At 72.3% G+C, this 54737-nt stretch carries 58 protein-coding genes and 2 tRNA genes (1 of these 60 running past the window's edge); 38 read left to right on the forward strand and 22 right to left on the reverse strand.

What is annotated here, in order from left to right; all coding sequences use genetic code 11:
• From B9O00_RS27975 to B9O00_RS28030, 12 genes are all read left to right on the forward strand, one after another.
• Nucleotides 1-787: phage tail tape measure protein (locus B9O00_RS27975; RefSeq protein ID WP_235017217.1), on the forward strand; the 787-nt coding region annotated here is incomplete at its 5' end.
• On the forward strand, nt 784-2031 hold the full coding sequence (locus tag B9O00_RS27980; protein WP_085126024.1) for a DNA circularization protein: 1248 nt from the start codon (nt 784-786) through the stop codon (nt 2029-2031). The genes B9O00_RS27975 and B9O00_RS27980, both read left to right, overlap by 4 nt.
• Complete coding sequence (locus B9O00_RS27985; protein WP_143596372.1) at nt 2024-3172, forward strand: phage baseplate assembly protein; 1149 nt, start codon at nt 2024-2026, stop codon at nt 3170-3172. Before B9O00_RS27980 ends, B9O00_RS27985 begins: the two co-directional genes overlap by 8 nt.
• A complete protein-coding gene (locus tag B9O00_RS27990; RefSeq protein WP_085126026.1) occupies nt 3169-3723 on the forward strand; it encodes a phage baseplate assembly protein V in 555 nt (184 codons plus the stop codon). The genes B9O00_RS27985 and B9O00_RS27990 overlap by 4 nt, the downstream gene beginning before the upstream one ends.
• A complete protein-coding gene (locus B9O00_RS27995; RefSeq protein ID WP_085126027.1) occupies nt 3720-4169 on the forward strand; it encodes a phage GP46 family protein in 450 nt (149 codons plus the stop codon). Before B9O00_RS27990 ends, B9O00_RS27995 begins: the two co-directional genes overlap by 4 nt.
• Nucleotides 4169-5230, forward strand: coding sequence for a baseplate J/gp47 family protein (locus B9O00_RS28000; RefSeq protein ID WP_085126028.1), 1062 nt, complete (start codon nt 4169-4171; stop codon nt 5228-5230). The genes B9O00_RS27995 and B9O00_RS28000 overlap by 1 nt, the downstream gene beginning before the upstream one ends.
• Nucleotides 5231-5233: 3 nt before the next feature.
• Nucleotides 5234-5893: a YmfQ family protein gene (locus B9O00_RS28005; RefSeq protein WP_085126029.1), complete on the forward strand. Its 660-nt coding sequence runs from the start codon at nt 5234-5236 to the stop codon at nt 5891-5893.
• Between the two features lies 1 nt (nt 5894).
• Nucleotides 5895-6776: a hypothetical protein gene (locus tag B9O00_RS28010; RefSeq protein WP_085126030.1), complete on the forward strand. Its 882-nt coding sequence runs from the start codon at nt 5895-5897 to the stop codon at nt 6774-6776.
• Between the two features lie 2 nt (nt 6777-6778).
• Nucleotides 6779-7297 carry a DUF4376 domain-containing protein gene (locus B9O00_RS28015; RefSeq protein WP_085126031.1) on the forward strand — a complete coding sequence of 173 codons (519 nt, stop codon included), beginning with the start codon at nt 6779-6781 and terminating at the stop codon, nt 7295-7297.
• Between the two features lie 11 nt (nt 7298-7308).
• Entirely contained in the window at nt 7309-8289 is a 981-nt protein-coding gene (locus B9O00_RS28020) for a hypothetical protein (RefSeq protein ID WP_143596373.1), read from the forward strand.
• A gap of 3 nt (nt 8290-8292) precedes the next feature.
• Nucleotides 8293-8823 carry a DUF4376 domain-containing protein gene (locus B9O00_RS28025; protein WP_085126033.1) on the forward strand — a complete coding sequence of 177 codons (531 nt, stop codon included), beginning with the start codon at nt 8293-8295 and terminating at the stop codon, nt 8821-8823.
• 4 nt (nt 8824-8827) lie between these two features.
• Nucleotides 8828-9274: a thermonuclease family protein gene (locus B9O00_RS28030; RefSeq protein WP_085126034.1), complete on the forward strand. Its 447-nt coding sequence runs from the start codon at nt 8828-8830 to the stop codon at nt 9272-9274.
• Between the two features lie 97 nt (nt 9275-9371).
• Here B9O00_RS28030 and B9O00_RS28035 read toward each other — a convergent pair whose 3' ends face one another.
• The 5 genes from B9O00_RS28035 to B9O00_RS28055 all read right to left on the reverse strand — a co-directional run bounded on the left by B9O00_RS28035 (nt 9372) and on the right by B9O00_RS28055 (nt 11893).
• Nucleotides 9372-10100 carry a hypothetical protein gene (locus tag B9O00_RS28035; protein ID WP_085126035.1) on the reverse strand — a complete coding sequence of 243 codons (729 nt, stop codon included), beginning with the start codon at nt 10098-10100 and terminating at the stop codon, nt 9372-9374.
• A gap of 243 nt (nt 10101-10343) precedes the next feature.
• Nucleotides 10344-10420 (reverse strand) — tRNA-Arg (locus B9O00_RS28040).
• Between the two features lie 47 nt (nt 10421-10467).
• Entirely contained in the window at nt 10468-10740 is a 273-nt protein-coding gene (locus B9O00_RS28045; protein ID WP_085126036.1) for a hypothetical protein, read from the reverse strand.
• The gene (locus tag B9O00_RS28050) at nt 10740-10970 is read right to left on the reverse strand and encodes a hypothetical protein (RefSeq protein WP_085126037.1); all 231 of its coding nucleotides are present in this window, start codon (nt 10968-10970) and stop codon (nt 10740-10742) included. The genes B9O00_RS28045 and B9O00_RS28050 overlap by 1 nt, the downstream gene beginning before the upstream one ends.
• A gap of 542 nt (nt 10971-11512) precedes the next feature.
• Complete coding sequence (locus B9O00_RS28055) at nt 11513-11893, reverse strand: TfoX/Sxy family protein (RefSeq protein WP_159460351.1); 381 nt, start codon at nt 11891-11893, stop codon at nt 11513-11515.
• 225 nt (nt 11894-12118) lie between these two features.
• On the opposite strand from B9O00_RS28055, the gene B9O00_RS28060 reads away from it, so the two are divergent.
• Both B9O00_RS28060 and B9O00_RS28065 read left to right on the forward strand, forming a co-directional pair.
• Complete coding sequence (locus tag B9O00_RS28060; RefSeq protein WP_085126092.1) at nt 12119-13117, forward strand: TAXI family TRAP transporter solute-binding subunit; 999 nt, start codon at nt 12119-12121, stop codon at nt 13115-13117.
• Nucleotides 13118-13270: 153 nt separating this feature from the next.
• The gene (locus B9O00_RS28065) at nt 13271-15295 is read left to right on the forward strand and encodes a TRAP transporter permease (RefSeq protein WP_085126039.1); all 2025 of its coding nucleotides are present in this window, start codon (nt 13271-13273) and stop codon (nt 15293-15295) included.
• A gap of 267 nt (nt 15296-15562) precedes the next feature.
• Here B9O00_RS28065 and phnE read toward each other — a convergent pair whose 3' ends face one another.
• From phnE to B9O00_RS28105, 8 genes are all read right to left on the reverse strand, one after another.
• A complete protein-coding gene (gene phnE / locus B9O00_RS28070) occupies nt 15563-16390 on the reverse strand; it encodes a phosphonate ABC transporter, permease protein PhnE (protein WP_085126040.1) in 828 nt (275 codons plus the stop codon).
• The gene (gene phnC, locus B9O00_RS28075) at nt 16387-17178 is read right to left on the reverse strand and encodes a phosphonate ABC transporter ATP-binding protein (protein ID WP_085126041.1); all 792 of its coding nucleotides are present in this window, start codon (nt 17176-17178) and stop codon (nt 16387-16389) included. Before phnC ends, phnE begins: the two co-directional genes overlap by 4 nt.
• Nucleotides 17179-17192: 14 nt before the next feature.
• Entirely contained in the window at nt 17193-18101 is a 909-nt protein-coding gene (locus B9O00_RS28080) for a phosphate/phosphite/phosphonate ABC transporter substrate-binding protein (protein ID WP_085126042.1), read from the reverse strand.
• A gap of 183 nt (nt 18102-18284) precedes the next feature.
• Nucleotides 18285-18656 (reverse strand): VanZ family protein, encoded by a 372-nt coding sequence (locus B9O00_RS28085; RefSeq protein WP_085126043.1) that lies wholly within the window; start codon nt 18654-18656, stop codon nt 18285-18287.
• Between the two features lie 22 nt (nt 18657-18678).
• Nucleotides 18679-18984 carry an ETC complex I subunit gene (locus B9O00_RS28090; RefSeq protein WP_085126044.1) on the reverse strand — a complete coding sequence of 102 codons (306 nt, stop codon included), beginning with the start codon at nt 18982-18984 and terminating at the stop codon, nt 18679-18681.
• A 55-nt stretch (nt 18985-19039) separates the two neighbouring features.
• Nucleotides 19040-19116, reverse strand: a tRNA-Pro gene (locus B9O00_RS28095).
• Between the two features lie 62 nt (nt 19117-19178).
• A complete protein-coding gene (locus B9O00_RS28100) occupies nt 19179-19775 on the reverse strand; it encodes a methyltransferase family protein (protein WP_159460352.1) in 597 nt (198 codons plus the stop codon).
• 243 nt (nt 19776-20018) lie between these two features.
• Complete coding sequence (locus B9O00_RS28105) at nt 20019-20441, reverse strand: DUF2000 family protein (RefSeq protein ID WP_200808689.1); 423 nt, start codon at nt 20439-20441, stop codon at nt 20019-20021.
• A 58-nt stretch (nt 20442-20499) separates the two neighbouring features.
• Between B9O00_RS28105 and B9O00_RS28110 the strand changes: the two genes are divergently transcribed.
• The 4 genes from B9O00_RS28110 to hpnR all read left to right on the forward strand — a co-directional run bounded on the left by B9O00_RS28110 (nt 20500) and on the right by hpnR (nt 25961).
• Complete coding sequence (locus B9O00_RS28110; protein ID WP_322111228.1) at nt 20500-21324, forward strand: AraC family transcriptional regulator; 825 nt, start codon at nt 20500-20502, stop codon at nt 21322-21324.
• Between the two features lie 207 nt (nt 21325-21531).
• A complete protein-coding gene (locus tag B9O00_RS28115; RefSeq protein ID WP_085126047.1) occupies nt 21532-23154 on the forward strand; it encodes a peptide chain release factor 3 in 1623 nt (540 codons plus the stop codon).
• A 155-nt stretch (nt 23155-23309) separates the two neighbouring features.
• Complete coding sequence (locus tag B9O00_RS28120) at nt 23310-24251, forward strand: 2OG-Fe(II) oxygenase family protein (RefSeq protein WP_085126048.1); 942 nt, start codon at nt 23310-23312, stop codon at nt 24249-24251.
• 165 nt (nt 24252-24416) lie between these two features.
• Complete coding sequence (gene hpnR / locus B9O00_RS28125) at nt 24417-25961, forward strand: hopanoid C-3 methylase HpnR (RefSeq protein WP_085126049.1); 1545 nt, start codon at nt 24417-24419, stop codon at nt 25959-25961.
• 18 nt (nt 25962-25979) lie between these two features.
• Here hpnR and B9O00_RS28130 read toward each other — a convergent pair whose 3' ends face one another.
• A complete protein-coding gene (locus B9O00_RS28130) occupies nt 25980-26612 on the reverse strand; it encodes a glutathione binding-like protein (protein ID WP_085126050.1) in 633 nt (210 codons plus the stop codon).
• Nucleotides 26613-26703: 91 nt separating this feature from the next.
• On the opposite strand from B9O00_RS28130, the gene B9O00_RS28135 reads away from it, so the two are divergent.
• Together B9O00_RS28135 and B9O00_RS28140 are read left to right on the forward strand one after the other, a co-directional pair.
• Complete coding sequence (locus tag B9O00_RS28135; RefSeq protein WP_085126051.1) at nt 26704-27363, forward strand: TetR/AcrR family transcriptional regulator; 660 nt, start codon at nt 26704-26706, stop codon at nt 27361-27363.
• A gap of 84 nt (nt 27364-27447) precedes the next feature.
• The gene (locus tag B9O00_RS28140) at nt 27448-28110 is read left to right on the forward strand and encodes a class I SAM-dependent methyltransferase (protein ID WP_085126052.1); all 663 of its coding nucleotides are present in this window, start codon (nt 27448-27450) and stop codon (nt 28108-28110) included.
• Between the two features lie 45 nt (nt 28111-28155).
• On the opposite strand, the gene B9O00_RS28145 is transcribed toward B9O00_RS28140, so the two are convergent.
• Nucleotides 28156-28965: a COG4705 family protein gene (locus tag B9O00_RS28145; protein ID WP_085126053.1), complete on the reverse strand. Its 810-nt coding sequence runs from the start codon at nt 28963-28965 to the stop codon at nt 28156-28158.
• 404 nt (nt 28966-29369) lie between these two features.
• Here B9O00_RS28145 and B9O00_RS28150 point away from each other — a divergent pair, with 404 nt between their 5' ends.
• From B9O00_RS28150 to B9O00_RS28175, 6 genes are all read left to right on the forward strand, one after another.
• Nucleotides 29370-30134, forward strand: a complete 765-nt coding sequence (locus B9O00_RS28150; protein ID WP_085126054.1) for a COG4705 family protein — start codon at nt 29370-29372, stop codon at nt 30132-30134.
• Between the two features lie 120 nt (nt 30135-30254).
• A complete protein-coding gene (locus B9O00_RS28155) occupies nt 30255-30608 on the forward strand; it encodes a PepSY domain-containing protein (RefSeq protein ID WP_085126055.1) in 354 nt (117 codons plus the stop codon).
• A gap of 95 nt (nt 30609-30703) precedes the next feature.
• Complete coding sequence (locus B9O00_RS28160) at nt 30704-31381, forward strand: winged helix-turn-helix domain-containing protein (protein WP_085126056.1); 678 nt, start codon at nt 30704-30706, stop codon at nt 31379-31381.
• Nucleotides 31368-32756, forward strand: coding sequence for a sensor histidine kinase (locus B9O00_RS28165; RefSeq protein ID WP_085126057.1), 1389 nt, complete (start codon nt 31368-31370; stop codon nt 32754-32756). The genes B9O00_RS28160 and B9O00_RS28165 overlap by 14 nt, the downstream gene beginning before the upstream one ends.
• Before the next feature lie 245 nt (nt 32757-33001).
• Nucleotides 33002-33562, forward strand: coding sequence for a DUF3576 domain-containing protein (locus tag B9O00_RS28170; RefSeq protein WP_085126058.1), 561 nt, complete (start codon nt 33002-33004; stop codon nt 33560-33562).
• Nucleotides 33563-33649: 87 nt separating this feature from the next.
• Nucleotides 33650-35281, forward strand: coding sequence for an alkaline phosphatase family protein (locus B9O00_RS28175; RefSeq protein ID WP_085126059.1), 1632 nt, complete (start codon nt 33650-33652; stop codon nt 35279-35281).
• Between the two features lie 4 nt (nt 35282-35285).
• On the opposite strand, the gene B9O00_RS28180 is transcribed toward B9O00_RS28175, so the two are convergent.
• On the reverse strand, nt 35286-35780 hold the full coding sequence (locus B9O00_RS28180; RefSeq protein ID WP_235017219.1) for a DUF192 domain-containing protein: 495 nt from the start codon (nt 35778-35780) through the stop codon (nt 35286-35288).
• A 41-nt stretch (nt 35781-35821) separates the two neighbouring features.
• Entirely contained in the window at nt 35822-37018 is a 1197-nt protein-coding gene (locus tag B9O00_RS28185; protein ID WP_085126060.1) for an acetoin utilization protein AcuC, read from the reverse strand.
• An 84-nt stretch (nt 37019-37102) separates the two neighbouring features.
• Between B9O00_RS28185 and B9O00_RS28190 the strand changes: the two genes are divergently transcribed.
• The 4 genes from B9O00_RS28190 to B9O00_RS28205 all read left to right on the forward strand — a co-directional run bounded on the left by B9O00_RS28190 (nt 37103) and on the right by B9O00_RS28205 (nt 39770).
• Nucleotides 37103-37675: a hypothetical protein gene (locus B9O00_RS28190; protein ID WP_085126061.1), complete on the forward strand. Its 573-nt coding sequence runs from the start codon at nt 37103-37105 to the stop codon at nt 37673-37675.
• Between the two features lie 198 nt (nt 37676-37873).
• Nucleotides 37874-38269, forward strand: coding sequence for a hypothetical protein (locus tag B9O00_RS28195; protein ID WP_085126062.1), 396 nt, complete (start codon nt 37874-37876; stop codon nt 38267-38269).
• A complete protein-coding gene (locus B9O00_RS28200; protein WP_085126063.1) occupies nt 38266-39030 on the forward strand; it encodes an ABC transporter ATP-binding protein in 765 nt (254 codons plus the stop codon). The genes B9O00_RS28195 and B9O00_RS28200 overlap by 4 nt, the downstream gene beginning before the upstream one ends.
• Complete coding sequence (locus B9O00_RS28205; RefSeq protein WP_085126064.1) at nt 39030-39770, forward strand: ABC transporter permease; 741 nt, start codon at nt 39030-39032, stop codon at nt 39768-39770. The genes B9O00_RS28200 and B9O00_RS28205 overlap by 1 nt, the downstream gene beginning before the upstream one ends.
• A 25-nt stretch (nt 39771-39795) precedes the next feature.
• Here the strand turns inward: B9O00_RS28205 and B9O00_RS28210 are convergent, their stop codons facing one another.
• Nucleotides 39796-41118, reverse strand: a complete 1323-nt coding sequence (locus B9O00_RS28210; protein ID WP_200808690.1) for an ArsB/NhaD family transporter — start codon at nt 41116-41118, stop codon at nt 39796-39798.
• 392 nt (nt 41119-41510) lie between these two features.
• Here B9O00_RS28210 and B9O00_RS28215 point away from each other — a divergent pair, with 392 nt between their 5' ends.
• The 8 genes from B9O00_RS28215 to B9O00_RS28250 all read left to right on the forward strand — a co-directional run bounded on the left by B9O00_RS28215 (nt 41511) and on the right by B9O00_RS28250 (nt 51348).
• Entirely contained in the window at nt 41511-42191 is a 681-nt protein-coding gene (locus B9O00_RS28215) for an SRPBCC family protein (protein ID WP_085126066.1), read from the forward strand.
• A 284-nt stretch (nt 42192-42475) separates the two neighbouring features.
• The gene (locus tag B9O00_RS28220) at nt 42476-42943 is read left to right on the forward strand and encodes a (2Fe-2S)-binding protein (protein WP_085126067.1); all 468 of its coding nucleotides are present in this window, start codon (nt 42476-42478) and stop codon (nt 42941-42943) included.
• 4 nt (nt 42944-42947) lie between these two features.
• Nucleotides 42948-45311, forward strand: a complete 2364-nt coding sequence (locus B9O00_RS28225) for a xanthine dehydrogenase family protein molybdopterin-binding subunit (protein WP_085126068.1) — start codon at nt 42948-42950, stop codon at nt 45309-45311.
• 13 nt (nt 45312-45324) lie between these two features.
• Entirely contained in the window at nt 45325-46119 is a 795-nt protein-coding gene (locus tag B9O00_RS28230; RefSeq protein WP_085126070.1) for an FAD binding domain-containing protein, read from the forward strand.
• A 140-nt stretch (nt 46120-46259) separates the two neighbouring features.
• On the forward strand, nt 46260-49583 hold the full coding sequence (locus B9O00_RS28235; protein ID WP_085126072.1) for an intermembrane phospholipid transport YdbH family protein: 3324 nt from the start codon (nt 46260-46262) through the stop codon (nt 49581-49583).
• Nucleotides 49584-49697: 114 nt separating this feature from the next.
• Nucleotides 49698-49952 (forward strand): YnbE family lipoprotein, encoded by a 255-nt coding sequence (locus B9O00_RS28240; RefSeq protein ID WP_085126074.1) that lies wholly within the window; start codon nt 49698-49700, stop codon nt 49950-49952.
• A 77-nt stretch (nt 49953-50029) separates the two neighbouring features.
• Nucleotides 50030-50398, forward strand: a complete 369-nt coding sequence (locus B9O00_RS28245; protein ID WP_085126099.1) for a YdbL family probable chaperone protein — start codon at nt 50030-50032, stop codon at nt 50396-50398.
• Nucleotides 50383-51348 (forward strand): AAA family ATPase, encoded by a 966-nt coding sequence (locus B9O00_RS28250; RefSeq protein ID WP_235017220.1) that lies wholly within the window; start codon nt 50383-50385, stop codon nt 51346-51348. Before B9O00_RS28245 ends, B9O00_RS28250 begins: the two co-directional genes overlap by 16 nt.
• Before the next feature lie 191 nt (nt 51349-51539).
• Here the strand turns inward: B9O00_RS28250 and B9O00_RS28255 are convergent, their stop codons facing one another.
• The 4 genes from B9O00_RS28255 to B9O00_RS28270 form a co-directional block, all read right to left on the reverse strand.
• Nucleotides 51540-52313: an IclR family transcriptional regulator gene (locus B9O00_RS28255; protein WP_085126078.1), complete on the reverse strand. Its 774-nt coding sequence runs from the start codon at nt 52311-52313 to the stop codon at nt 51540-51542.
• A gap of 170 nt (nt 52314-52483) precedes the next feature.
• Nucleotides 52484-53806, reverse strand: coding sequence for a TRAP transporter large permease (locus B9O00_RS28260; RefSeq protein WP_085126080.1), 1323 nt, complete (start codon nt 53804-53806; stop codon nt 52484-52486).
• 255 nt (nt 53807-54061) lie between these two features.
• Entirely contained in the window at nt 54062-54604 is a 543-nt protein-coding gene (locus B9O00_RS28265) for a TRAP transporter small permease (RefSeq protein WP_085126082.1), read from the reverse strand.
• 37 nt (nt 54605-54641) lie between these two features.
• Nucleotides 54642-54737 carry the 3' end of a TRAP transporter substrate-binding protein gene (locus B9O00_RS28270; RefSeq protein WP_085126084.1) on the reverse strand. It continues 978 nt past the right edge of the window, so the window shows 96 of its 1074 coding nt (coding positions 979-1074); the start codon falls outside the window, past its right edge; it ends in the stop codon at nt 54642-54644.

Genomic DNA, 54737 nt, shown 5'->3' on the forward strand with positions numbered 1-54737 from the left:
CGGGGCGCTGGCGAGCCTCACGGGAGCCTTCGTGACGCTCGGCGTCGCCCTGCTGACGACCCCGCTCGGCTGGTTCCTGGCGGCGGTCGCGGCGATCGCCGGCGCCGCCTACCTGGTCTATCGGGACTGGGACGGCATCGCCGCCTGGTTCGAAGCGCTGTGGGGCCGCGTCGAGCAGGTCTTCGTCGGCTGGACGGACTTCCTCGCTGGCGTCTTCACGGGCGACTTCGGCCGCGCCTGGGACGGCCTCAAGAGCGTCGGCGAGGGCGCGCTCGGCTTCTGGCTGACCTACTGGGACCCGGTCATCGCCGGCTTCAACGCGCTCGTGGCCTGGATCGACGGCACCTTCGGCACCCACATCGGCGGCGCCTTGCAAGGCGTCTGGGAGGCCGTCCGGCCGATCGTCGAAACGATCGCGGGCGCCATCGCGGACATCACCGATGCCGCCAGGAGCGTCGGCGCGCTCCAAGACCGCGTCGGCAACATTGATGTCTCGGGGATGGCGGACAGCGCGCTCTCCGGCATCTCCAGCTTCTTCGGCTTCGGTGGGGGCGACGCCGCACCAGCGCCGGCAGGGTCGACGACGACTGGGTCGGTGGCGGGCGGGTCGGCGCCGGCCGGGGCGGCAGCCGTTCCGCTGGCGGGCCCGCAGCGGGTCGACACGGGCGGCACGCTCAACATCCGGATCGACAGCGACGGCCGCCCGCACGTCACCGAGGCGCGCCCCAACGACCGCAGCTCCAATTGGTCGATCGACACCGGCCTGGTCATGGGGATGCCGGGATGAGCTGGCTGGAGACCCTGCGCCCGGCCAGCTTCCGCGGCGTGCCGTTCCACGTCGACGGCGGCGACAAGGATCTCGGCCGGCGTGTCGTGACGCACGAGTATCCGCTCCGCAACCAGCCGGCCCACGAAGACCTCGGCCGCAAGGTCCGCAGCTTCACGGTCGAGGCCATCCTGGTCGGCGACGACGTGACGGCGCAGCTGCAGAGCCTGGAGACGGCTGTCGAAGCCGCCGGCGCGGGCCGCCTGGTCCATCCGGTCTACGGCGAGCTGCAGGTGGTGGTCACGGCGGCGCGCTCGCGCTGGTCGACCAGGGAAGGCCGCGTCGCGCGCCTCGATCTCACCGTCCAGGAAGCCGGCGAGCTGATCTACCCGAGCGCCGCGGTCGACACCGCCGCCGAGGTCGACAGCCGCGCCGACACGGCGACCGCCGCGTCGGTCGCCGACTTCGCGCGGGTCTTCTCCGGCGCTTCGATCCCCGACTTCGTGGCGGACAGCGGCGCCGCGACGGTCCGCACTCTCGCCGCACAGGCCGCAGGCATCCTTCGCCGGTTCGGCCTGCAGCAGGCCGCCTCGTCCGGCAGCCTCGGCGCCGCCCTCGGTACGCTCGGCGCGACCGGGCCTGCCGACCTGGTCGACGGCCAGCAGCTCGGCACCCGCCTCGCCGGCCTGTTCGGCGAGACCTCGGCGCTCGCCGGCGAGACCTCCCCGGCGCGACCCGGGGCCCTGGCGGTCGGCAACGCCCTGCTCGCCATGGCGGATGGGCTCGGCGGCGACCTCCCGGCCGTGACGGCGTCGACCCCGAGCCGCGCGCTCGAGGCGGCCAACCAGGCCGCGCTGGTCCGGCTCGCGCGCTCGGCCGCCGCGGTCGAGGCCGCGCGCAGCGCGACCAGCATCCCCTGGGACAGCCGCGACCAGGCCATTCGCTGGCGTGGGCAGGCCGTCGACAGCCTGGACCGCACCGCCGACAGCGCCGCCGAGGCCGACTGGGACGCCACCTGGGGTGCCGCCGTCGACCTGCGCGGCGCCCTCGCCCGCGACGTCGCCGGGCGGGCGCCGCTGCTGCCGCGCATCGGCGTGGTGCGGCCGGCGGCCACCCTGCCTTCGACGGCGCTCGCCTACCAGCTGGACGGCGACGACCTGGCCGGCCTGTTCGACCGCGGCGCCGATCTCGGCCGGCGCAACGCCCTGCGCCGGCCCGGCTTCGTGCCCGGCGGCGACGAGATCGAGGTGCTGCTCGATGGCTGACGTGAGCTTGCCCGACGTCACCTTGACGGTCGACGGCGTCGTCTACGGCGGCTGGACCTCCATGAGCATCGCGCAGTCGATCGAGCGCTGCGCCCTGGAGTTCGAGCTGGGGTTGACCGAGCGCTGGGCGGGGCAGAGCGAGCGCCGCCCGATCCTGCCGGGCGCGGCCTGCGGCGTCGCGCTCGACGGCGAGACGGTGATGGCCGGCTACACCGACGAGGTATCCGTCCAGTACGACGAGCGCGGCCACGCCGTCCGGGTGACCGGCCGCGACCGCACCGGCGACCTGGTCGACAGCGCCGCCACCATCGACGACACCCACGAGTGGGCCGGGCTGACCCTCGGCGAGGTGGCGAAGCGGATCTGCGCGCCCTTCGGCGTGACGGTGCGCGCCCAGACGGACGTCGGCAAGGCGTTCGGCCGCTTCGCCCTGCAGCCGGGCGAGACGGCCTGGGACGCGATCGAGCGCGCCAGCCGCCAGCGCGCGGTGCTGCCGAACGGCGACGGCCTCGGCGGGCTGCTGCTGACCCGCGCCGGCCTGGGCGGAACGGCTGCCGGGGCGCTCCAGCTCGGCGGCGAGCGCGGCAACGTCCTCAGGGCCTCCGGCACGTTCAGCCATCGCGAGCGCTTCTCGCAATACGTCGTGCGCGGCCAGCAGGAGGGCACCGACACCCTGACCGCCGCCGAGGCCGCAGCACCCGAGGCGCGCGTCACCGACGCCGCGATCTCCCGCTGGCGGCCAACCATCATCCTGGCCGAGACGCAGGGCGACGGCGCCACCTTCGCCGAGCGCGCCGCCTGGGCGGCGCGGGTCGCCGCCGGCCGGACGCGGCGTGCCCGCTACACGGTCCAGGGCTGGCGCGGCAGCTCCGGCCGGCTCTGGCGTCCGAACACCCTGGTCCAGGTCACCGACAGCTACCTGGACCTGGCGCGCGAGCTGCTGATCACGGCCGTGACCTGGACGCTGTCCGAGCAGGGCACGCTCACCGAGATCGAGGTCTCGCCGGCCGACGCCTTCGCCCTGATCGCCGAGCCGGCCAAGGCGCGCAAGGGCGACAAGGGCGCCTACGGCCTGTGGGAGACCGGCGTCACCTACATCCAGGACGGCGACGGCACCTGGAAGAAGCGGGAGGGGTCATGAACCCCCTGCGCCCGATCGCCCAGGCCATCGCGCCGCTGCACCGCCGCGTCATGCTGATGATCGGCCGGGCCGTCCTGCGCCTGGTCGACGACGCCGGCGGCCTGCAGCGCGTCCAGGCTTCCCTGCTCGCCGGCGAGACGCGCAGCTCGGTCGAGCGCTTCCAGCAGTACGGCTTCACCGCGCACCCGCTCGACGGCGCCGACGCCCTCCTGCTCTTCATCGGCGGCAACCGGGACCATCCGGTCGCGGTCGCGGTCGACGACCGGCGTCACCGCAAGCGGGACCTGCAGCCCGGCGAGGTCGCGGTCTACACCGACGAGGGCGACTTCCTGCTGTTCAAGCGCGGCCGGCTGGCGGAACTGAAGGTCGGCAGCAAGCTCGTGATCGACTGCCCGCGCGTCGAGGTGACCGGCGACCTGATCGACCGCACCGGCAGCGGCAACCCGCATACGGTCCAGGGCATGCGCGACCTCTACAACGCCCACGTCCACCCGGAGAACGACGCCGGCGGGCCGACCGACGCACCGGTGCCGGGGAGCCTGATGTCATGATCGCGCTCGCCTGGGACGGCAGCACCCTGAGCGGGGACCTGCAGCTCGGCCCGTTCGGGCTGGCGGGCGACGACAGCCTGGTCACCGCCGTGCTGGTCAGCCTGTTCACCGACCGCCGCGCCCTCACCGACGATCCCCTGCCGGCCGGCGCCGGCAGCGACCGGCGCGGATGGGCCGGCGACGCCCTGAGCCAGGTCGCCGGCGACCGCATCGGGTCGAGGCTCTGGCTGCTCAAGCGCGAGAAGCAGACCGAGGAGACCAGGCGCCGGGCCGAGGACTACGTGCGCGAGGCCCTGGCCTGGCTGGCCGAGGAGGGGCTCGCCGCCGGCGTCGTCGTGTCGCTGGAGTGGCAGGGCATCGGCCTGCTCGCCGGCACCGTCGAGATCCGCCTCCCGTCCGGCGCCGTCCAGGCGCTGCCGCTCACCATCGCGGCAGGGGTGCTCTGATGCCCTTCCTGCGCCCGACACCCCAGGAGATCCGGGACCGTCTCGCCGCCGAGATCGAGGCGGCCTTGCCCGGTGCCGATGCCCGGACCCGGCGCTCGGTCGAGGGCGTGCTGGCCCGCATGATGGCGATCGTCAGCCACGAGCTGCACGGCTACCAGGAATGGATCTCGCGCCAGATCCTGCCGGACAGCGCGGACGCCGAGGAGCTGGAGCGGCACGCGGCGATCTGGGGCATCGCCCGGGCAGGTGCCGTCTCGGCGCAGGGCCGGGTCACCCTGACCGGCCTGGCCGGCGTTACGGTGCCGGCCGGCACCGAGCTGCGCCGGGCCGACGATCAGCGCTACCTCACCACCGCCGATGTCCAGATCGGCGCGGGCGGAACCGCTCCCGCCACGGTCGAGGCGGTCACGGCCGGGGCGGCCGCCGTCGCCGCGATCGGCACCACCCTGGCACTGACGGCGACGCTCGCCGGCGTTCAGAGCCAGGCCGCCGTGGTGGACGACGGCGCCGGCAACGGCATCGCCGGCGGCGTCGACCAGGAGAGCGACGCCGGCCTGCGCGCGCGCATCCTCGACCGCATCCAGCTGCCGCCGCACGGCGGCAACCGGCACGACTACGCCGCCTGGGTCAAGGAGGTCGTCGGCGAGACGCAGGTCTGGGTCTATTCCAGCTATCTCGGCACCGGGACGGTCGGCGTCACCTTCGTGATGCCCGACGGCTCGCTGCCGCCGCCCTCCGTCGTCGAGCAGGTGCAGAGCCACATCGACGAGAAGCGCCCGGTCACCGCCGACGTCACGGTCTTCGCGCCGATCGCCGACCTGGTCGACTTCACGATCCTGCTCGATCCCGACACGACGGCCGGCCGGGCGGCCGTCGAGGCCGAGCTGGCGGACCTGCTCGTGCGCGAGGCCGAGCCGGGCGGCACCCTGCCGCGCTCGCGCGTCCGGGCCGCCATCTCGGCGGCGGTCGGCGAGTACAGCCACGAGCTGCAGGTGCCGGCGGGCGACATCGTCTCGGCGGCCGGCCACATCGCGCGCCTCGGCGCGATCACCTGGGCCTGAGCCATGGACCGCGCCGCCTATCTCGCCCAGCTCCAGGCCCTGCTGCCGCCCGGCGACGCCTGGCCTCGGGACCCGGAGGCCGTGCTGACCCGGCTGCTCGGCAGCGGTCTCGCAGGCGAGCTGGCGCGCATCGATCAGCGGGCGTGGGACCTGGTCGTCGAGGCCGACCCGCGCGTCACCTACGATCTGCTCACGGACTGGGAACGGGTGGTCGGCGAGCCGGACAGCTGCGCCGGGCCGGCCGAGGGCCTGGAGTTGCGGCGGCGGCGCGTCGTCGCCCGCCTGACTGCCCGCGGCGGCCAATCCCGTGCCTTCATGACCGCGCTCGCCGCCGGCATGGGCTACGAGATCGAGATCTTCGAGTACCGGCCCTTCGTCGCCGGCATCGGCCGGGCCGGCCTCGACGCGGCCAACGGCGAGGCCTCGGTGCGCCACACCTGGCGCGCTACGGTCCTCGGGCCCCGGGTCACCTGGTTCCGCGCGGCGCTCAGCCAGGCCGGCGTCGACCCGCTCGCCCGGATCGACCGGGCCACGGACCTGGAGTGCTTCCTGCACCGCGCGTCGCCGGCCCAGAGCGACCTGATCATCGGCTACACGGACCCGCGGCTGCTGGCGATCGGCGGCAGCGAGATCCTGATCGCCGGCTTCAACGTGAGGATCTGACATGGAGCAGTGGGATCTCACCACCGCGATCCCGGAGGCCGCGCTGACCGGCGACGAGCGGCTGCCGGTCTCCAAGGCCGGCCTGCCGGCCTCGGTGCCGCTCGCGCTACTGCTCGCCTACCTGACCGGCCAGCTGCAGCCGATTACCGACGACGCGGTCGCGGCCAAGGTGGCTGCCGAGGCGGCGCAGGCGGCGGCCGAGGGTCTGATCGTGGTGCCGACCGCGGGCGAAGCGCTCTACTTCCTGCGCGCCAACGCCACCGGCGCCGGCTACGAGCTGCTCTCGCCGGGCGCCGCACTGACGGCGCTCGCCGCCTTGCCGAAAGCCGGCGGCGTGACGATGACCGGCCAGTTCAAGCTGTCGGGCGACGGGACCGACCCTTTGCACCCGGTCACGAAGCAGCAGCTCGACGCGCTGTCGATCGCGGGACCTTTCGAGAGCGCGCTCTACCACGCCCTCGACCTCAGGACGCAGGGCACGGCCGGCGGCACCTTCACCGCCGGGGCGGACCAGGTGCGCACCATCAACACCGAGCGGACCGATCAGATCGGCGTCACGCTGGCAGGTAACCAGTTCACCCCGCCGGCCGGCACCTACCTCTTCCTCGGGTCGGCGCCGGCCTACAACTGCGGCAATCACCAGGCCTGGCTGTGGAACGCGACGGACGGCGCTGAGTTGCTGCGCGGCACGTCCGAAATGACCGTCAACACGATCCAGACGCAGACACGAAGCTGGATCTCCGGACTCTTCACGCTTGCTGCGCCCAAGGCCCTGGAGATCCGGCATCGCTGCGCCACGACGGTCAGCTCGAACGGCTTCGGTGCCGCCGGCGGCTTCGGCCCGGAGCACTACACCGAGTTCTTCATGTGGAAGGTGGGCTGACCATGGTCTACGCACTCGTCGTCCAGGGCGTCGTCGTCCAGGTGCAGGACAAGGCGGCCGTGGGTTTCGTCGAGGCTCCCGGTGACGTGATCCCGGGTTACCTCTATGACGGCCAGGCGTGGAGCCTGCCGGTGCCGGATCTCGCCGAAGTGCAACAGTCGAGGCGCACGCAGGTCGCGACGGTCCGCTGGCAGCGCCAGGTCGCCGGCTACCAGCACAGCGATGGGCACACCTATCACTCCGACGTCGAAGGCCGGGCCTCGGTGAGCCAAGCGGTCCAGTGGGGCCAGGTCTACGAGTCGATCAACGGGCCGGGAACCTTCGCCATCGCCGCCTGGAAAACCCAGGACGGCGCGTTCGTCGGGCAGGATCTCAACAGCCTGATCGCGATCGGCACGGGCTTGGCGGCCTGGATCGACGCTCACTTCGATCGAGAGCAGGCAATCTGCGCCGCGATCGACGCCGCAGGCAGTCCGGCCGAGGCCGAGGCCGTCGACATCACGGCCGGCTGGCCGAGCTGAGGAGACCGCCAATGAAGTACGTCCCCCCGTTGAACGGCAACACCGGCGACCCGGACCGGCCGTTTGTCAACGGCCAGCCGGCCGCCGGCATCGAAGGCAGCATCATCGACGCCGCGACCTTCGAGCACCCCCAGCGCGAGATCACCAACGTGATCACCGCCGCCGGCCTGGTGCCGGACGGCGCCGACCTGACCCAGCTTGCCCAGGCGATCCCGCGCCTGGCCTCGGCCGCCGCCGCACCCGGCGGCGTCGGCGGCGTCGGCCTGCTGCCGAGCAGGGTCAGCAACAGCGTCGTCAACGTGACGGCCGGCCAGATCGTCGACGGCAACGGCGACCTGATGACCCTGGCCGCCGCGGTCGACAAGGACCTCTCGGCCGCCTGGTCGCTGGGCAGCGGCGGCGGGCTCGATGCCGGCGGCCTGGCAGCCAACACCGGCTACGCGCTCCACGCCATCGCCGGCGACGACGGCGCGGCCGACGTGCTGGTCTCGGCCAGCCTGGACGCACCCACCATGCCGGCCGGCTACACCCGGCGCCGCCTGATCGGCATCGTCGTGACCGACAGCTCCAGCCACATCTATCCGTTCGCACAGAACGCCCGGCGCGTTTGGTTCCTCGATCGCCCGCTGCTCGCCAGCGTCGGGGCCGGGCCGGTGTCGCCCTGGCAGTCGGTGGCAACTCCGCTGCCCACCGGCCGCAACTACCGACTGACCTTCGGCGTCTACTTCGTCACCCCGGCCGGGTCGGATAACGGCATGTGGCGCCTCTACACACCCGGCCTGCAAGACCCTTCGTTGTTCCCGGCACCCTCGGGCTGGTCGAGCTACGACGGCGGGCGTGCGACCGACACCGAGCCAGGCGGCGTCACACAGTGGACCTGGGGCCAGACCCGCGGCCTGACCGACCAGGCTTCCCAGATCGGCTTCTTCAAGGGCAACGTCAGCGCGGGCTTCGACCTCTACCTCAGCGAAATCGACCTGCCGGAGAACTGAGCCATGTACGTCCAGCGCGATCCCGCCGGCGCCATCGCCGCCGCCTACGCCCGCCCCAGCGCCGAGGCGGCCGAGCACCTGGCCGGCGACGACGCCGAGCTGCGCCGCTTCCTCGACCGATCGCCGGCGCCGGCCGAAGCTGCCGCCCGGGAGATCGGCCGGCTGCGCGACCGGCGCATCGCCAAGGGTTTCGTCTTCGATTTCGGCGGCGGCGACCTGGCCAAGGTCGACACCCGCGACGCCGACGACCGCGCCAGCCTCGACTGCCTCTACGCCAAGGCGCTGCGCCTCGACGGCCAGGGCGTCGCCGATGCCGTCATCCCCTTCCGGGATGGCGCCAACACGACCCGGCAGCTGACCCCGCAGCAGACGATCGCCCTCGGCGACGCTGCGCTGGACCACGTCGCGGCGCAGTACGAATGGTCCTGGCCACTCAAGGACGCGGTGCGGGTCGCGGGCGCGACCCAAGCGGCGATCGACGCTATCCTAGACCAGGCGCGCGGCGAGGCCGCTGCCTTCATCGCCGGGGAGTGAGGTGATGGTCGAGCGGTTCGCGGTCCGGGCCGGCCAGATCGCCCTGGCGGCGCTTCTGTGGGGCGCGGCGGCGGGCGCGGGCGCGTCCGAGACGATCCTGGGACCTGTCGCTGCCGACGTCGTCTCGGTCTATGACGGCGACACCCTCACCGTTCGAGCCCACGTCTGGCTCGGCACGACGGTCGAGACCGCCGTGCGGCTGCGCGGCGTCGATGCCCCCGAGATCCGCGGCAAGTGCGAGTCCGAGCGTGCCGCCGCGATCCGCGCCCGGGACACCTTGCGCGATCTGGTCGGCAGCGTGGTCGAGCTGCGCCGGATCGAGGCCGACAAGTACGGCGGCCGGGTCGACGCCGACGTCTTCACCGATGGCAAGAACGTCGCCGCCGACCTGGTCGCCGCCGGCCTCGCGAGACCCTACGACGGCGGGCATCGGGTGGGCTGGTGCCCGTGATGGCCCGCCCGCTGCCACTGCCACGACACTAGGAAGCCGTTCCGCCAACGGCCTTCCTGCCGCTGTTTGACATCGTGAAGACCGCCGACGGGCCGGCTTACAGACGGCCCGGATGGGCGCGGACGGCCAGCACCTGCTTGGTCTCCGTCGCGTAGTCGCACTCATAGACATGGTTGATCATGGCGCCGAAGCCGTTCTGGTACTGGATCTTGTCGCCGGCGTAGGTAATGACCCCGTGTTCCTTGTCCTGCCAGCGAAAGTGGCTGAACTTCGGCTCCAGCCACCCGTTGGTCCATTTGAAGCTGTTCAGCGCCAGACGTTCCACCGGATCGTCGCAAGCAAAGCTGGCGGCCAACGCGTGCTTGTCGCCCCAGCACTGGAGATCCTGGCGGCAGCGCGCCGCCTCGGCCTCCTTCCGCTTTGCCTCGGCCGCGCGGTTGGCGGCCTCGGCCGCAAGCCGCTCCTGGTAGGCTTTTTCTGCTGCGGCCTTCCGCCTTGCCTCGGCCTCGCGATCGGCGGCTTCCGCCGCCTGCTGCTCCTGGCGCGCCTTCTCGGCGGCAGCAGCTGCGGCGGCCTCCTCGCGAGCCTTCTTCGCAGCGGCCTCGGCGTCCATTGCCGCCTGTTGCGCTTTCCAGCTGGCGCTCTGGGTCATGGCGATGCTGCCGGCAACCAGGGAGACGAGGAAGGCGGCACCACACACCAGCAACACCCTCCTGCGGGTAGCGGTCGCGGAGCGCAGCAAGAAGCGCGGCGAGATCAGGCCGATCAGCAAGGCGACCAGGGCCAGGGGTGCGAGCAGGAACAGAGCGAGGCTGACGAACTCCACGTGTGGTCCCTCCAAAGATGCGCAACGAGGCCGGGAGGAGACCTTAAGAGGGCGTTCAAGCCAAGTTCAAAGTGCCTACCAACGATGAACACCGAGGGCCTTGGCCGGAACCCCTTCCGGTGCCAAATCATCTGCCGATCGGTGCCAAATCTCGCGCCGCGCTACACTGTACGGGCTGCTGCTGGCGGGCCGCCGGCGCGCCCGCGCCGCCGGCCCCGCCTGAGCGGCCTGCTCCTCGGCAAGTGGCGCGCCCGGCAGGATTCGAACCTGCGACCCCATGCTTAGAAGGCACGTGCTCTATCCAGCTGAGCTACGGGCGCGCGGGATGCCTTCCGGCGCGGGACTATAGCGGCGGCGACGGCGCTTTTCAGCCTCCGCGTGACCGGCGCCTCGCCGCCCGGTCGGCGGCGAGCAGCCGGGCCATCGCCGGCAGGCGGCCGGCCGGCTTCGCCGCGCCGCGGGCGGCATGGGCCGCCGCGGCGCCCGACGCGGTCCGGCTCGCCGCGATGACCCGGGCCAGGGCCGGCAGGCTGTCGCCCGCCGCCGCGGCAGCCGGCGGCGGCGCCGGCTCGGGCGGCCGCGCCTCGTCCGGCTCGACCTCGGCCGCGAGCAGGCGCCCGAGCCGCGGCAGGCCGTCCATCAGCGCAGCCCGCCGGCGGCACGGCCCGGATCCCGCCCGCTCGGAAGCGGCGGACGGCGGCGCAGGGCGCCGGCGGCCTTCTCGGCCGCCCGGACGGTGGCGAAGCGGGCGCCGTCGAGCGCGCCGAAGCGGCTGCTGGCGGCATGGAAGACGAAGCGGCGCTCGTCGCCGGCACGGACGACCAGCCCGACCGACTCGTCGTCGATCTCGATCACGTAGCTCTGGGACATGGAACGGCGTTTCCCCGAACGGGAGACCGCCCGGCCGCCTGCCGACGGGCGGCGGCCGGAACGTCGGAACCGCGGGCCGGCCCGGGATCAGGCGGCCCGCTGCCGCGGAGCGGTGCTCAGCGGCGGCGACGCTGGCGGCGGGGCCGCCCTGCCGGGGGTCGACACATTCGCTGTTCGGGATCATGACGCTCGGCCATGGTGTCCTCCTCTTCGAGGGCCACGACCGTGCCGTGGCGCTTTAGCGTTTGGTGACGCGGCGCAAGCTGCTCGCTCAAATCTCCGCGGCCGTCCGGGCTCGTCCCGGGCGACGAAGCCAAGGTGGCCCAGGGGTGGCCGGGGGTCAAGGGATGAACGCTGTCTCCGATCGTTCTTTGCGCCCCGGCAGTCTTCCCTCTCTGCCCCTTCGGGGCGGAGAGGGTCGGGGAGAGGTGGGGGGTAGCGGCGCTCGAAAATGGCTGACAGCACGCGGGACCGGCCGCCGGTCCCCCACCTCTCCCTGCCCTCTCCGCCCCTGGGCCGGAGAGGGCACGCTTATCGATCGATCAGGCCTTCTTCTTCCGGCGCCGCTTGGGCGGGTTGGCGCGGGCGGCCTTCAGCGCCCGGGCGGCCCAGTCCTGCAGGACCTCGGGCACCATCACGGCCTCGTCGGGGGCCGACCACCAGGCACGGACCGTGACCTCGCGGAGCGAGGTGCTGTAGCGGAAGGGCCGGCAGCCGGCGGCCTCGAAGGCCGGCAGGCTGGCCGCGTCGACGCGCAGCCAGAGCGTGCCCTGCACGACGAAGGCGAAGAGCGTGCCGTCGAGCGACAGCCCGCTGCCGCTGAAGAAGCGCCGGGTCTCGATCGGGCCGAGCGGCAGCAGCCGCGCGGCCAGGCGCTCCGCCAGCGCGCGGTTCTCGGACGATGTTCCCGATGCCCCAGCCATGCCCTGCCCCTTCCCTCGATTCGCGCTGCCCGGACCGCCACCATAGGCCGCGCCCGGCGGGGCCCTGGCAAGCCCCCGGTGCGGCATATCCGACTCTTCACGGTGGACTTCGCCGCCCGATCTTTCCATGCTCTCCGGCAACCGGCCCAGGGGGTCGGGCAAACAACGGAGGCAGGAAGAATGATGGGGATCGGCTTGATCGGTCGCGCGACGCGTGCGGCCGTCATGGCAGGCATCGTCGCCGGGAGCGTGCTCGCTCTCGCCGGTGCCGGGACCGGCGCGGCCCACGCGCAGGACCTGAAGTTCTTTCGGATCGGCACCGGCGGCACCGCCGGCACCTACTACCCGATCGGCGGCCTGATCGCGAACGCGATCTCCAACCCGCCGGGCAGCCGGCCCTGCGACAAGGGCGGCTCCTGCGGCGTGCCGGGCCTGGTCGCGACGGCGGTCGCCTCGAACGGCTCGGTCGCCAACATCACGGCGATCCACGGCGGCACCCTGGAGTCGGGCTTCTCGCAGTCCGACGTCGCCTACTGGGCCTACCACGGCACCGGCGTGTTCGAGGGCAAGCCCAAGGTCGACGACCTGCGCGCGATCGCCAACCTCTACCCCGAGACCATCCACCTGGTCGCGCGCAAGGGCTCGGGCATCAAGTCGCCGGCCGACCTCAAGGGCAAGCGTGTGTCGCTCGACGAGCCGGGCTCCGGCACCCTGGTCGACGCCCGCATCGTGCTGGCCGCCTACGGCCTCAGCGAGAAGGACGTGCAGCCGGAGTACCTGAAGCCGAACGCCGCCGGCGACCGGCTGCGCGACGGCGCGCTCGACGCCTTCTTCTTCGTCGGCGGCTATCCGGCCGGCGCGATCTCGGAGCTGGCCACCTCGGCCGGCGTCGAGCTGGTGCCGATCACCGGGCCGCAGGCCGAGAAGATCCTCAAGGACTACGGCTTCTTCAGCACCGACACGGTGCCGGCCGACACCTACAAGGACGTCGGCGAGACAAAGACGATCTCGGTCAACGCCCAGTGGGTGACCAGCAGCAAGGTCGACGGCGACCTGATCTACGGCATCACCAAGGCGCTGTGGAACGCCAACACCCGCAAGCTGCTCGACAACGGCCACGCCAAGGGCAAGGTGATCCGCGAGGAGACCGCGCTCAACGGCATCGGCATCCCGCTGCATCCGGGCGCCGAGCGCTTCTACAAGGAAGCCGGCCTGATCAAGTAGGCCCCGCTTCCGGACGGCTGCGGCGCGCCGCTCGCCCGGCCCGGGCGGGCGGCGCGTCCGCGTTTCGGGGGGGCATGACGGCCCGGACCGCGTCGCCGGCGAACAGCGACGGCGAGCGCGAAGCCCGCCGCAGTCAGCAAGGGGAAAGCGACGATGACCATGGAACTGGACGAGGCCAGGGCCCGGGAACTGGAAGAGAAGTTCGACCCGGAGATCGCCTTCCGGCCGCTCGGCCCGACCGCCGGCCTGCTGGTCGGCGCGCTGCTGGTCGCGCTCTCCTGCTTCCACTACTACACCGCCGGCTTCGGCCTGCTGCCGGAGATGATCCACCGCGGCGTCCACCTGTCCTTCGTGCTGGCGCTGGTCTTCCTGGTCTTCCCGCTGACCGCCGCCGGCCACAAGGCCGAGCCGCTCGCGACGCCGCTCAAGCCGCTCGGCATCCCGCTCGCCGACTGGCTGCTGGCCGCGCTGGCGGTCGTCGCAGTGCTGCACGTGCCGCTGATCCCGCTCGACGAGCTGGCCTTCCGGGTCGGCAACCCGACCGACAGCGACGTCGCCCTCGGCCTCGTGCTGATCGCCCTGCTGCTCGAGGCGACGCGCCGGACCATCGGCTGGCCGCTGCCGGTCATCGCGCTGATCTTCATGGCCTATGCCCTGGCCGGCCCGCACATTCCGGGCATCCTGGTGCACCCGGGCGCGACCATCCCGCAGCTGGTCAACCACCTCTACCTGACCAGCCAGGGCATCTACGGCATCGCGCTCGGCGTCGTCGCGACCTACGTCTTCCACTTCGTGCTGTTCGGCGTCTTCGCGACGCGCATCGGCCTCGGCCAGCTGTTCCTCGACTGCGCCGCCTGGGTCGCCGGGCGCTATGCCGGCGGCCCGGCCAAGGTCTCGATCTTCGGCTCGGCGCTGTTCGGCATGATCTCCGGCTCCTCGGTCGCCAACGCCGTCACCGTCGGCTCGCTGACGATCCCGGCCATGGTCCGGCTCGGCTACCGCAAGCACTTCGCGGCGGCGGTCGAATCGACCGCCTCGACCGGCGGCCAGATCACGCCGCCGATCATGGGCGCGGCCGCCTTCCTGATGATCGAGTTCCTCAACCTGCCCTACACGACGATCATCATCGCGGCGATCCTGCCGGCGGCGATGCACTTCCTCGGCGTGTTCTGCCAGGTCCACTTCGAGGCCAAGCGCGAGGGCCTGCGCGGCCTGACCCCCGAGGAGATGCCGGACCTGCGCGCCGCCTTCAGGCGCGACTGGCCGGCGGTGATCCCGCTGGCCGGCCTGATCGGCCTGCTGTTCCTGGGCTACACCCCCTACTTCGCCGCCTTCACCGGGATCACGCTCTGCATCCTGGTCGGCCTGCTCAACCCGCGCCGCCGGATGCACCCGCGCGAGATCTGGGAGGGCCTGCGCGACGGCGCCAAGTACGCCCTGGCGGTCGGCGCCGCGGCGGCGACGGTCGGCATCGTCGTCGGCGTCGTCACCCTGACCGGCGTCGGCTTCAAGATCTCCTTCATCGTCAACACCACGGCCAGCGACCTCGCGGCCTGGACCGGCGCCTGGCTGCCGGCCTTCATCATGGGCCAGCACGCGCTGACCCTGATGTTCGCGCTGATCCTGACCGGCATCGTCTGCATCCTGATGGGCTGCGGCATCCCGACCACGGCGACCTACATCATCATGGTCACGGTCGCCGCCCCGGCGCTCGGCATGCTCGGCGTCGTGCCGATCGTCGCGCACTTCTTCGTCTTCTACTTCGGGGTCCTGGCCGACGTCACGCCGCCGGTCGCGATCGCCGCCTACGCCGCCGCCTCGATGGCCGGCGCCGATCCCTTCCGGACCGGCAACACCGCCTTCCGCCTGGCGCTCGGCAAGGCGCTGGTGCCCTTCGTCTTCGTCTTCTCGCCCTCGCTGCTGCTGGTTGTCGAGGGCTTCAGCTGGAGCAGCTTCCTGGTCGCGCTGTTCGGCTGCGTCGCCGGCATCGTCTTCCTCTCGGCGGCGCTGTCGAGCTTCCTGCTGGTGCAGACCCGGACCTGGGAGCGGCTGCTGCTGATCCTGGCGGCGCTGCTGCTGGTCGCGCCCGAGCTGACCTCCTCGCTGATTGGCCTCGCCCTGGTCGTCCCGGTCGCGGTCGCGCAGCTCGCCCGGCTGAGGGCGCCGGCGCTGGCCTAGGGGTTGGCGTCGGGGTTGGCTGCACCGGCGGGATGCCGCCGCACCCGTCGCGAGGCAGCCGTTCGCCCCTGCCCCGCTTCACCCTGAGCCTGTCGAAGGGCGCACGGGCCGGGACGGGATCCGGGTCGCGGTACCGCCCGTGGGTCCCTCGACTGCGCCCGCGCAGCGGGCGCGCTCGGGATGAAGCGACAGCGGCGCAGGCGGCAGGAGCGAGACGGCGCGGCCCCCGCGCGGCCGGAGCGCGGAGCGCTCCGACCGTATCGTCCGCTACGCGACCCGCGCGCGCAGCAGCGCCGAGATCCGCTCGGCCGACATGACCAGGACGAAGACGATGATCAGCAGCAGCGAGACCGTGCGGTACTGGAACAGGTTCATCGCGGTCAGCAGCTGGAAGCCGATGCCGCCCGCGCCGACGAAGCCGAGCACCAGCGAGGAGCGCAGGTTCTCGTCGAAGCGGTAGAGGCTGATGCCGAGCAGCGACGGCAGCACGCCGGGCAGCACGGCATGGGTGAAGACCTGCAGACGGCTGGCGCCGGTCGTGGTCAGCGCCTCGACCGGGCCCATGTCCATGTCCTCGACGACCTCGGCGAACAGGCGTCCCAGCATGCCGACCGAATGGACGGCGAGCGCCAGCGCGCCCGGGAAGGGCCCGAGGCCGACGGCGGTGACGAAGAGCAGCGCCCAGACCAGGTCGGGCACCGCCCGGGTCAGGGCGATGATGCCGCGCGCGAGGTAGTAGAACGGCCGCGCCGGGGTCACGTTGGCGGCCGCCAGGATCGCCAGGGGCGCGGCCAGCAGCACGGCGAAGACCGTGCCGAAGATCGCGATGTCGACCGTCTCGAGGGCCGGCCAGAGGGCGTCGGGCAGGCGGCTCCAGTCCGGCGGCGTCGCGCGGGCCAGCAGGTCGGCCATGCCGGAGACGCCGGTGATCAGGTCCTGCGGCCGCGCCTCGACGACGATCAGCGTCTGGACGACCAGCGCGCCGAAGGCGAAGAGCAGCAGGAACTGCAGCAGCGAGGGCCGCGAGCGAAAGCCCGCCGCCGCGGCAAGGCCGCGCTCGCGCGTCCCGAGGGTCGTGAAGGTCTCGTCGCTCATGCCGCCTGTGCCTGGGTCTTGGCCTCGTAGAGCCGGTCGATCGGTGCCTCGGCGAGCTCGCCGGCCGGCTGGTCGAACAGCACGCGGCCGTGCTGCAGGCCGACGATCCGGTCGGCGTAGCGCACCGCCAGCTCGGGCTGGTGCAGCACGCAGAGCACGCCCAGGCCGTCCTCCTTGGCCAGGCGCCGCAGCAGCCGCATGATCTCCTCCGCCGCCTCGGGATCGAGGCTGGCGACCGGCTCGTCGGCGAGCAGCAGGCGCGGCCGCTGGGCCAGGGCCCGGGCGATCGCGACGCGCTGGGCCTGGCCGCCCGACAGCGTCGAGGCGCGGCGTTGCGCCAAGTGCTCCAGGCCGACCTCGCGCAGGTAGCCGAGCGCCGCCGGCACCTCCCCGGCGGGCAGCAGGCCGAGCGAGGTCCGGATCCCGGGATGGCGGCCGAGCGAGCCGCTGACCACGTTGGCCAGCACGCTGCGCCGGCGCACCAGGTTGCCGTGCTGGAAGATCATGCCGAGCGCCTGGCGGGCGCGGCGCAGGGCCGCGCCCTCGAGCCGGGACAGGTTCTGCCCGGCGACCAGGATCTCGCCCCCGGTCGGATGGAGCAGGCGGGAGATGCAGCGCAGCAGGGTCGACTTGCCGCTGCCGTTGCTGCCCAGCACGATGACCAGCTCTCCGGGGCCGACCGAAAGGTCGACCCCGTCGAGCGCCGCCGTGCCGCCGGCGAAGCGCATCCTGAGACCGCGGACGCGCAGCAGCGTCTCGCCACCTGGCCCTGCGCCTGCTCCTGCCATGACCGGATCCCGGCCTAGAGCTTGGCCAGGTCGACGTGCAACGTGTCGACCAGGTCGCGGATCTGGTCGTACGCGGCGTCGGTCTGCGGCACCAGCTTCTTGCCGCTGCCGATCAGCACCTTGAGGTCCTTGGCCGGCAGCTCCGAGAGATCGAGGTTCTGCAGCACCCCGGTCAGGCGCTTCTTGAAGCCCTCGGGCAGGTCGCCGCGCACGCAGATCGGATCCTCGGGGATCGGCTGGGATTCCCAGAGCTGGACGAAGTCGTCCTGCTTGTAGATCCCGGCGTTCTTGGCCGAGGTGATCTGCTCGCTGTTCAGCTCGCCCGCCTTGACCTTGTGGTTGCGCAGCGCCTCGTAGGAGGCGGTGTGCGAGCCGGCGTAGATCGCCTTGACGCCGCTGTCCGGGTCGATGCCGTTCTTGCGCAGGGCATAGGCCGGGAACAGGTGGCCGGAGGTCGAGGCCGGATCGGAGAAGGCGAAGGACTGGCCCTTGACCTGCTCGATCTTCTCGATGCCGGAGCCCGGCCAGGTGACGATGCCGGCGAAGTAGTGCTCGGGCTCGCCCTTCTCGTTCGAGAAGGTCGCGACGGCCTCGGCCTTGGCGACCTGGTGCGCCAGGACGTAGCCGAGCGGACCGAACTGGCCGAGCTCCAGCTTGCCGTTGCGCATCGCCTCGATCTCGGCGTTGTAGCTGGTGCCGATGTAGATCCTGACCTCGCAGCCGAGCTTCCTGGCCAGCAGCTTGCCGAGGTCCTCGTAGACCGGCAGCAGGTGGGCCGCCGCCTCGTAGGGCTCGACGCCGAAGCGGACGACGCCGTCGTTCGGGCAGTCGCCGGCCGCGGCGGCGGCGGCCGGGTGGGTGCCGGCGACGCCGGCGGCGAGCACGGCGGCGCAGCCGAGCATCGTGATCACGGACCTGGTCATGCTTGTCCTCCTCCCCTGTGGAACCACGCGGAAGACGTCCCCGCAGGGCGTCCTTGCGGGAGCGACGCTAGAGACCGTGTGTGACCAGTCTGGAGAGGTTCCGTTGCGCTTCGCGGTCGCTTCGGCTGCAGTTTCGTGTCAGCGGCCGTCAAAGCCGCAGCCTGCCGCGCGCCGGCGGCCCGGTCAGCGGGACCTGTTACGATTCGTCGCAGGAAGCGGCAGCCGGCGCCGCAGCAGCACCGCCGCCGGCAGCACGACGGCGATGGCCGCGAGGTCGGTCAGCCAGTCCATCAGGTCGCTGTCGCGGTGCAGCGCCGGGATCAGCTGGGCGAGCTCGATGGCGCCGCCGTAGGCGGCCAGCGCCAGCAGCATCCAGGGGAAGGACAGCCGCCGGTAGGCGAAGGCCAGGCCGAGCGACAGCACGGCGAAGGCCAGGGCGTGCTGCGCCTTGTCGGAGTCGAGCGGCACGACCTGCGGCGGCTGCGGCATCAGCGCCAGCAGCGTGACCGCCGCCAGGGCGAGCCAGAAGCCGAGCTGCAGCGCACGCTCGAGCACCCCGCGCGGGCCGCCGCGGCCCTCAGTGGGTCCAGGTGATCAGGCGGTCGGCGCGGAAGTTGTCGCCGTAGGCCTTGGGCCGGACCTTGCGCTCGTGCGGCAGCTCGACCGCGTACATCAGGCCGTGGCGCCGGGCGTAGGACTCGGCCTCGGCCTGGCTCTCGAAATAGAGCCGGAGCTGCTGGCGGGTGTCGCCCGAGGAGGTCCAGCCCATCAGCGGCTCGACCTGCTTTCCGTCGGCCTGCTCGTACTCGACGACCCAGCGCTTGGTCAGCGCCCGGCCCGACTGCATGGCCGTCTTGGGAAGCTGGTAGATGCGCACCTGCATGGCTCTCGATACCCTCTGATCGCGGACGGGCCCCGTCCGATGACGCGCCGGAAGCTGGTCGGGGAGACTGGATTCGAACCAGCGACCCTCTGCTCCCAAAGCAGATGCGCTACCAGACTGCGCTACTCCCCGCCCTTCCGCCGCGGAAGGTAGTCAGCGGCCGCCGCCAAGTCCAGCGGCGGGTCGCCCCCGGGCTAGTCCGGAAACGCTTGGCGCAGGTAGGAGGCGCCGGCGCGCAGCGCGCCGGCCGGCCGCGGCAGGAAGCGCTCGGTGCGCGCCATGTACTCGCGGTAGCTGCCGCCGAGCCGCTCGAGCAGCATCGCCTCCTCCTTCCAGGCTCGCGCCGCGATGGCCAGGAAGTAGGCGAACATCGGGGCCGTGACGAGCCAGTTGCCGGTCATCAGGAACAGGCCGGCGGTGATCAGGAGATAGCTCGAGTAGAGCGGATGCCGGATCCAACGATAGGGCCCGGTCTCGACCAGGCGATGGTCGGCCCTGGTCTCGAGCTCGGCCGACCGGAAGCGCCTGAGCGACAGATGGGCCCAGAGGATCGTCAGGGCGGCGGCATTGAAGATCACCACGCCGGCGACGGCGAGAGGGCGCGAGACGGACAGGTAGCCGCCGGCCCAGAGGTCGGGATCGGCCAGGAAGAGGCCCAGGTTGAGCAGCGCCGGAATGCCGAGCAGGTACTGCAGGGACCGGATGCCGCCCTCGAGGTATCGCTGCCGTCGCTCCGTGGTGCACTCGAGGTAGACCTGGGCGACGCCCAGCGTGACGAGCACGAAAAGCATGTTGATCTCTGTCGCGACCGACACTTCCATTTTCCGACGACCTCGCTTGTGCACCTGCAGACCGACTCGTGCCTGTGCGGAGCGAGGGCCGAAGCCGCGCCGCCGCCCGCGGATCCACGAGGCGGCGCATAGTAGACAGCACGGCGGCTCCCGTCCGAATTGCCTGACTCTCGCAATTTCGTAAGGAAGCCCGGGTCGCCGGGGAAGCTCGGGGCGGCGCCGCCCTTCGAGGGCGCGCGCCGCTCAGCCGTGCAGCTTCAGGCCGCGGGTCACCTTGTCGACCTCGCGGCGCTCGGCGTGCAGGGCCAGGCCGACCAGGTCGAGCGCCTCGGTCGGCACGGCGGCAACCGCCGCCCGGTTGTCGCGGTCGTTGCCGGTCGCGAAGAGCTCGGCGGTGTAGAGCGAGACCGGCACGCCGCGCTCGTTGGCACGGGTGAGCGTGCGGGTCAGGCCGGCGGAGTCGGCGGCGAAGACCAGCACCGGCTGGCGGATCAGCGGGCCGTAGGGCCGGCCCGAGCCGTCGCGGTACCGCTCGCCGGCCAGTTCGGGGTAGGCTCCGACCAGGCCACCGGCCAGGAAGCAGGCGACGTTCAGCTTCTGCCAGGCGGCGAGGCCGTCGCGCACGACGACGGCGATCTTGGTCTCGAAGACGATGGCGTTGCTCATGGCCCGCAGCCTGCCTCCCCGCGCCCCCGGCGATCTTGAACGATCCTGCAGGCCGGCCGTGCAGCCGGCCGGGCCGGAGGGCCGGGATTGGATTCGGGAAGCACCGGACGCACCCGGCTTCGAGCGCATGGAGGCGGGCTTCGCCGGCCACGCCTTCGACCCGCACCGCCACGACAGCTACGGCCTGGGCCTGACGCTGGCCGGCGTGCAGTGCTTCGACTACCGCGGCAGCCGGCGCGACTCCCTGGCCGGCCACGCCCTGGTGCTGCATCCCGACGAGCGCCACGACGGCCGGGCCGGCGGGCCGATGGGCTTCCGCTACCGCATGCTCTACTTGGCGCCCGAGCTGGTCTCGGCGGCGCTCGACGGCGGGGGGACGGACAGCCTGCCCTTCGTGCCGGGCGGCATCACCGCCGACCGCCGCCTGGGCGGGGCCCTGGCGGCGGCGCTGTCCGACCTGGAGCGGCCGCTGGAGCCGCTGGAGCGCACGCAGCTGGTGCTCGCCCTGGCCGAGGCGCTGCGCGCGCTCGATCCCTCGGCACGGCCGCGCGGCCCGGCCGGGCGCGACGCCGCCGCGGTCGAGCGTGCCCGCGCCCTGCTCGAGGCCGAGAGCGCGCGCGCGGTCACCGCCGAGGAGCTGGAGGCGGCGAGCGGCCTGGACCGCTTCCGGCTGCTGCGCCAGTTCCGGGCACGGCTCGGCACCAGCCCCTACCGCTACCTGACGCTGCGCCGCCTGGAGCGGGTCAGGGCCCTGGTCCGCGGCGGCGAGTCCCTGGCCGAGGCGGCGCTCGCCGCCGGCTTCGCCGACCAGGCCCACATGACCCGCCGCTTCCGCGCCGCCTACGGCCTGTCGCCGGGCCGCTGGCGGGCGATGATTTCCTGACTCCCTCACTGCCCCGGTGGGGCGGAGAGGGTCGGGGGTAGGTGTGGCAGGACACCTGCCGTCTTCGCAGATCTCGCCGCTCTGGCCCTCCCCCACCTCTCCCGGCCTCTCCGCCCCCAGGGGCGGAGAGGAGATCGGAATGGGACCGCCCCTTTCATCCGGCCCCCGCCTCCGCTACATGAGGCACCGCATTACGGAACAGGTTCCATGGACACGACAGTCATCGCCCCCGACGCCGGCGCGGCGGACCTGCCGCCGCCGATCGCAAGGCGGCGCACCTTCGCGATCATCAGCCACCCGGACGCCGGCAAGACGACGCTGACCGAGAAGCTGCTGCTGTTCGGCGGCGCGATCCAGCTGGCCGGCGCGGTCAAGGCGCGCGGCGAGCGCCGGCGCGCCCGCTCGGACTGGATGAAGGTCGAGCAGGAGCGCGGCATCTCCGTGACCTCCGCGGTGATGACCTACGACTACAAGGACTGCACCTTCAACCTGCTCGACACGCCGGGCCACGAGGACTTCTCGGAGGACACCTACCGCACCCTGACCGCCGTCGATTCGGCGATCATGGTGATCGACGCCGCCAAGGGCATCGAGGCGCAGACCCGCAAGCTCTTCGAGGTCTGCCGCCTGCGCAACGTGCCGATCGTGACCTTCATCAACAAGCTGGACCGCGAGGCGCGCGACCCCTTCGAGCTGCTCGACGAGATCGAGCAGACCCTGCAGCTGGACGTCACCCCGGCCTCCTGGCCGATCGGCATGGGCAAGGGCTTCCTCGGCTGCTACGACCTGTTCGAGGACAAGCTGCTGCTGATCGCCCGCTCCAAGGGCGAGCGCCCGGCCGAGGGCGAGCAGTGCCAGGGGCTCGACGACCCCAAGCTCGACAAGCTGCTGCCCGACTACGCGGTCAGGGAGCTGCGCGAGCAGGTCGAGATGGCGCGCGGCCTCTGCCCGGCCTTCGACTTCGAGGCCTACCGGGCCGGCGACATGACGCCGGTCTACTTCGGCTCGGCGCTCAACAACTTCGGGGTCCGCGAGCTGCTCGAGGGCGTCGCGCGCCTGGCGCCGCCGCCGCGCATCCAGCCGGCCGCCGAGCGCCCGGTGCCGCCGGCCGACGACAAGGTCGCCGGCTTCGTCTTCAAGATCCAGGCGAACATGGACCCCAAGCACCGCGACCGCATCGCCTTCGTGCGGCTCGCCTCGGGCCACTTCAAGCGCGGCATGAAGCTGAAGCAGGTGCGCACCGGCAAGCTGCTCAACGTGCACAACCCGGTGCTGTTCCTGGCCCAGGACCGCGAGCTGGCGGAGGAGGCCTGGGCCGGCGACATCATCGGCATCCCGAACCACGGCAACCTGCACCTCGGCGACACCCTGACCGAGGGCGAGGAGCTGCACTTCACCGGCCTGCCGGCCTTCGCGCCGGAGCTGCTGCAGAAGGTCCGGCCCAAGGACCCTCTGAAGGCCAAGCACCTGGGCCGGGCCCTGACCCAGCTCGCCGAGGAGGGCGCCGCGCGGGTCTTCAAGCCGCGGCTCGGCGCCGACTGGATCGTCGGCGTCGTCGGCGCCCTGCAGTTCGAGGTCATGGCCGACCGCATCCGCACCGAGTACGACGTGCCGGTGATCTTCGAGCCGACGGTCTACTACACGGCGCGCTGGCTGGAGAGCGACGACCCGGCGGCGCTGAAGGCCCTGACCGAAGGCGAGCGCAGCGCCATCGCCGACGACCACGACGACTGCCCGGTGTTCCTGGCGCGCAACGCCTGGCACCTGGAGGACGCCCAGAAGAACCACCCCAAGGTGCGCTTCCTGAAGACGCGCGAGCGGGTGGTCTAGCGATCTTGCCAGGTGCCCGGCGCGGGCACCTGACGGCTTCATGGTGAGCCTGTCGAACCACGAAGCCGTTTCGGCACCGACACGGCCGACTTCGCTTCGCGCTTCGACAAGCTCAGCATGAAGCGAATCAAACGAGCCGAGCCAGCAGACCATCCGTGACCTCCATCCCCCGCGTCGACGCCCGGACCCTCGCCGCCCCCGCCACCGCCCGCGCCCTGGTCGCCGCCGGCCGCGACCCGGGCTTCGTCGTCCTCGACGGCGTCGTCGACGCCGGCTTCGAGGCCGAGATGCGCCTGCTGCTGCGCTTCTTCGCGCTGCCGGAGGTCGCCAAGCGCGCGCTCGCCCGCCGCAAGTTCGAGCCGGCGCACCGCAACGTCTATCGCGGCTACTTCCCGGTCCAACGGGGCGACCCGACCTACAAGGAGGGCATCGACCTCGGCCGCGACGCCCTCGACGACGGCTGGACGCCCGACGACGGCGACCCGCTGACCGAGGCGACGCCCTGGCCGGCGACCGAGCCCTGCCCCGGCTGGCGTGAGTCGGTCGCCCGCGCCTACGCCCGCTTCGAGGCGCTCGGGGTCGAGCTGCTGCGCGCGGTGGCGCTCGGCCTCGGCGTCGCGCCCGAGCGGCCGCTCGGCTGGTTCGAGGGCGGCAACTCGACGCTGAGGCTGCTGCGCTACCCGCCGCGGCCCGCCGACACGCTGCCGGCCGACAGCGAGCTGCTGCCCGACGGCCGTGTCGTCGTCGGCCGGCCGCACAGCGACAGCGGCTTCGTGACCCTGCTCTGGACCGACGGCACGGGCGGCCTGCAGGCACGCGCGCCCGACGGCGCCTGGCTCGACGTGCCGGGCGACGGCCTGGCGGTCAACTTCGGCCAGATGCTGAGCGACATCACCGGCGGGGCGATCCGCGCGACCGAGCACCGGGTCGTCGGCGGCCTCGGCGAGCGCGGCTCCGTGCCGTTCTTCTTCGAGCCCAGGGTCGAGGCGCGCATCGAGCCGCTGCTCGGCGAGGCCGCGCCCTTCGTCTACGGCGACTTCCTCTGGGAGCGCATGCGCCGCTTCGTCGAGTTCCACGGCGTCGAGCGGCGGCTCTAGGGCCCGGAGGCCGCCGGACCGCCCGGCCGGGCCGCCACATTGCCAGCCCATTCCTCAGCCAGCCTCGGCCTCGAAGGCGCGCGTCGAACCGGCGCGATGAAACGACTGGGTGGGGACGCGAATTAGAGGGGGGAGACCGAGGACCCGAAACGGAGGTGCCGAGCCATGCGATGTCTCGCCGTCCATCCCGGCCCCCTGATGTACACCAGGATCTTCCTGCGGCTGGAGCCGCTGGGCCTCGAGCTGGTCGCCGAGGCGGCCAGGCAGGCCGGCCACGAGGCGAAGCTGATCGATCTGCAGGTCGAGCCCGCGGAGGCCTGCCTCCGGCTGGTCGAGGACTGGCGGCCGGACGCCGTCGCGATCTCCTGCAACTACCTCGCCAACGTCCCCGAGGTCGTCGAGCTGGCCAGGGCGATCAAGGCCCACCGGCCCGGCTGCTTCGTCTTCGTCGGCGGCCACAGCGCCTCCTTCGTCGCCGGCGACCTGCTGGCCCACGCCGAGGGCGCCATCGACTGCGTGCTGCGCGGCGAGGGCGAGGCGGCGATCCCGGCCCTGCTGGAGGCGATCCCCGACGGGCCCGAGGCCGTCGCCCGGGTGCCCGGGGCGATCACCGCCGAGGGCGAGGGCCCGCCGCCCCGCTTCGTCGAGAGCCTCGACGATCTGCGCCCGGCCCGCGACCTGGTGCGGCACCGGCGCAAGTATTTCATCGGCATGCTCGACCCGGTCGCCTCGATCGAGTTCTCGCGGGGCTGTCCCTGGGACTGCAGCTTCTGCAGCGCCTGGACCTTCTACGGCCGCAGCTACCGCACGGTCAGCCCGGAGGTCGCCGCCGAGGAGCTGGCGCGGATCCGCGAGCCCGGCGTCTTCATCGTCGACGACGTCGCCTTCATCCAGGCCCGCCACGGCCTCGCGATCGGCGAGGCGGCGGCCCGGCGCGGCATCAGGAAGCAGTACTACCTGGAGACCCGCGGCGACGTCCTGCTGCGCAACAAGGAGGTCTTCCGGCTCTGGCGCGACCTCGGCCTGACCTACATGTTCCTCGGCCTGGAGGCGATCGACGAGGCGGGCCTGAAGCGCTTCCGCAAGCGCGCGACGCTGGGCCAGAACTTCGAGGCCCTGGACTTCGCCCGCTCGCTCGGCATCCAGGTCGCGATCAACATCATCGCCGACCCGGACTGGGACGAGGAGCGCTTCCGCGTGGTCCGCGAGTGGTGCCTGGAGATCCCGGAGATCGTCAACATCTCGGTCACCACCCCCTACCCCGGCACCGAGATCTGGAACACCGACGCCCGGCGCCTGACGACCCGCGACTACCGGCTGTTCGACATCCAGCACGCCGTGCTGCCGACCCGCCTGCCGCTCGAGCGCTTCTACGCCGAGCTGGTCAGGACCCAGCAGGTCATGAACAGGAAGCACCTGCGCTGGCGGGCGCTGCGCGACTTCGCGCCGGTGATCGCCAGGCTGGCGCTGCGCGGCCAGACCAACTTCTTCGGCATGCTGTGGAAGTTCAACAAGGTCTACGACCCCGCGCTGCTGCTGGCCGACCACCGCCGGCCGCCCACCTGCGAGATGACCCTGCCGCCGCCGGCCCGGGCCAGCGTCGAGCCGCGCTCGCTCTACGTCCACGACAGCGGCGGCCGGCGCAGCCGGGCCCTCGACTCGGCGACCGAGCGCTTCGTCGACGAGACCCGGCTGGGCGCGGCGGAGTAGTTCCTCCGCACCTGGCTCTCAGCTCGCCCGGCGCTGCTCCTGGGCCTCGTAGAGCGCCAGCTCCTCCGCCAGTGCGCGGGCGACGCTCGGCCGCTCGCGCAGGCGCGCGACGTAGGCCTTGAGCACCGGCCAGTCGGCGAGGTTCAGGCTGGTCGCCCGCGACCAGCCGAGCACCGTCACCAGGTAGGCGTCGGCGACGCTGAAGGCCTCGAGCAGGTAGTCCCGCCCTTCCAGGTGGCGCGACAGGAAGTCGAGGCGGCCGCGGCCGACCTCCAGGGCGTAGGCCCTGGCGCCCTCGTTCGACTTCGCGCTCAAGAGCGGCATGAACAGCCCCTTGTGCAGCTCGGTCGCGACGAAGCTCAGCCATTGCCGCAGGCGCTGCCGGCCGGCGGCCTCGGCGGGCGCCAGGCCGGCCTCGGGGAAGCGCTCGGACAGGTGCTGCAGGATCGCGGCGTTCTCGGTCAGCAGCTCGCCCGAGTCCTCGCGCAGCACCGGCACCAGGCCGAGCGGATTGACCGACAGGAAGTCGCCGCCGTCGGCCAGGCGCTTGGCGCGCGCGTCGACCTCGACGAAGGCCGCCTCGGCCCCGGCCTCGTAGAGCGCGATGCGCGAGGCCATCGAGCAGGCGAGCGGCGAGAAATAGAGCTCCATCGGGAATGCCTCCTCAGGATCAGGTCGTTGGGGGTTTGTATTTATGTACCGTGTCGCATAAATTAGGGGCGGTCAAGGATTTGAATGCGAAATGGTACAAAAAAAGAAGGGCCCGCCGCCCCTTCCCGGAGCGCGCCTGCAAGCGCCGCGACGCGGCCGCGGCCGGCCGCCGGCCTACGACCCCGAGGTCGCGCTGGACAAGGCGCAGGAGACCTTCTGGAAGCGCGGCTACGCGGCGACCTCGCTGGACGAGCTGAGCGCCGCCACGGGCATGAACCGGCCCAGCCTCTACAATGCCTTCGGCGACAAGCGCGCGCTCTACCTCAAGACCCTGGAGCGCTACCGGGCGAAGAGCAACGCGGCGGTCGCCGAGGCCTTCACCGACGGCCGGCCACTGCGCCAGGCGCTGCGCGCGATCTGCGACGCCCTGCTGGCGATCTGGCTGTCCGGCGACGAAGGCCCGCGCGGCTGCTACCTGATCGGCACGGCGGTCACCGAGGCCGCGACCGAGCCGGCGGTGCGCGAGCAGCTGCTGGCCTCGATGCGCAGCAGCGACGCCGGCTTCGCCAGGCTGATCGAGCGCGGCGCCGCGCGCGGCGAGGTCCGCCCCGGCAGCGACCCGGCCGCGCTCGGCCGCCTGGCCGCCGCGACGGTCCACACCCTGGCCCTGCGCGCCCGCATCGGCACGCCGCCCGACGAGCTGGCCGCCGTCGTCGAGGCCCTGGTCGACACGGTCTGCGGTCCGGAGTAGGCAGGGCCGCCATCCTGCGGGTGCGGCCGCGCCGTCCCGCCCCCATCTCTTCGGAACGACCACAGCCGAACAGGAGCGCTGCCCATGTCGCGCAAGACCATCGAGGTCGACGACGCCCTCTACGACTACATCATCGAGACCTCGCTGCGCGAGCCGGCGATCCTGGCGGAGCTGCGCGAGGAGACCGCGACGATGCCCGGCGGCGGCATGCAGATCTCGCCCGAGCAGGGCCAGCTGATGGCCCTGCTGGCCGAGCTGATCGGCGCGCGCCGCTACCTCGAGGTCGGCACCTTCACCGGCTACTCCTCCCTGGCCGTGGCGCTGGCCATGGGACCGGAGGGGCGCCTGACCTGCTGCGACGTCTCGGAGGACTACACGGCGGTCGCCCGCCGCTACTGGCAGAAGGCCGGCGTCGCCGAGCGCGTCGACCTGCGCATCGGCCCCGGCCTCGACAGCCTGGACCAGGCCATCGAGGCCGGCGAGAGCGGCAGCTACGACTTCGCCTTCGTCGATGCCGACAAGACCGGCTACCAGGGCTACGTCGAGCTCTGCCACACGCTGCTGCGCAGCGGCGGCCTGCTCGGCATCGACAATGTGCTGTGGGGCGGCGCGGTCGTCGACACGGGCGACAAGAGCGAGGACACCGTCGCGATCCGCCGGCTCAACGCCGCGCTCAGGGACGATCCCCGCTGGAGCCTCTCGCTGGTGCCGATCGGCGACGGCCTGACCCTGCTGCGGAAGCGCTGAGGCGGCCGCGCCCGATCCCGGGGGCACGGCCTCCTCTCGCGCAGGTCAACCGCGCCGGCCGGGCCCGGCGGCGGTCTCGTCGCCGTCGTGGCTCAGCGTCATGTAGACGATGATGGCCGCGATGCCGGCCAGGAAGACGAGGCTGGTGAGCACCGTGCCCAGCCCCAGGCCGCCGTCGGCCGTCGGCTGCGACAGCAGGTCGCCGAACGAGGCGCCCATCGGCCGGGTCAGGATGTAGGCCAGCCAGAAGGCCAGGATGCCGTTCATCCCGAGGGCGTAGTAGGCGAAGGCGACGACCGCGATGACCGCGCCGTAGATCAGGCCGGCCTGCAGGTAGCCGAGGCCGAGGCTCTCCGACAGCAGGTCGCCGGCCGAGGTGCCCAGCGCGAAGGTGAAGAGGATCGCCAGCCAGTAGAAGGCTTCGCGCGAATTCGTGTAGATCGTGTGGATCGACAGCGTCCGCTCGGCCGCGTACCAGGCCGAGAAGGTCACCGCCAGGGCGAGGCCGAAGGCGACCGTCGTGGTCTCGAGGCCGATCCCCAGGTTGTCGACCAGGTTGTCGGAGACCAGGGTCCCGACGACGCTGACCAGCACCACGGTCACCCAGTAGATCCACGGCACGTAGCGTTTCTGGCGGAACTGCAGGAGCAGCGCGGCCCCCAGCACGCCGCACAGGATCCAGGAGGTGTTCGACAGGCCGAGGCCGAGCTTGTCGGCCAGGAAATCGGCCGCGGTCTCCCCGACCGTGACGGCCAGCAGCTTGACCAGCCAGAAGTCGACCGTGACCTTCGGCACCCGGTTGCGGACGACGGCCAGGCCGGCGCCTCCGGCCTTGGCGCTTGCAATCGTGCTCATCGCGAATCTCCGTTCCGTCGAAAGGGATGCGGCCCCGGGAACCCAGGCACCGGCCGCGGCGTCGGCCTGGAGCCCTGAATAGGGCAAGCGACCTCGGGAGCGTCTTTCGGCGGCCTTACCGATCGGTAAGGCCGCGCGCCCCTCGCGGGTGCGGGCGAGGCCGGCCGAGCGGCGCGCGCGCTCCTCAACGATCCGTAAGACTTCGTCAAAGCGCCGCCAAAGCCGCCGGCCTTATGTCGCCTCCGGGGCCCCGCGCGGCGCCGCTACCGGAAGCGCGCGGGGACCACGCCGTCATCCGATCACGGAGCCGCCGACCGGTCCGGACATTCGGGCCGCCAGGGAGCTTCGCGTCGCTTCGGACGGCCGTCGCCAGCGAGCCACAGCACGACAACCGAGAGGTCAGCATGAGTCGTCACGTCGAGGACTGTCTCACCAAGGTCCCGCAGGTCACCCTCGCCTTCTGGATCATCAAGATCGCCGCCACGACCCTGGGCGAGACCGGGGGCGATACCGTCACCATGACCATGAACTGGGGCTACCTGGCCGGCACCGCCCTGTTCCTGGTCGTGCTGGTGGCGCTGGTCGGCGCCCAGATCGTCGCCGACCGCTACCGCCCGTTCCTCTATTGGGCGACCATCGTCGCCTCGACCACCTTCGGCACGACGATGGCCGACTTGGCGGACCGCTCGCTGGGCATCGGCTACACCGGCGGCTCCGCGCTGCTGCTGGCCTTGCTGCTGGCGACGCTCGGCCTCTGGTACCGGTCCCAGGGCTCGATCTCGGTCGAGAGCGTGAGGACCGCCAGGGTCGAGGCCTTCTACTGGGCGGCCATCACCTTCTCCCAGACCCTGGGCACGGCGCTCGGCGACTGGACGGCCGACACCACCGGCCTCGGCTACGCCGGCGGTGCCCTGGTCTTCGGTGCCGGCCTGGCCGTCCTGGTCGCCGCCTGCTACCGGACCAGCGTCTCCCGCGTCTTCCTGTTCTGGGCCGCCTTCATCCTGACCCGGCCGCTCGGCGCCACGGTCGGCGACTTCCTCGACAAGCCGCTCAGTCACGGCGGGCTGTCGCTGAGCCGGCCGCTGGCCTCGGCCGTGCTCGCGGTCTTCATCCTCGGCTGCATCGCGCTGCTGCCGCAGCGCGCGGCGACAGCCGCCGGATCCCATTAGCCGCCGGGCGTCGCCTTACCGAGGGGTAAGGGACCGGCGAAGCGACGCCAAGGCCCAGGCATCAGATCTGCAGCATCGGGCCGCGCCTTCGGCGGCCCGGCCACAGCCAAGGAGATGGCAATGTTCCGTTCCAAGCTCGTTCCCGTCGTGATGGCGACGGCGCTCGCCGTCGGGGCGGCCGGCCTCGCCCAGGCGGAAAGCGGCAAGCACGAGGCCGGCGACCGCCAGGAGATCCAGACGATCCTCTCGGCGAAGACCTCCCTGTCCCAGGCCGTCGCCGCCGCCGAGCGGCAGACCGGCGGCAAGGCGATGGAGGCGGCGCTCGAGCCCCACGCCGGCGGGAGCGCCTACGCGGTGACGATCGCCGAGGCCGACGGCGCGCGGCTGGTGCTGGTCTCGCCCGACAGCGGCAAGGTGCTGGCGGTGACCGCCGCGAAGAGCGGCGGCGACGAGGAGCGCGAGGACGACGACTGATCCTGCGCCGGGGGCTCCGGCACGCGCGCCGGGGCCCCCGCGACAGCCGGCCTGCCCGGCGCTATGGTCGTCCGGCACCGAGGAGCGGACCCGCGATGAAACTCCTGCTCATCGAAGACGACGCCGCCACGGCAGCGCACGTCGTCAAGAGCCTGAAGCAGCACGGCCACGTCGTCGACCATGCCGCGGACGGCCGCGACGGCCTGATGCTGGCGGCCAGCGAGCCCTACGACGTGCTGATCGTCGACCGCATGCTGCCGAGCCTGGACGGCCTGGGGCTGGTCAAGACGATCCGCGGTGCGGGGGTCAAGGCGCCGGTGCTGTTCCTGACCACGCTGGGCGGCATCGACGACCGGGTCGAGGGCCTGGAGGCCGGCGGTGACGACTACCTGGTCAAGCCCTTCGCCTTCGCCGAGCTGCTCGCCCGGGTCAACGCCCTGGCCCGGCGGCCGCCGCCGTCTGAGGAGAAGACCCTGCTGCAGGTCGCCGACCTGGAGCTCGACCTGCTGAAGCGCCGCGTGACCCGGGCCGGCCGGCGCATCGACCTGCAGCCCCAGGAGTTCAAGCTGCTGGAGTACCTGATGCGCCAGGCCGGCCGGGTGGTCACACGCACGATGCTCCTGGAGAACGTCTGGGAGTTCCACTTCGACCCGCAGACGACGGTGGTCGAGACCCACATCAGCCGCCTGCGCGGCAAGGTCGACCAGGGCTTCGACCAGCCGCTGATCCACACGGTGCGCGGCTCGGGATACCGCTTCGGTGACGATACCTAGGGTCCTGCGCACCGGCAGCTTCCGGCTGGCCGCCCTCTACGCCCTGCTGTTCGGCCTCTCGACCGGGCTGCTGTTCGGCATCGTCTACTGGATCGCGACCGACTCGCTGCGCGAGCAGCTGCGGCTGTCGCTCGACAGCGAGCTGGCGGCCCTGCAGGAGGTCGCCGGCGGCAGCGGCGGCCTGGCGCCGGAGATCGCCCGGCGCATCGCCAGCAACGGTGCCCAGCCCTTCTACTACGCCTTGCAGGACGCGGGCGGCCGCCAGATCGCCGGCGACCTGCCGAAGCTGCCCGAGGAGCCGGGCCTGCAGCGCCTGGTGCTGCCCGAGGCTCTCACCGAGCGCGACCGCCCGGGCGCCCCCGACGAGCCCGAGACGGTGCTGCTGGTGCTGGCCCGCCGGCTCGACGACGGCCGGCTGCTGAGCGTCGCGCTCGACACCTTCCGCATGACCGAGGCCCAGGAGGCGATCGTGCGGGCCTTCGCCTGGGCCGCCGCCGCCGGGCTGATGCTCGCGCTGCTCGGCGGCGTGCTGCTCAGCCAGGGCTTCCTGCGGCGCATCGACGAGCTCAACCGGGCGATCCGCGTGATCATGGGCGGCCATCTCTCGGAGCGGATCCAGACCGGGGGCAGCGGCGACGAGCTCGAGGAGCTGGGCCGCAACCTCAACGAGATGCTCGACCGCCTGGAGGCCTCGATGGAGGGCCTGAAGCAGGTCTCGAACGACATCGCCCACGACCTGCGCACGCCGCTCAGCCGCCTCAAGCAGCGCCTGGAGGCCGTGCAGCAGGAAGAAACCGCGAGCCGGGAGGACTACGAGGCGGCGGTTTCCGACGCCCTGGAGCAGGCCAACACCGCCCTCGCCACCTTCAGCGCGCTGCTGCGCATCGCCCAGATCGAATCGGGCTCGCGCCGCGCCAACTTCGCCGAGCTCGACCTCTCGGCGCTGCTCGACCAGCTCGCGATGACCTACGCGCCGGTCGCCGAGGACCTCGACCGCAGCCTGGCCGCCCGCATCGAGCCGGGGATCGGGCTGCGCGGCGACCGCGAGCTGCTGACCCAGCTCTTCGTCAACCTGATCGAGAACGCCCTGCGCCACACGCCTGCCGGCACGCGGATCGAGCTCGCCCTGGCGCGCGACGGCACAGACCTCCTCGCCGAGGTCTCGGACGACGGCCCCGGCATTCCGGCGGCCGAGCGCGAGAAGGTGTTCCGCCGCTTCTACCGCCTGGAGACCAGCCGCAGCACGCCGGGCAGCGGCCTCGGCCTGTCCCTGGTCGGCGCCGTCGCCGCGCTCCACGGCATCGAGATCACCGTCGGCGACAACCGTCCCGGCCTGAAGGTCGTGCTGCGCTTTCCGGAAGCCGGGGCGCCCTGACGGCCGGCGTCAGGACCTCGGGGCAGGCACGGATCCCGTCCGGCCGGACAGCGGACGAGGAGATCGCGCGTCACACCGGTCACCACAGTCATGTATTTACCGTCGATATACTTATTCGTAAGAAAGCGTTCGGGCCGAACGATTTCACCGATCGACCATTCATGGCCTTCCTATTCTAGGAATCGACCGCGGGGCGACGCCTCGACGGCGCCCGATCTCTCATTCGATCAGAGGCCAACACTGCCATGATGTCCCATCACTCCGAAAGCTCCGGCCGCCGCAAGTCCCTGCCGTGGCAGGGCCTCGCGGCGCTGCTGCTCGCCGCCGGCCTCGCCGCCTGCTCGTCGGCCGACCCGAACACCGCCTATCCGCACTCCAGGCCGCACCGGAGAGGGGCGACCTACGAGCAGTCGGACCGGCCGCCCGGCGCGGACGGCCTGGCCCTGTCCGGCCTCCTCGGCAAGGGCGGGAGCGAGGGTGCCGAGAAGGGCGTCGACGGCTTCCTCTGGCAGGCCTCGCTCGACAGCCTGTCGTCCCTGCCCCTGGCCTCGGCCGACCCCGCCGGCGGGGTCATCATCACCGAGTGGTACGCCGCGCCGGACCAGCCCGACGTGAGGCGCAAGGTCGACGTCGTCCTCCAGGGCGGCGATCTCGACGGCGCCGCCGTCCGGGTGTCCGTGTTCCGCCAGGTCCGCGAGGCGGGCGGTGCCTGGAAGAGCGTGCCGGCGGCGCAGAACGCGGACCGCGAGCTGGAGACCGCAATTCTGGCGAAGGCCCGCCAGCTCCGCGACGCCCGCCGGGGCTGAGGCCCCAGCCGATCGGCCGTTGCCGTCCCCGCGGCAAACGCGCTACATGCCGCCGACCCGTCGCGGAACGAACCTCGGGGAGGCGGCATGACCGGCGAGCGCAACGTGCTGTGGATCATGTGCGACCAGCTGCGCTTCGACTACCTGGGCTGCACCGGCCACCCGCACCTCGAGACGCCCAACATCGATGCCCTGGCGGCGCGCGGCGTCCGCTTCGAGCGGGCCTACGTGCAGTCGCCGATCTGCGGCCCGTCGCGCATGTCCTTCTACACCGGCCGCTACGTCCGCTCGCACGGCTCGAGCTGGAACAAGGTCCCGCTGCGCGTCGGCGAGCCGACCCTGGGCGACCACCTGGCCGAGCTCGGCGTGCGCAACGTGCTGGTCGGCAAGACCCACATGAAGGCCGACCTGGCCGGCATGGCTCGGCTCGGCATCGACCCCGCCTCCGACCTCGGGGTGCGCATCGCCCAGTGCGGCTTCGAGCCCTTCGAGCGCGACGACGGCCTGCATCCCGACGGGCCCTACGACCCGGACCCGCCCTACGACCGCTGGCTGCGCGCGCTCGGCTACCAGGGCGACAATCCCTGGGAGGACTGGGCGAACTCGGCCGAGGGACCGGACGGCGAGCTGCTGTCCGGCTGGCTGCTGGAGCATGCCGACAAGCCGGCGCGGGTGAAGGCCGAGCACTCCGAGACGGCCTACATGACCGACCGCGCCATGGCCTTCATCGAGCAGGCCGGCGCCGACGAGCGGCCCTGGTGCCTGCATCTCTCCTACATCAAGCCGCACTGGCCCTACATCGCGCCGGCGCCGTACCACGCGCTCTACGACGCCCGCCACGTGCTGCCGGTCGTGCGCGACGAGGCCGAGCGCCGCGACCCGCACCCGGTCTACGCCCGCTACCTGGAGGAGCGCTTCAGCCGCGCCTTCGCCCGCCAGGGCGTGCGCGAGCGGGTGATCCCGGCCTACATGGGGCTGATCCGCCAGATCGACGACGAGCTCGGCCGCCTCTTCGCCTTCCTGAAGCGGCGCGGCCTCTGGGAGAGGACGCTGATCGTCTTCACCTCGGACCACGGCGACTACCTGGGCGACCACTGGCTCGGCGAGAAGGAGCTGTTCCACGAGTGCTCGGTCAGGATCCCGCTGATCGTCGTCGACCCCTCCCCGGCCGCCGACGCGACCCGCGGCAGCGTCTCGGACCGCCTGGTCGAGTCGATCGACCTGGCACCGACCTTCCTCGAGTTCTTCGGCGGCGCGGCGAAGCCGCACGTGCTGGAGGGCCGCTCGCTGCTGCCGCTGCTGCGCGACGACGGCTCGGCGCCGGCCCGGCCCTTCGTGGTCAGCGAGTACGACTATGCGATGCGCCGGGCGCGCACGGACCTCGGCGTGCCGATCTCCGACGCGCGGCTCTGGATGGTCTTCGACGGGCGCTGGAAGTACGTCCACGCCCGGGGCTTCCGGCCGCTGCTCTTCGACCTGGAGAGCGACCCGGACGAGTTCCGCGACCTCGGTGCCGACCCGGCCTTCGCCGACCAGCGGGCGCGGCTGCACGCCTGCCTCTCGGACTGGGCGCTCCAGGGCGCGAGCCGCATCACCCTCTCCGACGCCGAGATCGCCCGGGCGACGGACCGCGAAGTGCCGGCCGGCATCCTGATCGGCTACTGGGACGAGGAGGAGGTCGCGGAGGCGCGGCGCCTCGGCAGCGGCGTGCCGCTCTAGAAGGTCAGGGCAGCGCCTTGCTCTCGACCTTGGCGCCGGTGCCGATGCCGAGGCGCTCGGCGGTGCCGCCGGGCAGCTCGAGCACGGCGATGACCGGCCGGCGCGAGGAGATGCTCTCGGTGCTCATCGGCGTCGTGCGCTCGGCGATGCGCACGACCCGGCCGTCCTCGGCGATGAACAGCATGTCGAGCGGGATCAGGGTGTTCTTCATCCAGAAGGCGGTCATCTGCGCCGAGGGCAGGACGAAGAGCATGCCGGCATCGGGCGCCAGCTCCTTGCGGAACATCAGGCCGCGCGCCATCTGCGGCGCGGTCGTCGCCAGCTCGACGTGGAAGGGATGGTGCTCGCCGTCCCGGGTCACCACGGTCGCCTCGCCCTTGCCGAACTCGACGGCCTCCTGGGCCGGCGCGGCGGCGAGCGGCAGGACCGTCAGGGCGAGGACGAGCAGCAGGCGGGACAGCATGGCGCCGACCATGCCGCAGCCCGCGACGGCGGGCAAGATGGCGAGTGCCGCAGCCGAATCGGTCGCAGCACCGGCCCTCAGGCCAGCACGGCCCGCGCCATCGCCCGGATCTCGTCGCGGATCGCGCCGGGGCGCGGCGGGTCGGCGAGGGTCGTGAACCAGCGCTCGGGCGGGTTGCGGCCACGGCTGTGGCGCCAGCTCAGGGCGCGCAGCAGAGCCTCGGCCTCGGCCGGCAGGCGCTCGGGGATCGCAAAGCCGTTGACCGTCGCCCAGACCCCGGCCCAGGCGCGGCCGACCGACCAGGGATTGTAGCCGCCGCCACCGGTGACCAGGCGCCGCGGCGCCGTCGGCAGCACCGTCGCGACGGCCCGCCAGAGCGCCAGGTTGGACAGCGAGAGGCGGCTCAAGGGATCGTCCTCCAGGGCGTCGGCGCCGCACTGCACGACCAGGGCCTCGGGCTCGAAGGCCTCGATCAGCGGCAGCACCGCGGCCTCGACGAGGAAGGCCAGCTCGCTGTCGTTGAAGCCGGGCGGCACCGGCAGGTTGCGAGCCGCCCAACCGCCCTCGGGGCCGCCGGCGCGGTCCGCCAGGCCGCCGGGGCCGCCGGGCTCGCGCGGCTTCATCGGCCAGCGCCCGGCCTCGTGGATCGAGAGGGTGAAGACCCGGGGGTCGTCATGGAAGGCGTCCTGCACGCCGTCGCCGTGGTGGGCGTCGAGGTCCAGGTAGAAGATCCGCTCGAGGCCACCGTCGAGCAGGGCGAGGATCGCCAGCACGGGATCGTTGAAGTAGCAGAAGCCGCTGGCCCGGTCCGGCCGGCCGTGGTGGGTGCCGCCGGCCGGGCTGTAGATCGTCGCCGGGCCATGGTCCGGCGGCAGGGCGGCGAGCAGCCGGCCGGCCTGGATCGAGGCGCCGCAGGCCGTCGCCGGGCGGCGGAAGATCTCCGGGAACACCGGGTTGCCGTTGACGCCGATGTTGAAGCGCGCCTTGGCCTCCTCCGAGACCGCCTGCCCGGCCTCGGCGGCCTGGACCGCGGCGACGTAGGCCGGCGCGTGGAAGCGGGCGAGCTCGGCCGGCGTCGCGCGCGGGCTGTCGAGGTAGCGCCCCTCAGCGACCCAGCCGAGCGCCCGGCAGAGGTCAAGCGCCGTCGAGACCCGCGGGATCGCCAGCGGATGGCGGCTGCCGTAGGTCGAGCGCCGGTAGATCTCGCTGCCGATCAGCAGCGGCCGGTCGAGGGCCGGAGTCGGGGCCGGAAGCGGGATCTGGGAACCCTCCATGGTCTTGCCGCATCTTCCTGGCAGCACTGCTATCCTTCTGCAATCTGGACCGTCCGCGGTCGCGGAAAAGGGAGACCCCGATCGATGCCCCGCCGCCTGCCCGCCACCCTCGCGCTCTGCCTCGCCGCCGCGGCCCTCGCCGGACTCGGCCCGGCCGGCCGGGCCGCGGCCCAGACCGTCAAGCCGGTCGAGGTCCAGCCGGTGCAGCCGGTCCAGCCGGTGACGCCGCTCCTGCCGGCCAAGCCCGCCCAGGCGCCGAAGAGCGCCCAGAGCGACGCCGAGCGGCAGGTCACCGCGCTGATGTACCACCGCCTGATGGCCGAGGTGCTGCGCACCGGCATCCGCCAGCAGACCCAGGCCGGCGGCAGCGCCGTCGGCGAGGTCAATCCCTATCCCAGCGTGACCTCCGGCAAGGCCCTGGCGGTCTGCGTCAACTGGCCGAAGACCACGCTCGACCGGGTCAACTGGGGCGGCTTCGCCTACCGCTACGGCGCGACCGTCTCGACGGAGCAGCTCGAGGCCCTGAAGGCGCGCACCCTCGACGACTGCCGCCACGCCTACGCCGGCCGCGACTGCGGCTGCCAGCTGCTCGACGTCGACGACCGCGACGTGCTGGAGGTGCCGGAGAGCTTCATGAAGGAGTACGGCCGCTTCTGAGGCAGGCCCGGGCCCCGAGAATAGGGCTGGACCGGCGTCCGCCGAGGCGGCATCCCTTGGCGCGTGCGCGCCTTGCTCCGACTCCGCTCTCTTTCGTCGTCCCCGCGACGGCGGGGGCTCGCCGTCCTCGTCCTGACTGTCCTGCTCGCACCCGCGGCGGCCCGCGCCGCGGAGCCGGTCGCCGACCCCGCGCAGCAGGTGCGCGCCGCGCTCTATCACATGCTGATGGCCGAGATCCTGAAGACCGGCGTCGAGACCGCGACCGACAACGCGCGCTGGTCGATCGGCAAGGTCAATCCCTACCCCGGCCTGAAGGGCGACAAGGTGATCGCCGCCTGCGTCAACTGGGACAAGACCTCGCTCGACCAGATCGACTGGTACGGCTACGCCTACTACTACGACCGCGCCGAGCCGCGGCGTAGCGGCGACGAGAAGCACATGAAGCTGCTCGAGGACACGGCGAAGGACGACTGCCGGCGCTACGAGGCGACGAATCCCTGCCGCTGCCAGGTCGTCGACCGCAACGATACGGACGCCTTGAGCCTGCCCGAGTGGTTCGTCCGGGCGCACATCCGGCCGAAGGCCGCGCCATGACCCCGGCGACGGAGCTCGCCGCCGCCGCCCCGGCGGTGCGGGTCGAGGGCGCGCACCTCGCCTTCGGCGGCACCCTGCTGTTCGACCGCCTGTCGCTGGTGCTGCCGGCCGGCCGCACCTCCTGCCTGCTCGGCCCCTCCGGCGTGGGCAAGTCGAGCCTGCTGCGCCTGATCGCCGGCCTCGCCCACGGCGCCGAGGGCGAGGTCGTCGACGAGGACGGCCGCAGCCTGGCCGGCCGGGTCGCCTACATGGCCCAGCGCGACCTGCTGCTGCCCTGGCTCTCGGTGCTCGACAACGTCCTGCTCGGCGACCGTCTGCGCGGCCGGCCGCCGCGGCGCGAGCGCGCCCTGGCGCTGCTCGCCGAGGTCGGCCTGGCCGAGCGCGCCGCCGACCGGCCGGCGGCCCTGTCCGGCGGCATGCGCCAGCGCACCGCCCTCGCCCGCACCCTGATGGAGGACAAGCCGGTCGTGCTGATGGACGAGCCCTTCTCGGCGCTCGACGCGATCACCCGCTTCGCCCTGCAGGAGCTGGCGGCCCGCCTGCTGGCCGGGCGCACGGTGCTGCTGGTGACCCACGATCCGCTGGAGGCGCTCCGGCTCGGCCACGAGATCCGCGTGCTGGCCGGCCGGCCGGCGCTGCTCGGCGCGGCGATCGAGCCGGCCGGCACGCCGCCGCGCGACCCGGCCGATCCCGCCGAGCGCGGCCTGCTCGACCTGCAGGCCGAGCTGCTGCGCCGCCTGACCGCGGCCAGGGACGCGTGATGGCGGTCCTGCGCCCGCTCCTGGTGATGCTCGGCCTGCTGCTGGCCTGGCAGCTCTTCGTCTGGGCGACGGCGATCCCGCCCTACCTGCTGCCCGGGCCGCTGCTGGTGCTGGAGACCGCCGTCGCACGCTGGCCGGTGCTGCTGCGCAACGCCGGCGTGACGCTCGGCGAGATCCTGCTCGGCCTCGCCTGCGGCCTGCTGCTCGGCGCCGGCTCGGCGCTGGCGCTCAGCGCCCTGGCGCCGCTGCGCCGCTGGCTGCTGCCGGTGCTGGTGGTCAGCCAGGCGATCCCGGTCTTCGCCCTGGCGCCGCTGCTGGTGCTGTGGTTCGGCTACGGCCTGTGGAGCAAGGTCGCGATGGCGACCCTGATCATCTATTTCCCGGTGACCGCCGCCTTCTACGACGGCCTCAGGCGCTGCGATCCCGGCTGGCTCGATCTCGCCCGCTCGATGGACGCGAAGCCCTGGCGCAGCTTCCTGCACATCCGCATCCCGGCGGCGCTGCCGGCCTTCTTCTCGGGCCTCCGCGTCGCGACGGCGGTGGCGCCGATCGGCGCCGTGGTCGGCGAATGGGTCGGCTCCTCGGCCGGCCTCGGCCACCTGATGCTCAACGCCAACGCGCGCCTGCAGGTCGACCTGGTCTTCGCCGCGCTGCTGGTGCTGGCGCTGATCGCCGTCGCGCTCTACTTCGCCGTCGACCGCCTGGGCCGCCACCTCACCGCCTGGCAGCCGGAGGGGTGATCCCCGGCGCGGGGATCGCGCCCGGTCAGCTGAGGAAGCGCAGCCAGATATAGACGTTGGCCATGGCGACGTGGATCAGCATCAGGCCGAAGGCATACTTGGTGTAGGCCCAAAAGCCGAAGCGGATGCCGTTGCGCTCGGCGATGCCGGCGACCGTCAGGTTGGCCGAGGCGCCGATCAGCGAGCCGTTGCCGCCCAGGCAGCCGCCCAGCGACAGCGCCCACCACAGCGGCATCAGCTTGTCGGGGCCGCCGAAATCCGCCCCCATCGACTTGATCAGCGGGATCATGGTCGCGACGTAGGGGATGTTGTCGACGATCGCCGAGAGGATCGCCGAGGACCACAGCACGACGTAGGTGGTCAGCGCGAAGTCGCCGCCGGTCGCGCGGACCAGCTCCTTCGACAGGTAGGCCAGCACGCCGGTCACCTCGAGGCCGTGGACCACGACGAACAGGCCGACGAAGAAGAAGATCGTGATCCAGTCGACCTCGCCGAAGGTCGCGGTGACCTTCTCGTGCTGCTTCTCGATCTCGCGGTGGTGCTCGATGTTGTGCAGCAGCATCAGCACGGCGGCGCCGAACAGCGCGATGGTGCCCGGCTCCAGGTCGAGCGTCTTGGCCAGCACGAAGCTGGTCAGCACGCCGCCGATGACGATCAGCGAGTAGATCAGCAGCGGCCGGTCGGTGATCGCCGCCCGCTCGTCGAGCGCCATGACGGCGGCGCGCGCCTGCGGCTCGGCGTGCATCTTGCGGCCCCAGAACAGGTGGGTCGTCACCAGCTGGACGGCCAGGATCAGCACGATGACCGGCGCCACGTTCAGGATGAAGGCGTTGAAGCCGAGGCCCGTCGCCGAGCCGATGATGATGTTCGGCGGATCGCCGATCAGGGTCGCCGTGCCGCCGATGTTGGAGGCCATGATCTCGGCGAACAGGAAGGGATAGGGCGGCACGCCGAGCTGGCGCGTCACCGCCAGGGTCACCGGCGCGATCAGCAGCACCGTCGTGACGTTGTCCAGGCAGGCCGACAGCACGGCGGTCGTCGCCGAGAGGATCAGCATCATCAGCCAGGGCTTGGCCCGGCCGAGCTTGGCCGAGCGGATGGCGAGGTACTCGAACATGCCGCTCTGGCGGGCGATCGAGACCAGGACCATCATGCCGGTCAGCAGCGCGATGGTGTTGAAGTCGATGCCCTTGATCGCCTGCTGCTGATTGAGCACGCCGGTGACGATCATCAGGCCGGCGCCGAGCAGGGCGATGATCGAGCGGTTGAGCCGCTCGGCGATGATGAACACGTAGATGATCACCAGCAGCCCGGTCGCGACCCACGCCGGATCCAGCCCGAAGATCACGCCTGCCGTCCCTGTTTCGCCCATCGCCGCTCTACCTCGTTCCCTGCCGTTGCTCGCCGGTCGCCGCCGGCCCCCGATGCGCGGCCCCCCGCCCCCGGATCGCACGACGGCCGCGCCGCCGGCACCCGGCCGCAGCGCCGGTGCCCGAGTTCCGCCGTTTCGGCAGGGGCGTCGTCGCCGACTGTGGAGGAGCTCCGCCGGAGGAAATCCCGGCGGAACGGCCGCGCAAGCGGCGTCAGACCTATACCACGGCATGCTTTCTGTCATCCATCGCGCGGCCGCCCCTGCCCGGCGCCGGCTGCAATTGGCGAAAGCGCCGCAAGCCGTTAGGCTTTGCGGCAAAGCTCCGGTCGACAGGATCGAGGCACCGCGACACCAAGGAGGGGTGAGCCATGCAGATGTCGGGCGAGTATCGGATCGAGGCACCGCGCGAGAAGGTCTGGCAGGCGCTCAACGACCCCGAGGTGCTCAAGGCCTGCATTCCCGGCTGCGAGAGCCTGGAGAAGGGCGGCGACAACCAGTTCGAGGCGACGGTGCGCGCCAAGGTCGGGCCGGTCAGCGCCAAGTTCAACGGCTCGGTGACGCTGAGCGACATCGTCGAGGCGGAGAGCTACACGATCTCCGGCAGCGGCAAGGGCGGCGCCGCCGGCATGGCGAGCGGCGGCGCCAAGGTGCGGCTGGCCGACGCCGAGGGCGGCGCCACGACGCTCGGCTACGAGGTCGAGGCCAAGGTCAGCGGCAAGATCGCGCAGATCGGCGCGCGCCTGATCGATTCGACCGCCAAGAAGTACGCCGACGAGTTCTTCGCCAAGTTCCGCGAGATCGTCGAAGGCGCCGGCGGCGAGGCCGCGGCGGCAGCGCCGGCTCCGGCCGCGGCGGCTGCGGAGCCCGCCCCGGCTCCCGCGCCGGCCGCGGCGGCGACGGAAGCGCCGGCTGCGGCCCCAGCGCCGGCACCTGCTCCGGCGCCTGCCCCGGCCCCGGCCCCGGCGAAGAAGGGGCTGTCGCCGATCGCCTGGATCTCGGTCCTGATCGCCATCGTCGCGATCCTGCTGGTCATCTTCGCGCTCGGCTGAGATCTCCACCCGGCTGTCACGGAAACGCCATCGGCCTGCAAACAAGTCATTGAAAGCTCCGTGCTTTCGGGTCGCAGCGTGGTCCGTCGGCCGGCCTTGACCGCGTCACACCCACGGACCACACTGCCCGCAGCGGTCGAATTGCGGTGCAGGGGACGGCACCGAGCGGGCGGCTTTCGCCCGGTCTGTTCCTCCTCTCGCCCGACCTGCCAAGAACCACGAGCCGCCGGGCCACGTCTGTCGTGGATCGGTGACCGGCGGCCAGCGCATCAGGAGGGAGAGGCATGCTCACCGTTTCCATGACGGTCAATGGCAAGCAGGTCTCGAAGGAGGTCGAGCCGCGCACGCTGCTCGTCCAGTTCCTTCGGGAGCATCTGAGCCTGACCGGCACCCATGTCGGCTGCGACACCAGCCAGTGCGGCGCCTGCGTCGTGCATGTCGACGGCACGTCGGTGAAATCCTGCACCATGCTGGCCGCCCAGGCCGACGGCGCCACCGTGACCACCATCGAGGGCCTTGCCCAGGACGGCGAGCTGCATCCGATGCAGGCCGCCTTCAAGGAGCATCACGGCCTGCAGTGCGGCTTCTGCACGCCGGGCATGGTGATGAGCGCGGTCGACCTGCTGAAGCACAACCCCGACCCGAGCGACCGCGAGATCCGCGAGTGGCTGCAGGGCAACATCTGCCGCTGCACGGGCTATCACAACATCGTCAAGGCCATCCAGGCCGCGGCGCAGTCGATGAGGGGGTGACGAGATGGCGGACTCCGGAATTGGCAGCCGCACGACGCGGCGCGAGGACAAGCGCTTCCTGACGGGCAAGGGCCGCTACACCGACGACATCAACCGTCACGGCCAGGCCTACGCCTACTTCCTGCGGGCGCCGGTCGCCCACGCCCGGGTGACGGGCATCGACACCTCCGCGGCCGAGACGGCACCGGGCGTCGTCGCCGTCTTCACCGGCAAGGACATGGAGGCCGACGGCGTCGGCTCGCTGCCCTGCGGCTGGGTCGTCACCGACAAGCACGGCCAGCCGCACAAGGCGCCGCCGCACTTTCCGCTGGTCCGCGACGCGGTGCGCTACGTCGGCGACCACGTCGCCATGGTCATCGCCGAGTCGGCCGCCGAGGCCAAGGACGCCGCGGAGCTGATCCAGGTCGACTACGAGGAGCTGCCGGCGGTCGTCGACCCGATGCAGGCGCGCAGCAGCCAGCAGATCCACGAGGCCGCGCCCGAGAACCTCTGCTACGACTGGGAGCTCGGCGACAAGGCGGCAGCCGACGCGGCTTTCGCCAAGGCGGCCCACGTCACCAAGCTCGACCTGATCAACAACCGCCTGGTGCCCAACGCCATGGAGCCGCGCGCGGCGATCGGCGAGTGGGATTCGGGCACCGACGAGTACACGATCTACTCGACCAGCCAGAACCCGCACCTGCTGCGCCTGATCCTCTGCGCCTTCGTGCTCGGCCTGCCCGAGTCCAGGGTCCGGGTCATCGCGCCCGACGTCGGCGGCGGCTTCGGCTCGAAGATCTTCGCCTACGCCGAGGAGACGGCCTGCACCTGGGCCTCGAAGAAGATCGGCGGCCGGCCGGTCAAGTGGACCGCCGAGCGCGGCGAGGCCTTCCTGTCCGACTGCCACGGCCGCGACCACGTCACCCACTGCGAGCTGGCGCTCGACGCCGACGGCAGGTTCCTGGGCATGAAGGTCGACACTACGGCCAACATGGGCGCCTATCTGTCGAGCTTCGCGACCAGTGTGCCGAGCTACCTCTACGCGACGCTGCTCGCCGGCCAGTACACGACGCCGGTGGTCTACGCCAACGTCAAGGCGGTCTTCACCAACACGGCGCCGGTCGACGCCTACCGCGGTGCCGGCCGTCCCGAGGCGACCTACGTCGTCGAGCGGCTGGTCGAGATCGCGGCCCGCGAGACCGGCCGCGACCCGGCCGAGCTGCGCCGGCTCAACTTCATCAAGCCGGACCAGTTCCCCTACCAGACGCCGGTCGCACTGATGTACGACATCGGCGACTACGAGCCGTCGCTCGACAAGGCCCTCTCGATGATCGACTATAAGGGCTTCGGGGCGCGCAAGGCGGCCTCTGAGGCCAGGGGCAAGCTGCGCGGCATCGGCCTGTCGGCCTACATCGAGGCCTGCGGCATCGCGCCCTCGGCGGTGGTCGGCTCGCTCGGCGCCGGCGTCGGCCTCTGGGAATCGGCGACGGTGCGCTTCAACGCCACCGGCACGGTCGCGGTGATGACCGGCGCCCATTCCCACGGCCAGGGGCACGAGACGACCTTCGCCCAGCTGGTCTCGGAGAAGCTCGGCATCCCCTACGAGAACGTCGAGATCGTGCACGGCGACACCGGGCGCATCCCGATGGGCATGGGCACCTACGGCTCGCGCTCGCTGGCGGTCGGCGGCTCGGCGATCGTCAAGGCCTGCGACAAGATCATCGCCAAGGGCAAGAAGATCGCCGCCCACCTGATGGAGGCGAGCGAGGGTGACGTCGAGTTCGCCAACGGCCAGTTCACGGTCGCCGGCACCGACAAGTCCAAGGCCATGGCCGAGATCGCCTTCACCGCCTACGTGCCGCACAACTACCCCGAAGGGGTCGAGCCGGGCCTGGACGAGACCGCATTCTACGACCCGCTCAACTTCACCTATCCCTCGGGCGTGCACATCGCCGAGGTCGAGATCGACCCCGACACCGGCATCACGACGATCGCCGACTGGGTCGCGGTCGACGACTTCGGCAACGTCATCAACCCGATGATCGTCGAAGGACAGGTCCACGGCGGCATCGCCCAGGGCGTCGGCCAGGCGCTGCTCGAGCACACGGTCTACGACCGCGATTCCGGGCAGCTGCTGACCGGCAGCTACATGGACTACGCCATGCCGCGGGCCGACAACTTCCCGACCTTCCGGGTCGAGACGACGACCTCGGCCTGCACCCACAACCCGCTCGGGGTGAAGGGCTGCGGCGAGGCCGGCGCGATCGCTTCCCCGGCGGCTCTGATGAACGCGATCACCGACGCGCTCGGCGTCGAGATCGACATGCCGGCGACCCCGGAGAAGGTCTGGCGCGCCGCCCAGGCCAAGCTCCGCGTGGCCGCCGAGTAAGGGAGGACGCACCATGTACGACTTCACCTACCACCGTCCTTCCTCGCTGGAGGAGGCGGCGAAGCTGCTGGCCGGTGCCGAGGACGGCAAGATCCTCGCCGGCGGCCACACCCTGCTGCCGACCCTGAAGCAGCGCCTCGCCCAGCCGAGCGACCTGATCGACCTCTCGGGGATCAAGGAGCTCAAGGGCATCTCCGAGGCCGGCGGCGCCGTTGTCGTCGGCGCCATGACGCCGCACGGCGACGTCGCCGACTCGAGCGTGGTCAAGGCCAGGATCCCGGCCCTCGCCCACCTCGCCAGCGACATCGGCGACGCCCAGGTCCGCCACCGCGGCACGATCGGCGGCTCGATCGCCAACGCCGACCCGGCCGCCGACTACCCGGCGGCCGTCGTCGGCCTCGGCGCCACGGTCAAGACCAACAAGCGCGAGATCGCCGGCGGCGACTTCTTCAAGGGCCTGTTCGAGACGGCGCTCGACGAGAACGAGCTGGTCGTCTCGGTGTCCTTCCCGGTGCCCGAGAAGGCCGGCTACGCGAAGTTCGCCAACCCGGCCTCGCGCTACCCGATCGTCGGCGTCATGGTCGCCAAGACCGCCGGCGGCGTCCGGGTCGCGGTGACCGGTGCCGGGGCCAGCGCGTTCCGCTGGACCGAGGCCGAGCAGGCGCTCTCGGCGAACTGGTCGGCCGACGCGATCAAGAACCTGACGCACGGCCCCGACGGCCTGAACAGCGACATCCACGCCTCGGCCGAGTATCGGGCCCACCTGATCGGCGTCATGGCCCGGCGGGCGCTCGCGGCCGCCGGCTGACCGCCCGTCTGCCGTTCCCGTCGCGGCCGAATGCCGCGGCAAGCGCAAAGGCCGGGCCGCAGCCCGGCCTTTGTCGTTTCCGGCCTTCGTCGTTTTCCGCCGCCTCTTTTGGGCCACGGCGATTGTATTAACCTTGGGCCATGCGCCGCCTGTCACTGATCCTGTCCGCCGTCCTCGGCGCCTGCCTGCTGCTCGCGCTGGGCTTCTGGCTGTTCCGCCTGCCGCTCGCCAACTGGGCCCTGGCCCAGTGGCTCGGCGCGCGCGCCCTCGAGGGCTCGGGGCGGATCGTGCGGCTCGACACGGGCGGCGCCGAGCTCGACGATCTCAGGCTCGAGGGCCTCAGCGCCGGGCGCATCGCCCTCTCCTATGACCTGCCGGCGCTGATCGGCGGCGGCCGCCTCGAGGGGGTCACGCTCTCCGGCCTCGCGCTCTCGGCCGACCTCACCGCCGGGCGGCCGCTGGGCCGGCTGCAGGAGGCTTTCGGCGGCGGCGCCGGTGGCGGCCAGGGCCTCGCCCTGCCGGTCCTGCCGCCGGTCGAGCTGACGGACGCCGAGCTCGACCTGAAGACCAGCCGCGGCCCGCTGCGCCTGGCGCTGGCCGGCAGCCTGCGGCCGGCGCCCGGCGACGACGGGCCGGCCCGGCGCCTCGCGGTCAGCCTGAGGACCCTGGAAGGGCCGCTGCGCCTCGCCGGCAAGCTCGACGGCCTCTACCGGCCCGACGCGGTGGTCGGCAGCAACGCGACCCTCAGCCTGACCAGCAGCGAGGGCCCGCCGGTCTCGATCCAGGCCGACGCCAGGCTGGAGCGGCCCGCCGCGGCGCCGGAGGTGCTGTTCTCCCTCGATCTCGACGGCGATGCGCCGCTGCTCGCCGAGCTCGCCACCCTGCCCCCGGCGGCGCGGCCGAGCGACGGCCGCATCGCGCTGCGCGCCGACGGCCGCGCCGCCGCGAAGGCCCTGGCCGCCGGCGACCTCGCCGAGCTGCTGCTCGACCCGGCCGCGCTCGGCGGCTTCGACCTGTCGCTCGACCTCGACGGCCTGGCGCTGCCCGGCCGGGCCTCGGGCGTCACGCTGAGGAGCGGCGCCGACATCGCCCAGCTCGGCGACCAGCGGCACCTCAGGCTGCGCCCGGCCAAGGCCTCGGCAGAGACGCTCGACCCGGCCTGGCTGCAGCGCCTCGGGCTGCCGCCGGCCGTCGCCGCGACCCTGGCCGGCGGCGCCGACCTGACGCTCGACACGCCGGGCCACGCGCCGATGGTGCTGCGCCTCGGCGAGCCGCTGCCGCAGCTCGACCTCGACCTGGCGGCGACCGTCGCGCCGCACGCCGGCGGCAGCCTCGAGGCGGCGCTCAAGGGCGAGCTCTCGCTGCCCCGCCAGCTCGCCAGGCTGCCCGAGCGGGCCGGCGGCAGCCTGGCCCTCGACCTTGCAGCGGACAGGCTGTCGGCCCCGGGGTTCGGCAGCCTCGAACGGGGCCAGGCGTCGCTCGTCCTCGACCTGGCGAACCGCAGCGTCGCCCTGCAGGCGCCGGCCCGGCTCGAGGGCCTGTCGGTCGCGCCGGAGACGGCGCAGGCCCTGGCCCCTGGCTGGCAGCCGCTGCTCGCCCGGCCGATCGACCTGACCGTCGGTCAGGACAGCGAGCCCGAGGCGCGCCTCGTCCTCGGCCAGGACCGCTGGCAGCTCACCCTGCCCCGCCGCCTCGCGCTCTCGGCCGGCGACGCGCGGGCGAACGCCGCGCTGGACGGCACGGCCGAGCTCTCGCCCCGGGGCGTCCTGCTGGCCAGCCAGGTCGAGGTCCCGGCGCTGACCGCCAGCGCGCTGCCGACGCCCTACGGCCTGCTGCGCTCGCTGTCCCTGAAGGGCCGCTTCGAGGGCGCGTCCCGCGACGCGCAGGGCGAGGCGACGCTGGCGGCCGAGCTCGACGGCCTGGCGCTCGGCGTGGCCGGGACCGCCGACCTCTCGGCCGAGCTGCCGCTCGATCTCGCCTGGAAGGACCAGGCGCTGACCCTCGGCCTGAGCGATCCGGGCAGCCTGAGCCTCGCCAAGCTGGCCGGCGGCCCGGCCGCCCTCGACAAGCTGGCACTGTCGCTCGGCAGCGCCCGGCTCACGCTCGGCGCCCGGCAGACGCGACTCACCGCCGAGGCGGCGCTGGCGCCCGCGACCCTCGTCCCGGCCGGCAGCGGCGATCCACTGACCGTCTCGGCCGGCCGGCTGAGCCTCGACCTGACCCTGCCGCAGGGCGGCGCGCTGCAGGGCACCGCCCGGGCCACGGGCCTCGAGCTGGCCGAGCCGCAGGCCGCGCTGGCGCTGCACGACGGCACGCTGAGCGCCGAGCTCGCGGCCGAGGGCGACCGCCTGACCCTGAGCGGCGGCCGCCTGGTCTCGACCGAGGATCCGGCGCTCTTCCCGCCGCTCGACGCGACGGCCGAGGCCACGCTCGCGGACGGGCTCGCGACCTGGAGCGCCGCCGCCCGGGGGCTCGCCGGCGCCCTCTCGGTGAAGGCGAGCGGCCGCCAGGACCTGGGCAGGGACAGCGGCAGCGCCAAGGTCACCCTGGCGCCCCTGACCTTCGCGGCCGGCGGGCCGCAGCCCGGCGACCTGAGCCCGGCACTGGCCTCGCTCAAGCAGGCCGTCGGCAGCCTCTCGGCCGAACTCAACCTGAAGACCGGCCAGGGCGTCACCGGCGGCGGCCGGGTCAGGCTCGAGGGACTCGGCTTCACCTCGGCGGGCGCCGAGGTCGAGGGCCTCGACCTGTCGCTGGCGCTCGACTCCCTGACGCCGCCGACGAGCCCGGCCGGCCAGCCCTTCTCGATCGCGCGGATCGACGTCGGCACGCCGCTGACCGACCTGAAGGGCACGCTGGCGCTGCGCCGGGTCGGGAGCGCTTCGCAGCTGGTGATCGAGCAGGCGCACGCCGACCTGCTCGGTGGCGGCGTCGCGCTCGACCAGGCCGTCCTCGACCCGGCATCGGGCCGCTACGACCTGGTCCTCCAGCTCGACAGGATCGACCTCGAGCGCCTGCTCGCGGTCGCCGACGTCGAGGGCGTCTCGGGCAGCGGCCAGCTCAGCGGCCGCATCCCGCTGCGCATCGAGAAGGGCGCGATCGTCGTCGAGCAGGGCGCGCTCGGCGCACTCGAGCCCGGGGTCATCGCCTTCAAGTCGGCGGCGGCGCGCAAGGCCCTCGAAGGCAGCGGCCAGTCGGTCGACCTGATGCTGCAGGCGCTGGAGAACTTCCACTACAAGGTCCTGCGACTCAGCCTCGACAAGCCGGCCGAGGGCGAGAGCAAGGTGTTCCTGAGGCTGGAAGGCCGGAACCCGGACGTCATGAACGGCCAGCCCTTCGTGCTCAACATCAACCTGACCAGCGACGTGGCACCGCTGCTCCAGGCGCTGGCCCAGGGAACGGAAATCTCCGACCGGCTCGTTCAACGGCTGTTGAAGCCGCGCACGAAACGTCGGCGCAAGCAGTAGCGCGGGCCGCCGCAACCCCGCCGGCCGGCCGCCGCCCTGGTCGGGGGCCGGCCGCTATGCTAGCCATGAGGCCGCGCCGCCGACCGGGCCGGCCGCCACTTCGCGAGTAGAGCCATGACGCAGCACATCCTCCGACCGGACGCCGCGCCCTCCCGCCGCCGCGCCGCGACCCGCGCCCTGCAGCTGGCCGGCGGGGCGCTGGCCGCCGCGGCGCTGCTCGGCGTCGCCGCCTGCGAGCCGACCGTGCGGGTCGAGGCGCCGAAGGAGCCGATCACCATCAACCTCAACATCAAGCTCGACGCCGACGTGCGGGTGCGCCTGGAGAAGCGGGCGCGCGAGGACATCGACAAGAACCCGGCGATCTTCTAGCGCCGGCGATGCCAGCCCTTTCGTCCGCGGCGAGCCGCACCCTTGACCGAGACGCAGGAAACAGACAGGTGAACGCCATGATGAGCCGACGCCTCTTCGTCGCCGCCCTGAGCGCGGCCGCGCTGACCGCCACCCTGGCCGGCCCCAGCCTCCTGGGCCCCGGCTTCCTCCGGCCGAGCGTCGCCTGGGCGCAGACCCCCGAAGCGCTGCTGACCTCCGGTGCCGCCGGCGAGCGCTGGGACGGCTACATGGAGGCGCGCAGCGGCAGCGCCGCCGGGGCCGTCGCCTCGATCAACGCCAAGCGCAAGCAGGTCTACGAGAAGCGGGCCGCCGAGCAGGGCGTGCCGGTCGAGGCGGTCGCCAAGATCTACGCCCAGGAGCTGATCAACAAGGCGCCGGCCGGCAGCTGGGTCAAGCGGGAGAACGGTCAGTGGGTACAGAAGTGACGGGCGGCGCCGCCGTCGCGGAGGCCGGGACGGCCGGCACCGGCTCGGTCGACGAGGTCCTGGCGCTGCTCGCCGAGGGCCGCTACGTCGGCGAGCGCTCGCTGGCGACCGTGCTGTTCCTGGCGCTCAAGCTCGGCCGGCCGCTGTTCCTCGAGGGCGAGGCCGGCACCGGCAAGACCGAGATCGCCAAGGTCCTGGCCGAGACCCTGAACCGGCGCCTGATCCGCCTGCAGTGCTACGAGGGCCTGGACCTGTCCAGCGCGGTCTACGAGTGGAACTACCCGCGCCAGATGGTCGAGATCCGCCTCGCCGAGGTCGCCGGCGACCGCGACCGCGAGACCATCGCCGGCGACATCTTCGGCCCCGAGTTCCTGATCGAGCGGCCGCTGCTGCAGGCCCTGGAGCCCGCCGTCGAGGGCGGCCCGCCGGTGCTGCTGATCGACGAGCTCGACCGCACCGACGAGCCCTTCGAGGCCTTCCTGCTGGAGCTGCTCAGCGACTTCCAGGTGACGATCCCCGAGCTCGGCACGATCAAGGCGCCGCAGCCGCCGATCGTGATCATCACCTCGAACCGGACCCGCGAGATCCACGACGCCCTGAAGCGCCGCTGCCTCTACCACTGGGTCGGCTATCCCTCGGCCGAGCGGGAGCTGGCGATCCTCAAGGTCAAGGCGCCGGGCACGCCGGCCGAGCTCAGCCGCCAGATCGTCGGCTTCATCCAGAAGCTGCGCCACCTCGACCTCTACAAGCTGCCGGGCATCGCCGAGACGATCGACTGGGCCGACGCCCTGACCCAGCTCAACAAGGTCGCCCTCGACCCCGCGGCGGTCGACGACACCCTCGGCGTGCTGCTGAAGTACCAGGACGACATCGCCAAGGTGCAGGGCAGCGAGGCCGCCCGCCTGCTCGACGAGGTCAAGAAGGAGCTGGCGGCCCAGCCGGCGGACTAGGACGGGGCCTTCTCGTCGTCCTCGCCCTTCCTGCGTCATCCTTGCCCTTCCTCCGTCATCCTCGCGAAAGCGAGGATCCAGAGGAAGGATACGCCCGTGCAGACGGCCGCTGGTCCGCGCCTGCCGCTCCCTTCTCTAGATCCTTGCTTTCGCAAGGATGACGGCCAACGAAGGGGGCGGAGAGGGAGAACCTACCCCTCCGCCGCCTTCTCGCCGTACATCGCCTGCTCGATCTCGGCGCGGGCGGCGCGCAGGCGCTCCAGGGCGCGGGCCATGACGGCATCGGTCATGCGCAGGGTCGGGCCGAAGACCGACAGGCCGGCGATCATCCGGCCCTCGTGGGTGGTGACCGGGACGGCGATGGCGCGGATGCCCTCCTCGCGCTCGTTCTCGTTGCTCGCCCAGCCCTGGCGGCGCACCCGCTCGAGCTCCTCCAGCAGCGCCGCGCGCTCGACGATCGTCGCGCCGGTCAGCGGCCGGCGCTCGACCAGGTCGAGGTAGCGCGCCAGCGCCGGCGCCGGGAGGCTGGCCAGCCACAGCTTGCCGTTGGCCGTGCAGTAGCCGTCGAGCTGGCTGCCGACCCGGATGTCGACCGAGAGCGAGCGGCCCGACAGCGCGCGGGCGATGCAGACCACCATGTCGGCCTGGAAGGCCGTGACCATCGAGGCCTCGTTCATGTCGCGGGTGATCGCGTCGAGGACCGGCTGCAGGGTGCGGCCGAGCTGGGCCTGGTGGGTCGCCCGGTCGCCCAGGTCGACCAGCAGGAAGCCCAGGCGGTAGACGCCCTTGGCGGCGGCGACCAGGGCGCCGGCGCGCTCCAGCGTGCGCAGGAAGCGGTGCGCCGTGACGCCGTTCAGGCCGAGCTCCGCGGCCACCGTCGCCGCGGTGATCTCGCTGCGCTCGGCCGTGAACAGGCCGAGGATCGCGAAGGCCTTGAGGACGGAAGCGTTGAGCTGGACGGACAAGGTGTTCTCTGGCTCCCGAGGGTTTCCCCTCTCCGCCCCTTGGGGGGGAGAGGGTCAGGGAGAGGTGGGGTCCGACCGCGCCACCTTCCCGCTGTCTCCGGGCCGCACCGCCGCCCCCACCTCTCCCCGGCCCTCTCCCCCCAAGGGGCGGAGAGGGAGGGCGATAGCGCCTACCCCAGCAGCCGCGGCAGGAAGAGGGTGATGCCCGGGAAGGCGAGCAGCAGGACGACGCGCAGCAGCTCGACGAAGAAGAAGGGCATGACGCCCCTGAAGGTCTGGCTCATCGGCACGTCGCGCGACATCGCGTTGATGACGAAGACGTTCATGCCGACCGGCGGGGTGATCAGGCCGAGCTCGACGACGATCAGCGCCAGGATGCCGAACCAGACCTTGGTCGGCTCGGCGCCCAGGCCGAAGTCGAGCTGGGCGATCACCGGCCAGAAGAAGGGGATCACCAGCAGGATCATCGACAGGCTGTCCATCAGGCAGCCGAGGAAGATCAGCGCGACCAGCAGCAGCGCCATGATGGCGAGCGGCGGCAGGCCGCTGCTGGCCATCATCTCGGCCGCCGCCTGGGGCACGCCGCCGCGCGACATGAAGATCTTGAGCAGCTCGGCGCCGAGCAGGATCAGGTAGATCATGCCCGAGGTCTTGGCGGTGTCGAGCAGCGCCGAGCGCAGCTCCCGCCAGCCGACCAGGCGCCGGCCGAGGCCGTAGACGGCGACCAGGAACACGCCGATCGCCGCGGCCGGCGTCGGGTTGAAGAAGCCGAAGTAGATGCCGCCGATGACCAGGCCGAAGATCACCGCGACCGGCAGCACGGCGATCGAGGAGGCGACGATCTCCTCGCGGCTGACCCGGTCGCCGCGCGGGCCGGCGTCCGGCACCAGGCGCACGTAGATCGCGATGGTGATCAGGAAGAACAGCACCGCGATCAGGCCGGGGACGAAGGCCGCGATGAACATCGTCGTGATGTTCGCCTCGACGATCACGGCATAGACGACCAGCACGATCGAGGGCGGGATCAGGATGCCCAGCACGCCGCCGGCGGCGACCGTGCCGGTCGCCAGCGAGGGGCTGTACCTGTAGCGGCGCAGCTCCGGCAGGGCGACCTGGCCCATGGTCGAGGCGGTCGCCAGGCTGGAGCCGCAGACCGAGCCGAAGCCGGCGCAGGCCGCGATCGCCGCCATGGCGACGCCGCCGCGCATCCAGCCGAGCCAGGCGTTGGCGGCGCGGAACAGGTCGCGCGACAGGCCGGCGCGGGTCGCGATGTTGCCCATCAGCACGAACATCGGCACGACCGACAGGTCGTAGATCGAGAACTGGCCGTAGGCCAGGGTCTTGAGCTGCGACAGCAGGATCGCCGGGCCCGACAGCACGACCGTGCCGACGGCGCCGACCAGCATCATCGCATAGGCGATCGGCACGCGGATCGCGATCAGCCCGATCAGCGCGACGAGACCGATCAGGCCGATCAGCAGTTCAGATTCCATGGCAAATCCTGTCGGCGGAGCGTACGGCTCGGCGCGGGCGCCCACGCGCCATCCCGCCCCCCTCTCTCGTCATCCTCGCGAAAGCGAGGATCCAGAAAAAGACGCCGTCAGCAGGGACGGACGACTGCCTGAGCTCGCCGCCTCTTTCTCTGGATCCTCGCTTTCGCGAGGATGACGGAGGAAGCGAGGCCGCGCTTTCATGGCGGCCCGTCGAGGGCTGTCGGAGCGCCGGCACGCCGCAGAGCCTCCGCCGCCTCACTCCGAGCCCCGCGGCACGGCAATCGACAGCTCCGGCCGGCCGCGCGCCGCCTCGACCAGCGTGACCAGGCTGGCCAGCACCAGCAGGGCCAGCGAGGCGAGGATCGGCAGGTAGGCGATCCACAGCGGGAACTGGTAGATCGTCGTGACCTCCTCGTAGGTGCGGAAGTCGAGCAGGCCGAACCACATGCGCCAGAGCAGGATGACCGAGAAGCCGAGCGCGATCGCCGAGGCGACCAGCACGAAGACCGACTGCCAGAAGCGGTTCGCCCCGGCGGTGAAGATGTCGGCCGTGACGTTGGCGTCGGTCAGCTGGCAGTAGGGCAGGAAGGCGAAGATCGCGACGGCGACGCCGACCTCGACGATCTCGAAGTCGCCGGGCACCGGCTGGCTGAGCAGGATGTTGCCGGCCAGGCTGACCGCGTTGACCAGCACCACGGCGACCAGCAGGAGGCCGCCGACGAGCGCCCAGGCCTCGGCCACCCAGCGGATGGCGTCGAAGGCCCGGTCCAGAAGGCTGCGCGCGCCGGCGGCTGCCATGTCGTCCTGCCGTCGTTCTCCCGGGATCGCGCCCGGGCTACATCGTGTGCTTGGCGATCGCGGCGCGGGCGGCCTCGACCAGCGCCTTGCCGTCGATGCTCTTGCCCTTGACCTCGTCGACCCAGCGGCCGAC

This window comes from Tistlia consotensis USBA 355 (assembly GCF_900177295.1).
Taxonomy (GTDB): domain Bacteria; phylum Pseudomonadota; class Alphaproteobacteria; order Kiloniellales; family DSM-21159; genus Tistlia; species Tistlia consotensis.

Excerpts from the sequence above, each read along its gene's own strand:
- B9O00_RS27980 (WP_085126024.1), top strand. The coding sequence starts at position 784 with ATGAGCTGGCTGGAGACCCTGCGCCCGGCCAGCTTCCGCGGCGTGCCG.
- B9O00_RS27985 (WP_143596372.1), top strand. The coding sequence starts at position 2,024 with ATGGCTGACGTGAGCTTGCCCGACGTCACCTTGACGGTCGACGGCGTC.
- B9O00_RS27990 (WP_085126026.1), top strand. The coding sequence starts at position 3,169 with ATGAACCCCCTGCGCCCGATCGCCCAGGCCATCGCGCCGCTGCACCGC.
- B9O00_RS27995 (WP_085126027.1), top strand. The coding sequence starts at position 3,720 with ATGATCGCGCTCGCCTGGGACGGCAGCACCCTGAGCGGGGACCTGCAG.
- B9O00_RS28000 (WP_085126028.1), top strand. The coding sequence starts at position 4,169 with ATGCCCTTCCTGCGCCCGACACCCCAGGAGATCCGGGACCGTCTCGCC.
- B9O00_RS28005 (WP_085126029.1), top strand. The coding sequence starts at position 5,234 with ATGGACCGCGCCGCCTATCTCGCCCAGCTCCAGGCCCTGCTGCCGCCC.
- B9O00_RS28010 (WP_085126030.1), top strand. The coding sequence starts at position 5,895 with ATGGAGCAGTGGGATCTCACCACCGCGATCCCGGAGGCCGCGCTGACC.
- B9O00_RS28015 (WP_085126031.1), top strand. The coding sequence starts at position 6,779 with ATGGTCTACGCACTCGTCGTCCAGGGCGTCGTCGTCCAGGTGCAGGAC.
- B9O00_RS28020 (WP_143596373.1), top strand. The coding sequence starts at position 7,309 with ATGAAGTACGTCCCCCCGTTGAACGGCAACACCGGCGACCCGGACCGG.
- B9O00_RS28025 (WP_085126033.1), top strand. The coding sequence starts at position 8,293 with ATGTACGTCCAGCGCGATCCCGCCGGCGCCATCGCCGCCGCCTACGCC.
- B9O00_RS28030 (WP_085126034.1), top strand. The coding sequence starts at position 8,828 with ATGGTCGAGCGGTTCGCGGTCCGGGCCGGCCAGATCGCCCTGGCGGCG.
- B9O00_RS28045 (WP_085126036.1), bottom strand. The coding sequence starts at position 10,740 with ATGGACGGCCTGCCGCGGCTCGGGCGCCTGCTCGCGGCCGAGGTCGAG.
- B9O00_RS28050 (WP_085126037.1), bottom strand. The coding sequence starts at position 10,970 with ATGTCCCAGAGCTACGTGATCGAGATCGACGACGAGTCGGTCGGGCTG.
- B9O00_RS28055 (WP_159460351.1), bottom strand. The coding sequence starts at position 11,893 with ATGGCTGGGGCATCGGGAACATCGTCCGAGAACCGCGCGCTGGCGGAG.
- B9O00_RS28060 (WP_085126092.1), top strand. The coding sequence starts at position 12,119 with ATGGCAGGCATCGTCGCCGGGAGCGTGCTCGCTCTCGCCGGTGCCGGG.
- B9O00_RS28065 (WP_085126039.1), top strand. The coding sequence starts at position 13,271 with ATGACCATGGAACTGGACGAGGCCAGGGCCCGGGAACTGGAAGAGAAG.
- phnE (WP_085126040.1), bottom strand. The coding sequence starts at position 16,390 with ATGAGCGACGAGACCTTCACGACCCTCGGGACGCGCGAGCGCGGCCTT.
- phnC (WP_085126041.1), bottom strand. The coding sequence starts at position 17,178 with ATGGCAGGAGCAGGCGCAGGGCCAGGTGGCGAGACGCTGCTGCGCGTC.
- B9O00_RS28080 (WP_085126042.1), bottom strand. The coding sequence starts at position 18,101 with ATGACCAGGTCCGTGATCACGATGCTCGGCTGCGCCGCCGTGCTCGCC.
- B9O00_RS28090 (WP_085126044.1), bottom strand. The coding sequence starts at position 18,984 with ATGCAGGTGCGCATCTACCAGCTTCCCAAGACGGCCATGCAGTCGGGC.
- B9O00_RS28100 (WP_159460352.1), bottom strand. The coding sequence starts at position 19,775 with ATGCTTTTCGTGCTCGTCACGCTGGGCGTCGCCCAGGTCTACCTCGAG.
- B9O00_RS28105 (WP_200808689.1), bottom strand. The coding sequence starts at position 20,441 with ATGAGCAACGCCATCGTCTTCGAGACCAAGATCGCCGTCGTCGTGCGC.
- B9O00_RS28115 (WP_085126047.1), top strand. The coding sequence starts at position 21,532 with ATGGACACGACAGTCATCGCCCCCGACGCCGGCGCGGCGGACCTGCCG.
- hpnR (WP_085126049.1), top strand. The coding sequence starts at position 24,417 with ATGCGATGTCTCGCCGTCCATCCCGGCCCCCTGATGTACACCAGGATC.
- B9O00_RS28130 (WP_085126050.1), bottom strand. The coding sequence starts at position 26,612 with ATGGAGCTCTATTTCTCGCCGCTCGCCTGCTCGATGGCCTCGCGCATC.
- B9O00_RS28135 (WP_085126051.1), top strand. The coding sequence starts at position 26,704 with ATGGTACAAAAAAAGAAGGGCCCGCCGCCCCTTCCCGGAGCGCGCCTG.
- B9O00_RS28140 (WP_085126052.1), top strand. The coding sequence starts at position 27,448 with ATGTCGCGCAAGACCATCGAGGTCGACGACGCCCTCTACGACTACATC.
- B9O00_RS28145 (WP_085126053.1), bottom strand. The coding sequence starts at position 28,965 with ATGAGCACGATTGCAAGCGCCAAGGCCGGAGGCGCCGGCCTGGCCGTC.
- B9O00_RS28150 (WP_085126054.1), top strand. The coding sequence starts at position 29,370 with ATGAGTCGTCACGTCGAGGACTGTCTCACCAAGGTCCCGCAGGTCACC.
- B9O00_RS28155 (WP_085126055.1), top strand. The coding sequence starts at position 30,255 with ATGTTCCGTTCCAAGCTCGTTCCCGTCGTGATGGCGACGGCGCTCGCC.
- B9O00_RS28160 (WP_085126056.1), top strand. The coding sequence starts at position 30,704 with ATGAAACTCCTGCTCATCGAAGACGACGCCGCCACGGCAGCGCACGTC.
- B9O00_RS28170 (WP_085126058.1), top strand. The coding sequence starts at position 33,002 with ATGATGTCCCATCACTCCGAAAGCTCCGGCCGCCGCAAGTCCCTGCCG.
- B9O00_RS28175 (WP_085126059.1), top strand. The coding sequence starts at position 33,650 with ATGACCGGCGAGCGCAACGTGCTGTGGATCATGTGCGACCAGCTGCGC.
- B9O00_RS28185 (WP_085126060.1), bottom strand. The coding sequence starts at position 37,018 with ATGGAGGGTTCCCAGATCCCGCTTCCGGCCCCGACTCCGGCCCTCGAC.
- B9O00_RS28190 (WP_085126061.1), top strand. The coding sequence starts at position 37,103 with ATGCCCCGCCGCCTGCCCGCCACCCTCGCGCTCTGCCTCGCCGCCGCG.
- B9O00_RS28200 (WP_085126063.1), top strand. The coding sequence starts at position 38,266 with ATGACCCCGGCGACGGAGCTCGCCGCCGCCGCCCCGGCGGTGCGGGTC.
- B9O00_RS28205 (WP_085126064.1), top strand. The coding sequence starts at position 39,030 with ATGGCGGTCCTGCGCCCGCTCCTGGTGATGCTCGGCCTGCTGCTGGCC.
- B9O00_RS28215 (WP_085126066.1), top strand. The coding sequence starts at position 41,511 with ATGCAGATGTCGGGCGAGTATCGGATCGAGGCACCGCGCGAGAAGGTC.
- B9O00_RS28220 (WP_085126067.1), top strand. The coding sequence starts at position 42,476 with ATGCTCACCGTTTCCATGACGGTCAATGGCAAGCAGGTCTCGAAGGAG.
- B9O00_RS28225 (WP_085126068.1), top strand. The coding sequence starts at position 42,948 with ATGGCGGACTCCGGAATTGGCAGCCGCACGACGCGGCGCGAGGACAAG.
- B9O00_RS28230 (WP_085126070.1), top strand. The coding sequence starts at position 45,325 with ATGTACGACTTCACCTACCACCGTCCTTCCTCGCTGGAGGAGGCGGCG.
- B9O00_RS28235 (WP_085126072.1), top strand. The coding sequence starts at position 46,260 with ATGCGCCGCCTGTCACTGATCCTGTCCGCCGTCCTCGGCGCCTGCCTG.
- B9O00_RS28240 (WP_085126074.1), top strand. The coding sequence starts at position 49,698 with ATGACGCAGCACATCCTCCGACCGGACGCCGCGCCCTCCCGCCGCCGC.
- B9O00_RS28245 (WP_085126099.1), top strand. The coding sequence starts at position 50,030 with ATGATGAGCCGACGCCTCTTCGTCGCCGCCCTGAGCGCGGCCGCGCTG.
- B9O00_RS28260 (WP_085126080.1), bottom strand. The coding sequence starts at position 53,806 with ATGGAATCTGAACTGCTGATCGGCCTGATCGGTCTCGTCGCGCTGATC.
- B9O00_RS28265 (WP_085126082.1), bottom strand. The coding sequence starts at position 54,604 with ATGGCAGCCGCCGGCGCGCGCAGCCTTCTGGACCGGGCCTTCGACGCC.